The sequence below is a fragment of the Streptomyces sp. NPDC088745 genome, assembly GCF_044751045.1.
In the GTDB taxonomy this organism is placed as follows: domain Bacteria; phylum Actinomycetota; class Actinomycetes; order Streptomycetales; family Streptomycetaceae; genus Streptomyces; species Streptomyces cremeus.
On record NZ_JBIVLB010000016.1, the window covers coordinates 108,077 to 149,359 of the forward strand.

50 protein-coding genes and 1 tRNA gene (1 of these 51 running past the window's edge) are annotated in these 41,283 nt (G+C 69.4%); 14 read left to right on the plus strand and 37 right to left on the minus strand.

What is annotated here, in order from left to right; translation table 11 throughout:
* The 5 genes from ACIP93_RS31510 to ACIP93_RS31530 all read right to left on the minus strand — a co-directional run.
* Positions 1-226: the beginning of a TerD family protein gene (locus tag ACIP93_RS31510; RefSeq protein WP_401764358.1), read on the minus strand. 386 nt of this gene lie to the left of the window's left edge; only the first 226 of its 612 coding nucleotides appear in the window; the start codon lies at positions 224-226; its stop codon lies beyond the left edge, outside the window.
* A 284-nt stretch (positions 227-510) separates the two neighbouring features.
* Complete coding sequence (locus ACIP93_RS31515; RefSeq protein WP_401764361.1) at positions 511-1,059, minus strand: hypothetical protein; 549 nt, start codon at positions 1,057-1,059, stop codon at positions 511-513.
* Positions 1,060-1,279: 220 nt separating this feature from the next.
* Entirely contained in the window at positions 1,280-1,942 is a 663-nt protein-coding gene (locus ACIP93_RS31520; protein WP_401764363.1) for a hypothetical protein, read from the minus strand.
* A 317-nt stretch (positions 1,943-2,259) separates the two neighbouring features.
* Complete coding sequence (locus tag ACIP93_RS31525; protein WP_401764365.1) at positions 2,260-2,493, minus strand: hypothetical protein; 234 nt, start codon at positions 2,491-2,493, stop codon at positions 2,260-2,262.
* A gap of 393 nt (positions 2,494-2,886) precedes the next feature.
* Positions 2,887-3,834, minus strand: a complete 948-nt coding sequence (locus ACIP93_RS31530; RefSeq protein WP_401764368.1) for a hypothetical protein — start codon at positions 3,832-3,834, stop codon at positions 2,887-2,889.
* Positions 3,835-4,154: 320 nt separating this feature from the next.
* On the opposite strand from ACIP93_RS31530, the gene ACIP93_RS31535 reads away from it, so the two are divergent.
* The gene (locus tag ACIP93_RS31535; RefSeq protein WP_401764511.1) at positions 4,155-4,418 is read left to right on the plus strand and encodes a helix-turn-helix domain-containing protein; all 264 of its coding nucleotides are present in this window, start codon (positions 4,155-4,157) and stop codon (positions 4,416-4,418) included.
* Between the two features lie 48 nt (positions 4,419-4,466).
* Here the strand turns inward: ACIP93_RS31535 and ACIP93_RS31540 are convergent, their stop codons facing one another.
* The 6 genes from ACIP93_RS31540 to ACIP93_RS31565 form a co-directional block, all read right to left on the minus strand.
* A complete protein-coding gene (locus ACIP93_RS31540) occupies positions 4,467-4,937 on the minus strand; it encodes a hypothetical protein (RefSeq protein WP_401764371.1) in 471 nt (156 codons plus the stop codon).
* A 64-nt stretch (positions 4,938-5,001) separates the two neighbouring features.
* Positions 5,002-5,598: a DUF262 domain-containing protein gene (locus ACIP93_RS31545; RefSeq protein ID WP_401764374.1), complete on the minus strand. Its 597-nt coding sequence runs from the start codon at positions 5,596-5,598 to the stop codon at positions 5,002-5,004.
* Between the two features lie 94 nt (positions 5,599-5,692).
* Entirely contained in the window at positions 5,693-5,959 is a 267-nt protein-coding gene (locus ACIP93_RS31550; protein WP_401764377.1) for a hypothetical protein, read from the minus strand.
* Positions 5,960-6,144: 185 nt separating this feature from the next.
* Positions 6,145-6,675, minus strand: a complete 531-nt coding sequence (locus ACIP93_RS31555; RefSeq protein WP_401764379.1) for a hypothetical protein — start codon at positions 6,673-6,675, stop codon at positions 6,145-6,147.
* Positions 6,672-7,418 (minus strand): DUF6283 family protein, encoded by a 747-nt coding sequence (locus ACIP93_RS31560; protein ID WP_401764382.1) that lies wholly within the window; start codon positions 7,416-7,418, stop codon positions 6,672-6,674. Before ACIP93_RS31560 ends, ACIP93_RS31555 begins: the two co-directional genes overlap by 4 nt.
* A gap of 193 nt (positions 7,419-7,611) precedes the next feature.
* The gene (locus tag ACIP93_RS31565; RefSeq protein WP_401764385.1) at positions 7,612-8,532 is read right to left on the minus strand and encodes a hypothetical protein; all 921 of its coding nucleotides are present in this window, start codon (positions 8,530-8,532) and stop codon (positions 7,612-7,614) included.
* Between the two features lie 393 nt (positions 8,533-8,925).
* On the opposite strand from ACIP93_RS31565, the gene ACIP93_RS31570 reads away from it, so the two are divergent.
* Positions 8,926-10,089, plus strand: coding sequence for an MFS transporter (locus tag ACIP93_RS31570; protein WP_401764387.1), 1,164 nt, complete (start codon positions 8,926-8,928; stop codon positions 10,087-10,089).
* Positions 10,090-10,270: 181 nt separating this feature from the next.
* On the opposite strand, the gene ACIP93_RS31575 is transcribed toward ACIP93_RS31570, so the two are convergent.
* The 3 genes from ACIP93_RS31575 to ACIP93_RS31585 all read right to left on the minus strand — a co-directional run bounded on the left by ACIP93_RS31575 (position 10,271) and on the right by ACIP93_RS31585 (position 12,927).
* Entirely contained in the window at positions 10,271-10,924 is a 654-nt protein-coding gene (locus ACIP93_RS31575) for a hypothetical protein (RefSeq protein WP_401764390.1), read from the minus strand.
* Between the two features lie 216 nt (positions 10,925-11,140).
* Complete coding sequence (locus ACIP93_RS31580; RefSeq protein ID WP_401764393.1) at positions 11,141-11,806, minus strand: YdcF family protein; 666 nt, start codon at positions 11,804-11,806, stop codon at positions 11,141-11,143.
* A gap of 17 nt (positions 11,807-11,823) precedes the next feature.
* On the minus strand, positions 11,824-12,927 hold the full coding sequence (locus tag ACIP93_RS31585) for a helix-turn-helix domain-containing protein (protein WP_401764396.1): 1,104 nt from the start codon (positions 12,925-12,927) through the stop codon (positions 11,824-11,826).
* A gap of 159 nt (positions 12,928-13,086) precedes the next feature.
* Between ACIP93_RS31585 and ACIP93_RS31590 the strand changes: the two genes are divergently transcribed.
* The 3 genes from ACIP93_RS31590 to ACIP93_RS31600 are packed head-to-tail and all read left to right on the plus strand — an operon-like array spanning position 13,087 to position 14,392.
* Entirely contained in the window at positions 13,087-13,533 is a 447-nt protein-coding gene (locus ACIP93_RS31590; protein ID WP_401764399.1) for a hypothetical protein, read from the plus strand.
* Complete coding sequence (locus ACIP93_RS31595; RefSeq protein ID WP_401764402.1) at positions 13,524-13,925, plus strand: ATP-binding protein; 402 nt, start codon at positions 13,524-13,526, stop codon at positions 13,923-13,925. The genes ACIP93_RS31590 and ACIP93_RS31595 overlap by 10 nt, the downstream gene beginning before the upstream one ends.
* Positions 13,922-14,392: a hypothetical protein gene (locus tag ACIP93_RS31600; RefSeq protein WP_401764405.1), complete on the plus strand. Its 471-nt coding sequence runs from the start codon at positions 13,922-13,924 to the stop codon at positions 14,390-14,392. Before ACIP93_RS31595 ends, ACIP93_RS31600 begins: the two co-directional genes overlap by 4 nt.
* Before the next feature lie 296 nt (positions 14,393-14,688).
* Here the strand turns inward: ACIP93_RS31600 and ACIP93_RS31605 are convergent, their stop codons facing one another.
* The gene (locus ACIP93_RS31605) at positions 14,689-15,360 is read right to left on the minus strand and encodes a hypothetical protein (protein ID WP_401764407.1); all 672 of its coding nucleotides are present in this window, start codon (positions 15,358-15,360) and stop codon (positions 14,689-14,691) included.
* 369 nt (positions 15,361-15,729) lie between these two features.
* Between ACIP93_RS31605 and ACIP93_RS31610 the strand changes: the two genes are divergently transcribed.
* Positions 15,730-16,296: an RDD family protein gene (locus tag ACIP93_RS31610; RefSeq protein ID WP_401764410.1), complete on the plus strand. Its 567-nt coding sequence runs from the start codon at positions 15,730-15,732 to the stop codon at positions 16,294-16,296.
* Between the two features lie 139 nt (positions 16,297-16,435).
* Here the strand turns inward: ACIP93_RS31610 and ACIP93_RS31615 are convergent, their stop codons facing one another.
* From ACIP93_RS31615 to ACIP93_RS31645, 7 genes are all read right to left on the minus strand, one after another.
* Positions 16,436-16,975: a hypothetical protein gene (locus ACIP93_RS31615; RefSeq protein WP_401764412.1), complete on the minus strand. Its 540-nt coding sequence runs from the start codon at positions 16,973-16,975 to the stop codon at positions 16,436-16,438.
* Positions 16,976-17,348: 373 nt separating this feature from the next.
* Entirely contained in the window at positions 17,349-18,173 is an 825-nt protein-coding gene (locus ACIP93_RS31620; RefSeq protein ID WP_401764415.1) for a hypothetical protein, read from the minus strand.
* On the minus strand, positions 18,170-18,595 hold the full coding sequence (locus tag ACIP93_RS31625) for a hypothetical protein (RefSeq protein WP_401764418.1): 426 nt from the start codon (positions 18,593-18,595) through the stop codon (positions 18,170-18,172). The genes ACIP93_RS31620 and ACIP93_RS31625 overlap by 4 nt, the downstream gene beginning before the upstream one ends.
* Before the next feature lie 622 nt (positions 18,596-19,217).
* Complete coding sequence (locus ACIP93_RS31630) at positions 19,218-21,524, minus strand: hypothetical protein (protein WP_401764421.1); 2,307 nt, start codon at positions 21,522-21,524, stop codon at positions 19,218-19,220.
* Positions 21,525-21,548: 24 nt separating this feature from the next.
* Positions 21,549-21,845, minus strand: coding sequence for a ribonuclease E inhibitor RraB (locus ACIP93_RS31635; RefSeq protein ID WP_401764423.1), 297 nt, complete (start codon positions 21,843-21,845; stop codon positions 21,549-21,551).
* Entirely contained in the window at positions 21,842-22,240 is a 399-nt protein-coding gene (locus ACIP93_RS31640) for a hypothetical protein (protein ID WP_325746284.1), read from the minus strand. Before ACIP93_RS31640 ends, ACIP93_RS31635 begins: the two co-directional genes overlap by 4 nt.
* Positions 22,241-22,292: 52 nt before the next feature.
* Complete coding sequence (locus ACIP93_RS31645; protein WP_401764426.1) at positions 22,293-22,493, minus strand: hypothetical protein; 201 nt, start codon at positions 22,491-22,493, stop codon at positions 22,293-22,295.
* 379 nt (positions 22,494-22,872) lie between these two features.
* On the opposite strand from ACIP93_RS31645, the gene ACIP93_RS31650 reads away from it, so the two are divergent.
* Together ACIP93_RS31650 and ACIP93_RS31655 are read left to right on the plus strand one after the other, a co-directional pair.
* The gene (locus ACIP93_RS31650) at positions 22,873-23,304 is read left to right on the plus strand and encodes a hypothetical protein (RefSeq protein WP_401764428.1); all 432 of its coding nucleotides are present in this window, start codon (positions 22,873-22,875) and stop codon (positions 23,302-23,304) included.
* Positions 23,301-24,575 (plus strand): integrase, encoded by a 1,275-nt coding sequence (locus tag ACIP93_RS31655; protein WP_401764430.1) that lies wholly within the window; start codon positions 23,301-23,303, stop codon positions 24,573-24,575. The genes ACIP93_RS31650 and ACIP93_RS31655 overlap by 4 nt, the downstream gene beginning before the upstream one ends.
* Positions 24,576-24,639: 64 nt before the next feature.
* Here ACIP93_RS31655 and ACIP93_RS31660 read toward each other — a convergent pair whose 3' ends face one another.
* Positions 24,640-25,329, minus strand: coding sequence for a hypothetical protein (locus tag ACIP93_RS31660; RefSeq protein ID WP_401764433.1), 690 nt, complete (start codon positions 25,327-25,329; stop codon positions 24,640-24,642).
* A 465-nt stretch (positions 25,330-25,794) separates the two neighbouring features.
* Positions 25,795-26,508, minus strand: a complete 714-nt coding sequence (locus ACIP93_RS31665) for a SpoIIE family protein phosphatase (RefSeq protein ID WP_401764435.1) — start codon at positions 26,506-26,508, stop codon at positions 25,795-25,797.
* Between the two features lie 167 nt (positions 26,509-26,675).
* Between ACIP93_RS31665 and ACIP93_RS31670 the strand changes: the two genes are divergently transcribed.
* Positions 26,676-26,752, plus strand: a tRNA-Met gene (locus tag ACIP93_RS31670).
* Between the two features lie 76 nt (positions 26,753-26,828).
* On the opposite strand, the gene ACIP93_RS31675 is transcribed toward ACIP93_RS31670, so the two are convergent.
* From ACIP93_RS31675 to ACIP93_RS31690, 4 genes are all read right to left on the minus strand, one after another.
* Complete coding sequence (locus ACIP93_RS31675; protein WP_401764437.1) at positions 26,829-27,359, minus strand: hypothetical protein; 531 nt, start codon at positions 27,357-27,359, stop codon at positions 26,829-26,831.
* Positions 27,360-27,396: 37 nt separating this feature from the next.
* Positions 27,397-27,675, minus strand: a complete 279-nt coding sequence (locus ACIP93_RS31680) for a hypothetical protein (protein ID WP_398689126.1) — start codon at positions 27,673-27,675, stop codon at positions 27,397-27,399.
* 210 nt (positions 27,676-27,885) lie between these two features.
* Positions 27,886-28,470 (minus strand): DUF6245 family protein, encoded by a 585-nt coding sequence (locus ACIP93_RS31685; protein WP_401764439.1) that lies wholly within the window; start codon positions 28,468-28,470, stop codon positions 27,886-27,888.
* Positions 28,471-28,615: 145 nt separating this feature from the next.
* Positions 28,616-29,440: a hypothetical protein gene (locus ACIP93_RS31690; RefSeq protein WP_401764442.1), complete on the minus strand. Its 825-nt coding sequence runs from the start codon at positions 29,438-29,440 to the stop codon at positions 28,616-28,618.
* Positions 29,441-29,901: 461 nt separating this feature from the next.
* Between ACIP93_RS31690 and ACIP93_RS31695 the strand changes: the two genes are divergently transcribed.
* Positions 29,902-31,110, plus strand: coding sequence for a hypothetical protein (locus tag ACIP93_RS31695; protein ID WP_401764445.1), 1,209 nt, complete (start codon positions 29,902-29,904; stop codon positions 31,108-31,110).
* A 209-nt stretch (positions 31,111-31,319) separates the two neighbouring features.
* On the opposite strand, the gene ACIP93_RS31700 is transcribed toward ACIP93_RS31695, so the two are convergent.
* The 8 genes from ACIP93_RS31700 to ACIP93_RS31735 all read right to left on the minus strand — a co-directional run bounded on the left by ACIP93_RS31700 (position 31,320) and on the right by ACIP93_RS31735 (position 36,789).
* A complete protein-coding gene (locus ACIP93_RS31700) occupies positions 31,320-31,892 on the minus strand; it encodes a hypothetical protein (RefSeq protein ID WP_401764448.1) in 573 nt (190 codons plus the stop codon).
* A 305-nt stretch (positions 31,893-32,197) separates the two neighbouring features.
* Positions 32,198-32,593 carry a hypothetical protein gene (locus ACIP93_RS31705; RefSeq protein ID WP_401764451.1) on the minus strand — a complete coding sequence of 132 codons (396 nt, stop codon included), beginning with the start codon at positions 32,591-32,593 and terminating at the stop codon, positions 32,198-32,200.
* Positions 32,594-32,699: 106 nt separating this feature from the next.
* Positions 32,700-33,206 carry a DUF6624 domain-containing protein gene (locus ACIP93_RS31710; RefSeq protein WP_401764453.1) on the minus strand — a complete coding sequence of 169 codons (507 nt, stop codon included), beginning with the start codon at positions 33,204-33,206 and terminating at the stop codon, positions 32,700-32,702.
* 83 nt (positions 33,207-33,289) lie between these two features.
* Positions 33,290-33,730 carry a DUF6420 family protein gene (locus ACIP93_RS31715; RefSeq protein WP_401764456.1) on the minus strand — a complete coding sequence of 147 codons (441 nt, stop codon included), beginning with the start codon at positions 33,728-33,730 and terminating at the stop codon, positions 33,290-33,292.
* Between the two features lie 57 nt (positions 33,731-33,787).
* Positions 33,788-33,964, minus strand: a complete 177-nt coding sequence (locus ACIP93_RS31720) for a hypothetical protein (protein WP_401764459.1) — start codon at positions 33,962-33,964, stop codon at positions 33,788-33,790.
* 157 nt (positions 33,965-34,121) lie between these two features.
* Positions 34,122-35,366 carry a PH domain-containing protein gene (locus tag ACIP93_RS31725; protein WP_401764462.1) on the minus strand — a complete coding sequence of 415 codons (1,245 nt, stop codon included), beginning with the start codon at positions 35,364-35,366 and terminating at the stop codon, positions 34,122-34,124.
* On the minus strand, positions 35,363-35,920 hold the full coding sequence (locus ACIP93_RS31730) for a PH domain-containing protein (protein WP_401764465.1): 558 nt from the start codon (positions 35,918-35,920) through the stop codon (positions 35,363-35,365). The genes ACIP93_RS31725 and ACIP93_RS31730 overlap by 4 nt, the downstream gene beginning before the upstream one ends.
* Before the next feature lie 308 nt (positions 35,921-36,228).
* Complete coding sequence (locus ACIP93_RS31735) at positions 36,229-36,789, minus strand: hypothetical protein (protein WP_401764468.1); 561 nt, start codon at positions 36,787-36,789, stop codon at positions 36,229-36,231.
* A gap of 237 nt (positions 36,790-37,026) precedes the next feature.
* On the opposite strand from ACIP93_RS31735, the gene ACIP93_RS31740 reads away from it, so the two are divergent.
* On the plus strand, positions 37,027-37,383 hold the full coding sequence (locus ACIP93_RS31740; RefSeq protein WP_401764471.1) for a WhiB family transcriptional regulator: 357 nt from the start codon (positions 37,027-37,029) through the stop codon (positions 37,381-37,383).
* Positions 37,384-38,192: 809 nt separating this feature from the next.
* Here the strand turns inward: ACIP93_RS31740 and lexA are convergent.
* Positions 38,193-38,924 (minus strand): transcriptional repressor LexA, encoded by a 732-nt coding sequence (gene lexA, locus ACIP93_RS31745; RefSeq protein WP_401764473.1) that lies wholly within the window; start codon positions 38,922-38,924, stop codon positions 38,193-38,195.
* A gap of 285 nt (positions 38,925-39,209) precedes the next feature.
* On the opposite strand from lexA, the gene ACIP93_RS31750 reads away from it, so the two are divergent.
* The 3 genes from ACIP93_RS31750 (at position 39,210) to ACIP93_RS31760 (ending at position 41,203) form a co-directional block, all read left to right on the plus strand.
* Positions 39,210-40,040, plus strand: a complete 831-nt coding sequence (locus ACIP93_RS31750) for an SDR family oxidoreductase (RefSeq protein WP_401764476.1) — start codon at positions 39,210-39,212, stop codon at positions 40,038-40,040.
* 138 nt (positions 40,041-40,178) lie between these two features.
* Positions 40,179-40,670 (plus strand): hypothetical protein, encoded by a 492-nt coding sequence (locus ACIP93_RS31755; RefSeq protein ID WP_401764479.1) that lies wholly within the window; start codon positions 40,179-40,181, stop codon positions 40,668-40,670.
* Positions 40,671-40,921: 251 nt separating this feature from the next.
* The gene (locus ACIP93_RS31760; RefSeq protein WP_398689139.1) at positions 40,922-41,203 is read left to right on the plus strand and encodes an HU family DNA-binding protein; all 282 of its coding nucleotides are present in this window, start codon (positions 40,922-40,924) and stop codon (positions 41,201-41,203) included.
* The last annotated feature ends 80 nt before the right edge of the window (positions 41,204-41,283 follow it).

Sequence of the window (41,283 nt, forward strand, 5' to 3'; positions counted from 1 at the left end):
GGCCGACGTCGCCGAGATGCTTCACCGCCCCGTCGGCTGTGGTGAGCTGGGCGGGCACTCCCTCCGCGGGGAAGGTAGCGACCGTCTCGACTCGGCCGTCGGCGTAGACGACGAGGGCGTACAGGTCGTAGTCGGTTCGGCTGTCCCACCAGCACCGCACCCGGATGCTGGAGGACTTGGTCATGCGGGCGGGCGCAGAGCCCTTGGTCATGTTGATGGTGCTCACTGCTGGTGGCGCTCCTTATCGCGTCGTCTTTGGACGTCGCCAAGGTGAGGCCGCTGATCGCCAAAGCACTTCTCCACGCGAATTCGCGTTGGCGCGGTCCACCGCTGGTAGGGGGCGCACGTGGTGCTGCGGACCCTGCCAGCGGACAGGCGGTCAGCGGTGGAGGCGGTCGAAGGCCCTCGGCGCCGACAGGGGCAGGTGGCCTGGACGTGCCACCGATTGGCGGCTGGTCTGTGCGGCGTCAGGTCGGCCGACACCCGCGGAGCCGTAGGACCGTTGGCTGGTCAGACCATCGGCGAGGCGCTGTAGTCATAGTTCAGGTAGCCCTTGCCGTCGTTGCGCCATTCGAGCTTCAGCTGTCCGTCGACGTACGCCTTCGCGCTCCCGACCGGGTAGCTGATCGTCGGCGTGGTGTAGCTGTTGTTGTAGTTGCCCCAGTAGTCGGAGTTCTCCAGCCTGGCTTCGATCCCGTAGTAGTTGCCGCTGCGGACAACCGGATCGGTGCCGGCCACGGACTTGGCTATCCAGATCCGCAGGTATGCGCCGTTGAAGATCGACGTGTCGTCGACCTCCCCGACGGGGCCGTCCCAGGAGGCCTTCGCGTAGCTGTAAACCGTCGAGCCGGAGCGGGCGGAGCAGAGACTGATCTTGATGTCCCAGTTGTCCGCCCACGGGCCGGAGTAGGCCGGGTTGTCGATGGACTTCGTGCTGGTGGTGCACTTGTAGGAGAGCGCCGACGCCGGCGAAGCGGCGAGAAGCGAGGTGCCAGCGAGTGCGGCGAACGTGAGCGCGGCGGCGGTCCCACGGCGGGCGTTCGAGGACAGGTTACGCAACTGAAATCAGCTCCAAGGTGATGTAAGCCGCATAGCGGGCGGCGGGTGGGCGTGGTGAGTCATGCCGACCTGCACACGGGCGGTCAGCGGGGTGGGGGAGAAGGGGGTGTCTGGCCCACTGGTCGGGGTCCCGGCATCGGCAGTCACGCCGGGCCGGCGACGGATGGGCGCCGCCGCTACAGCGCTGTGGCTGACGTGTCAGCCGTTTTGGACAGAGCTGTCAGACGGCACTGGTGGGCTGGGGCCACCGGTACAGGTGCATGAGCTGCTCCAGGACCGGGGAAGAACCGATCCCCAGAAGGACGCAGGCTTCCAGCCCATCCGTGAAGGACGCTCCCGGATGGTTCGTTGCCTTTTCCAGGCGCTGCTGCGTGGTAACTCCGATCAGGCCGCCGCCGACGATGTACTGCCAGAGCTCGGCGTACTGGTCCGCGAGCAGCACCAGGTCCGCCGATCCCCTTGCGGGGTGGGGCCCGGGGAACCCGAGCTTCAGCTTGACCAGCGGGCTGCTGCCGCTCATCCCCGACCATGAGGTGGCCACCGGCATACGCTCGTGCAGAGCGACCGACCCCATCTCGTCCAGCAGATCGAAAGCGGTCCGAAGCTGCGGTGCCGGCCCGAACGTGCGTTCGTCGTCATGGACGTAGACAACGAACACCGGGCTCAGCCCGGGCCCGTCGCCCTCGGGGAACATCACCCCGGCGCCGTCCGCGAACACGCCGCCGGCCAGGAAATCCTGGCGCTGCCGCTCCTCGTCGGCGGGCGAGAACACGGCCGCCCGGGCGATCCGGCCCGCCGGAGCCTGAAAGGACGGCCCCGGTTCCTGACCCCTGCGGTTCCTGCGCGCCGCACGCTCGGCACGGCGTCGTTCCTCACGGTTCACTGACTTCTCCGTTCGTCGTCTGTCAGCACGCAAGGTGTCAGCAGATGCGGACACAGCATCAGAACCCGTCCACGCAGCGGTCAGGACAGCTCCCTCGCGGACGCACCACGTCTGATGGCGGGCGGCCGGTCCCCGGAGGCACCGATGGCGGCCGGCAGGCAGCCGCTCCGCCTGCTCAGGAGGGAACCGGCACGAGCCCATCGCGTTGGCCCCTGCGGCGAGGAGTCCGCGGCGAGCCGAATCGACAGCGGCTGCTGTCGCGCTTTCGTCATGAGACGGCAAGAGTCGGCGTGCCACGGACTCGTGGCGCTTAGGGGTCAGCAGAAGACGGCTGGGACGTCCTCCTCGGCGCAGAGCGTGAGGAGGTCGACGAACTCCCGCCCAGCGCGCCCGTTGTAGCCATCCGGCCCCCACAGGAGGCCATCGGGGTCACTGCGGCCGAGTTCGGCGAGAGCTCCGCTCAGAGCCGGGGCAAGCACGCGCGCCTGCTCAGGCGTCAGCTCGCCCCGGTCGTCGTCGTGGTCCAGGAGGTGACGCAGAGGACTGGTCACGCTGCTCCATCGACGGTCGCCGCCGTAGCCGTGCATCTGAGAGAGGTTTATGCCGATGTGGCTGGCGATCCCGCGGCGGAAGAGACTGAAGCCCGCGTACGACCACTGCGGCAAAGGATCACTGGGCAGCGGGCCGTTCGGTCGACCTGCTCGGATAGAAAGCCCCACGACGTTCTCCTAGTTGCCCGGTGCGAGAGGAAGCAGGGGCGATGGTGCGGGCCGTGAGGGACGGCACCGCAGCGGCGGCGAATCTGAAGGCGTGGCCCTGTCGTGGCCTGTGTCGTCGACCATGACGCGCAGGACAGCCGCCCGCAGATCAGACACGGGACGCTGCGTGCGGTGATGCCTGCACCCCTCGGTGCCCGACGTCGGGCACCGAGGGGTAACACCGGGTCAGGGAAGGCACAGCCCCGTGTGGTCGACAGGCTGCGCGCACCCGTCCGCGCACTGGTGCCCAGCGGCTGCCTGAGCGGTTCTCATCGCCTCGTGACAGTCGGGGCACAGGGCCGGGGCCCCGGGCCAGTCGGTGGCCCGGGCGAGGAACGCCACCGTGCCGCAGCGCTGGCAGACGTCGCCGCTGGTGCGCAGCCACGAGGTGTGCAGATACGTGTAGACGGTGTCCGGCGGCGGAGTGCCGAGGGTACGAATGTGTGCGCTCTGGCTGAGGACGCTCAGTTTGTCGGCGGGGACGATGGCGTGGCGCAGGCGGCGCTCACCGAGGACGCCCACCCAGGTCAGTGCAGAGGCGCCGAGCGCGGCGAGCGCGTCCTCGGTGCCCTGCATGCTGCCGGGGTAGATGACGGCGGCCTCGGTCAGCCGGGGCACGTACAGCGCCCCGTTGGCGGTCCGCCAGATCCCGCGCTCGTCACGCCAGAAGGTCGGCTCCTGTCCGCTGGTCAGACAGTCGTCCACCCAGCCGGCCACAATGAACTGCATAACGCTGGCTGGTAGCCCACGGCTGCCGCTGCGCCTGGTGCCGTCAGTGATCAGGTCGTGGGTGACTCCCCACACGCGGCGGCGTGCTTGATGCTCGGCTGTGACGCTGAAGCCACCGTCCTCGAGGCCGTAGGCGGCGGCATACGCCGCTTCCCAGTTGATCGTCGCAGCACCGTCGGAGAGCTGATCGAGTGCCGCCAGCAACTGCTCCGGTAGGAGACCTGCATCGAGTAGGGCGGCCGCGTCCTCTTCGCTGATGCCCAGGGCGTCGCGGGCGGCATCGATGGGTCGGCCCGCGTGGCCGATGTCGGGCAGGTGAGCAGTGATCCAGGCGTGAGGATCTTGCGGGACGGGGTGGGCGGTGAGCTGGTCGCGGAGGCGACGAGCGAGGTCGTTGTCTGGCATGACCGCAAGAAACCGCGCTCCACGGCAGTGCGTCGCGCCGTCGCGAATCCTGGAACGGGTAGGTGACCGGATCCGGCGGGCTGGCCACCGGGCCGGTCGCGGGTAGCCGCGCACCGAGGCCGAACAGGAGCGTGGCAGCAACCCATGTGCCCGTGTCCTGACGTACTTCCAGCACGGGTCCCGGCCCGCACCGTCCTGAGTGCGGCGTATGAGGGTGTCGCTGCAGTCCGTCTGCCACTGCCCCACAAGCCACACCGCCCCGGCGAAGCTGGCGCTGGTGTCCGGGGACCGGAATGGTGCTGCTCACCGGGAGAGTGAGCATGCTCCTGGGCGCAGCTGGCGCCGGGAGGTTGTTCGCGCAGAGAGAGGAAGACGACGTGTTGGGCAGCCGTGCGTGGATTACTGGACTGGCGCGGAAGAAGCTGGGTGCCGACTTGAGGCGGGCGTACGACAAGGGAGCTTCGATCCGGACCCTGGCCGAGGGCTGCGGACGCTCCTACGGCTTCGTTCACCTCCTGCTTACCGAGGCCGGGACGACCCTGCGCTCACGGGGCGGAGACACCCGAGGCCGACCCGTCGCCTGATGGGGAGGCCGGTGCGGTGGAGTGCGCAGGTGGAGCAGCCCGTCCGTGTTACGCGCCGTTCTCGGGAATCAAGCCTGGAGGAGCGCCGGCGGTCCTGGCGAGCGAGGTGCAACCCGATGCGCCTCGGAGCCACGCGTCCGCGTCAGGCGCAGGCAAGCACACCACGTCGGTAAGGCCGGACAGTTCGACGTCGCGAAGATGGGTTTCCCACACCTGACGGCATGCGATGGCGACTGCGACAGCGTCGGCCGGCAGGTCTGGGCTGGGGCGGAACCACAGGCGCGCGAAGTACATCACCAGGTCGGCGGCCGCACCGGCCATGCCCTGACGCTCTCCCAACTCGGCGGCCCATGACGCGATGTCCTTCGGAACGGTGCTCCTCCCGACGACGGCGGCCGCGGGGCCGGGCAGGTGGACCACGGTGTCGGCGAGACGCTGGCCGAGATTGCCCACGTCGGTCCCCGGCACCGTGCTGGCGGTGACGAGCAGCAGGGCCTCGGCCGGGGCGGTCGCTTCCATGGCCGCAACCCTAGGGCCCTGCTGCGGGCCGCATGGCCTCAATGCGCAGTTCGGGCCGGAGGACCTACGGCTTCTTCTCGGCGATTTCCCGGGCGTGCTGCATCTCCTGGCCGGTGTGGGGCGTGCCGCCGCCGTTGACGAGCAGGTACATGGCGGCCTCATCATGGATCGTTCCGGCCGTCCGGAACTCGGCGACCTGGAACTGAGCGCGGCGGTCGAACTTGAGCCGTCCGGGCTGGCTCAGCCCGCCATAGCGGACGTAGGGGCCATCCTCAGTGAGCTCGGTCTGCTCCACAACGGCCGGGTCGAACCAGGAGGCGGGAACAGCGAACTGATCGGTGAACCACAGCTTCGCTGTCAGGATCCGCTGCTTCCCGTCGACGGCCGCCCATATCGCCGCCTTGGCCTTGTACACGTCTTCCGTGGCTGCGGCCCAGTTCGGATTGTCGCGATCGCTGATGATGATCACGCCAGCGGGCAGGCCGATCATCCAGGAACGGACGAGTGCCACTCGCTGGTCCTCCGTCCAGACACTGCCCCGCTGGTAGGGAGGATCCACGTCGAGCTGCCCTTCCTTGACCTGGCGAACGAGGTCGTGAGCCCCGCGGGCCCTCGGGTTCAGGGTGGTGTGCTCGATGTGGGTGGGCGTCTGCCGAGTCATGGGAATGAGGTTCCTTCGCTGCGAGGGACGGTGCTCAGAAGAGTGAAGCCGTCCTTACCGGCCGCGCAGGAACAGCGGCGAATTCTGCCTCCCGCTATCCCTTGATCCGGTAGTCACCGTCCTCGATCAGGCCCTCGTGGGCGAGTCCGTTCAGCAGCACCTGCGGCTGGGGAGCAGGCCCCCCTCGGGCCATCCACTGGCGGGTGGTCTTGGCGTCGTGCAGGTTGCCGTGGACCTGGAACTCGCTGCCGGCGGCCGTGCGGGCGTCGTAAGCGCGGCCGGAGAGTGACGCTACAGTCCGGTTCAGATCGTGGGGGAGAAGGACCCGCAGGGTGATCGTCTCGTAGGGAAGCTGGGGCATGGCCGCTCTCCGATCGGTCCGCTCGGGACAGAAGGGTGCAGGCTCGGGGGAGCCGGGCACGTACGAAGCGCTGCCGCGGCTGGTCCGCGGCGGACGCTGTCCTGGTGGTCAAGACGAGCGCAGCCTGCCCCGTGAAGCGGACAGCCGCCGGAAGCGCGCGAGCCGCATCGTTGGAACGACGACGGTCAGGTGGTGCGCTCGGTGAGGCTTACGGCATACGAGGGCAGTCCCTGGCGCAGGATGGTCGTGTTCGCCCCTTCCCAGAACTTGACCGGATCGAAGGTCAGAACCGCATCCGTCCCGCGCAGCGCCCGCTGCTCCCGGCAGAAGCGGTCAGAGAGCGGAACCCCGAAGTAGGCCGTGGCCCACCCGTCTGGCAGCGCCGGATCGGCCACCTTGCCTTCGGCCGTCAGGCACCAGGCATGCTCGAAGCCGCTGAACGGGATCTCCGACGGAACGAGCACGAAGCCTTCCACGTACGTCCACCTGGTCTCCTCGGCCCACCGACGGGCGACGTGAAAGCAGCGCCCCGGCTGCTGGGCGTCGGGCATGGGCCAGGCAGCCGGCTCGTACGCCTGCCCGTGGCGGGCGACGAGCTCCGCGAAGCTGGCGTAGACCCACGAGTCGTCCCCGAGCGGCAGCTGCCGGTAGCGGGCGATCCACTCCTGGAGCATCTCAGACGCCGTGGCGCCCGACTGGTCGGCGTCGACGGTCACCCGGCACCGCCCGAACGCCGGTCCTGCTTGTCCTCAGCCACGTCCCCCACTGGCGGCGTCTCGTTGTACGCGCACATCTCTTGCGACCGTCGCCGAAGAATCGGGGCGAGCGTCGGGTCGTCCTCCGCGACACCGTTGGCCACGGCCATCTCCGCGTAGTCGTCGTACAACTCCACCTCAGCGGGCAGCATCGGCACCTGAATGAGCCCGGCCTCCAGCAGTTTCATCACCTGCTGGTTTCCCGAGGCGCCGCGCAGCAGCCACCCAGCACAAACCCGCGGCGCTTCAGCAGACGAGGAGTGGCAGCCGAATCGGCGGCCACTGTCCGAGTAGGACGTCGGAGCGGAGAGACGGAATGCCTCCGCAGGAAAAGCGCCCGGAACCGCGTCCCGCCGCCAGGGACACCGCTCCGTACCCGCGCAGGGGCTGCGCTGAGCGACCGGCGGCCCTTGGTAGTCCACTGACGTCACGCCCCAGACCGAGTCCGCCGGCCGCTGCTGGGTGACCGTGCCCCCCTTTCGGCTGCTTGGAAGCCCGGGGGAAGCCTCGCCGTCGTGCTCAGGATCTGTGATCAGCGGTTGCCCGGACGCCAGGGTCGCATTCAACGCCTCCACGACCTTGTCGACCGACAGGCCGCGAGCATTGGCCAGCTTGGCCAGGTGCGCGCGAACTCGTTGATCGTGCTCGGCCTCGTCGAGTGGCTGCTCGGGACCGAGGAGGGTGCGGTCTGCCTCAAGGGCCATGGCTAACGACTCCTGGAGTGGTCGGAGAGGTGAGGATCGCACAGGGGCGTGGATCGTGGGGCCCAGTCTGATCTCGAGCGCTCTCGATGCCGAGGCCCGGCGAAATCCTCTCGGCCGTCGGGTCGATGGGGTTGTCGGTGCAGTTGCAGATCGGTGCGCGGGACGGGCCGTTCACCACTGCCGAAGCGCCTGGTCATCCGTCGTAGGTGAGATGGAACCGCCAGGTCAGTCCTGAGCCCTCCGAGCCGGGCGATGGCGCGAGCACAGGCTGGCCGCGCACGAGTAGATGCCGGGCGACCACACTGAGTTCGGAGGACACGATGCTCTGATGCACGGCGTGCAGGGTTCTCGACCGGTCATCCTCGGCTCCGGGGGAGAAGGCTCCGGTCGCATCGGCCCAGGAGAACCAGGTAGCTGGGGCGTCACCTGGGCCTTCCACCGTGATGCCGGAATCGCCGGCGTCCAGCCTCTGACCGGGCAGGGTCCCGATGTCGGTCAGGTACGGCTTCCAGCCGCCGGCCGACGCTGCCGCAACGGCTCCTGACGCACGAGCCGGGTTGTTCTGGCGGTCGTACGCGAGCCACAGCACCACTGCTCCGTTGCCGTCCGGGCCGTTCTCTTCGTCAGCGGGAAAGCCAGGATCGGAACGGTGCGGCGGAAAGACCTGCTTCCCGCGGTAGGTGAACCATTCGCCCACCTCGTGGACGGCGAGCGTGGCGATGGCGTAGTGAGCCTGAGCGACCGCGAGCGCCAGGACCTCGTCGTCGCTGGCCCCGGCGGCGCAGGCGGCCACCAGCATGTCGTCCGCCCAGTAGTGGAACCAGCGCAACTGGATCTTGCCCCGGTCAGGGTCTGTGACGTCGGGAGCCATGAACAGAACCCGCGGGTTGAACGATTCCGGGCTCTCCCCGGCAGCCGACCACGTCAGGTGAATGTCGCGGTAGTCGTACGAGATGTCAGCCAGCAGCCGGGTGAGGCGCTCGCCATGCTCCTCCACTGCTGTGCTCCGGCAGGACTGACATAGGACCTCTTCGAAGACCCAGCGCGACACACCGCACACACAACTCGCCGCGTCACGAGCGATCGGCGGCACGTACGGCACCAGCGACAGCATGAAGAATCTCCCGAACAAGTCTCGGCCCACGCCGCATCCGATGGCCGGAGCAGCGCAGCCAGTCTGAACGGTTCTCCCGCTGGTGTCCCAACCACCGCGAGACCGGCCAACACCCACGGGTGGAGGCCCGGCGGTGAGGACTGCGTGGCCGGCGAAGGAAGTGCTCGACGAGGGTGTCCGGTTCACGGCCCACCATCCCGTCATGCGACAGCCAATCCACCCCGCACCAAGCTCTCCAGCCCCCGATCCCCGTGCCAGCGGTCCCGCTCGCGGACACTGCCGGCATGCCCAGCCGTCAGCACCAGCTCGAGCGGCCGTACTCGCACCAGACCCGGACCCGCCGCGCGCCGCTGACGGAGCGCGGCCGCACGGCCGAGAGCATGGAGGCCGCAGGTGACGACCGCCGCGACCTCCACGGCCCGCGTGGCCCCTTCGATGAAGCGTTCTCGGCTGCTCCTAATCGGATACTTCGCCACTCTGGGCGTGGTCATGGCCGTATGGGGCGCCCGAATGCCTGCCGTTCGCGCCGCTGCTGATCTCCAGTCCGGCGGCCTAGCCGTGGTTCTTCTCTCGGCCGCTGCCGGGATGGTGGGAGGCCTCCTGATCGGCGGCCGCATCGCCCACCGGTTCGGATCATCCCGCCTGCTGGTCCTTCCCGCCGTTGGCTTCGGCTTCTCCCTGGTCCTCTTGGGACAGGGGCGCTCGCTCCTCACGCTGTCGCTCGCCGCCGCGGTGTTCGGGGCCTTCCACGGACTGCTCGATGTCGGAGCCAACACCTCTGCAGTCACGTGCGAACGGGCTTACGAGCGTCCGATCATGTCCGGGTTTCACTGTGCCTACAGCGCCGGTGCGCTCCTCGGAGCCGCGTTGACAGCGGTGACCGCATGGCTGCCGCACGACCTGTTGTTCGCTGCTGTTGGCGTCCTGGTATCCCTGGCGGCCGCCACCTCCGGCCACACGGTCCGGACTGCGGGTCACCTTGACGCCCCCGCCGGCGCGTCACCCGGCGATGAGGACGAAGCTGCGCTTCCCCGGCGCAGCCTGTGGCTTCTGGGTGCCCTCGCGGCGGCCTGCTTGCTCTGTGAAGGCGCCGCCGTCGACTGGTCCGCCGTACACATCAAGGACCTGGGCGGATCGGAAACCCTCGCGGCCGCCGCATTCGCGGTCTACAGCGCCGCGATGGCGGTTGGGCGGCTGTGCGGGGACAGGATGCTGGCCCGTTACGGGCACGTCACCGTGGTCAGAACCGGTGCCGGGCTTGGAGCCGTAGGCCTGGCCATCGGGGTGGCCTCCAACTCGATTCCGATCGCCATGGCGGGATGGGCCGCAGTGGGACTGGGGCTGGCCACCGCTGTCCCCTCCTTGATTTCCGCCGCCGGCCGCGGAGGGCCTCGCGCCGTCGGCACGGTCGCGGCCACCGGGTATCTCGGGCTCCTCGCGGGGCCGGCCTTGATCGGCGCGCTCGCCTCCTGGACCTCCCTGCCGACTGCCCTCTACCTCCCCGTGCTCATGGCCGTCGTGATGGCGGCCACCACCCGCCGAGCACTGAGACCTTGAAGGGGGCCACCGTTCCCTTCATGTCGGACAGGTCCGAGTCGGCGCCCATGACGCGTCCCACGACGAAGCGGCCGCCCCTGTATCAGGGCGGCCGCTTCTCGCGGGGTGATCGGCCTAACCGTTGCAGCGGTGCCAGCCGAGCTCTGTTCTGTCGCGCTCGGCGTGCGACGCCGGATGGGTGTTACTGGGAAACCTCGTAGGTGTAGGTCGTACCGCCTTCGGTACGAAGAGGTTTGCCCTCCGGTCCTTTCGTCACCTCTGGGAACAGGTCCTCTCGGTGTTCGTGGTGCTTGAGCTCGGTGTCCTGCATGTCATGGTGCAGACGCGGATTCATGCACGTCATGCGCCGGTGCGGCGGCACCTTCCAGCGGTACTTCCACTCCACCTTCCGTCGACCGTCGGAGGCCGCCGCGTCCCGGTCAGCTTCGGCCTTCGCCGGTCGATGGGCGCGGGTGAGGTCGACGACGTGCACGACGCCGTCACCGACGGCCGGTCCCAGGCCTGACTGCCGCGCCTTCGCCTTCGCCTTCTTCCGCGCCGAGGGCGGCAGCACGTTGTGACGCTTGATGTCGACGAGTTGGGTCACCCCTGTGCGCTGCTGCATCATCTGCCATGCGGTGTAGAGCACGCTGGCCCAGTCGTGAGCGCCTGGCTGGGGCTGCTTCTCGAAGCGCTCCCCGATCGGCAGCAGCGCCTCGTCATGCCATCGCAGAGGCCCCCACAGGTCGGTGTACTGGCGGGAGAACACTGCGTCGCGGGCGCGGGCCATCGCGGCCGTCACCGGCACCCCGTTCATCTGTACGCGCAGCTGCCCCAGGACCAAGCTGATCGGCATGCCTCTTCCCAACGTCCCGTACATCAACGTCCGGGGCGGTTAACGCGGACGGGACGTCCTCAGGCACGGCCTCGTCAACATCACACACACGGAATCGGCAGGTCGGTTAAATCCAGGACGATCCAGGTATCCGCCGCGAATAGCTTGGCCAGCGTGCTCAGCCGGGGAAAGAGGTTCGGCTGATGGATCGCGCACACCCCGCCCAGCGCGGGCAGCTCACGAGATGAGGCGGCTGGTGAAACCGTCGCGGATGAGGGACTCGTACGCGGCATGCACGTCCTCCGGGACCTCCTGGGCGATGGCGAAACCGAGCTTCGGATACTCGACGACCCGCTGGAGGTCGCCGACGAGCATGTCCAGCACGAGCTTCTCGTCGCCGATGGACTTCAGGTAGTCGTCGAACTCCAGCGGCTCCGACGCGCACCGGATGTCGACGTCGGGCCACAGCTTGCGGGCGGTCGCGAACGACCGCCGTTCCATGTAGGGCTTGGAGACCAGCAGCACCGTCGCGGGGTGGATGCCGGCGGCGGCGAGGACCTCGCGGGAGAGGGTGATGTTCTGCCCGGTGTTCGCCGCGTTCGGCTCGAGCAGGATCGCCTCGGCGGGGACGCCGAGCTCGATGGCGTGCTCGCGGAAGTGGACAGCCTCACCCCGGGGGAAGACCTTGGCGGTGGTGGGGCTGTTGCCACCGGTGAACACCAGGGTGGGGAAGAGACCGGCGCGGTACAGCTCGGCGGAGTGCGTGGCGACGCCGAGGTCGTGGCTGCCCAGTCCGATCGCCGCGTCGGCGGGCCGCAGCTCGTGGTGCATCTGGTGGTAGTCCCAGATCAGCTTGGCCCGGCGCCACTGGTTCTCAGTGATGGCCTGCTGGTCGTTGCTCACGCGTGTGTTCTCCCTGGTCACCGTTGCCGGGGGCCGGTCGGCCCCTCGCTCATGGCCCTGATGCCCTCGATGCTGCGCAGCTGGTGCACGAGTCCGTACTGCGCGGCCTGCCTGGCTGCCTGGTCGAGGACGAGGTGTCCATCATCCCGGGTCGCCGGATCGGAGAGCAGGATGTGGCCCTGGGCGGTGTCCAGTCGCACGCGTTGCATCGGTGACTCGGTGGTGCCGCTGCTGCGGGCGATGTCGATGAAGTGCAGGGCCTGGGTGAGGTCGCCGGCGCCGCGGCGGGCCAGGGCGAGTTTCTGGTGGGCGACCGACCAGTCGTCGGGTTCGGTGAGGTCTTCGAAGTCGCGGGTGGCGGCCTGCATGACGCGGGTCGCGTAGTCGTGCTGGCCGTCCTTGCTCAGTGAGGTGCCCACCCACAGCCTCGCGCGGGCGCGGTCGCGGCGGGAGAGCCGGTCGTCGACGGCGAGGGTTTCGTAGTGGCGGGCGGCGAGCTCCAGCTTGCCGGACATCTCGGTGACGACCGCGAGGGAGAGGTCGAGCTGGGCGACGCGGCGGGGGATGTCGAGCTGGGTGAAGATGGCGCGGGCGTCGGCGTAGGAGCGGCGGGCGGAGAGCGGGCCGAGGACGGCGCCCTGGTCGCGTTTGAGGTCGCCGAGCAGAGCGGTGGACCGGGCGAAGAGGTACAGGCCCTTCTCGTCCAGCTCGGACGCCTGGAACCGGGTGAGCCACCGGTTCAGGAGGCTGTCGGCGAAGGTGAAGTTCTGCCGGGACAGGGCGACCACGACGCGGTCGAGGTCGTCGGCCCAGCTCTCGTACTCCCAGGCTCTGGGACCGCAGGCGGTGACGCGAGGCCGGCCAGCGCTCGCCCCGGCGCTGGTCATCTCGGACAGCATCGTCTCGAAGCGCAGGTGGACGGCGGCGTCCGCGCGGCTGAGGGCGGTGTCCAAGATGGCCTGGGTGTCGGGACGGGGCGCGGTGTCGGCGAGCTTGCTCTCCCACTTGGACACGGTCGCAACGGCCAGGCCCAGCTGCTGGGCGAAGGCCCGCACGCTCAGGCGCAGAGCGCCCCGCAGGGCCTTGGCCTCCAGGCCGGTCCAGTGGTGCACCGTCGCCACGCGTCGTCACTCCCTTCCACCCGTCATCGAAGCACGGTCCGTGCAGCCGGCGGGACGGAAGTGGAACGGAAGTAGAACGCTGGGTGGTTGGCGACGCGTTGGGCAGCGGCCACGCTCGGAGCGTCACTTCTCTGTCGAGCCTTCTGGATGGTCCCCAGCATGGAACCCCTCACCGAGCAGCGCCAGGTCAACGGCCCGGTCGTGTACGGCCTTCTGCGGCTGGTGCGGGTCTCCCCGGCGAGGCAGGAGGCGCTGGTCGGCTCGCTCGCCGAGTACTGCCGCAGCCACGAACTGCAGCTGTCGGGCGTCTTCACCGACCGGGACACGGCGGCGGGCGCCGCGTCGGCGGCGTTCACCGGGCTGCTGGACGTCCTCGCGCTGCCGGACGTCTACGGCGTGATCGCCCCGGCCATGTCGCACCTGGGACCGAAGGCCATAGCCGCCGAACGCAGGCGGCGGATCGAGGCGGCCGGCTCACGGCTGCTGCTGGTCCGAAAGCCCCGGACCATGCACCACGCCGCCGACCGCACCGGCCCCGTCCGCCACCGCCACCCCGGCACCACCCGCGTCCTGGACGCCGAGTCACGAGGACCACGATGGCCCTGACGACCCAACAGTTCTTCGAGGCCTGCCCCGAGTCGATCAGCCAGGCAAGATCCTTCACCTCCCAGGCCCTGGCCGACTGGGGCCTGCCGGACCGTGTCGAAGACATCCGGCTCTGCGTCTCCGAACTCGCCACCAACGCCGTGGTCCACGGCACCGTTCCCGGACACGGCTTCCTGGTCAAGCTCGACGCCCAGGAGGAAACCGTGCGCATGGAAGTGCACGACAGCCGCCGTCGGCACCCCAAGGCCCGGCAGGCCGCCGACACCGACACCTCCGGACGCGGCCTGATCCTCGTGGCCGCGCTCGCCGACGGCTGGGGAGTTCAGGACCGCACCCCGTCCGGAAAGATCGTCTGGTGCTGCTTCAAGGCCGCAGGAGGCACGACAGCATGACAGTCCTGCTTACGCCGCCCACCCCTGATCTGCGGCTGCTGGTGTCCCTTGCCGCCTGGACCTGGGCCGACACCCGCCCGGACGGGCATGAGGCCGCGCACATCCTGATCACCTGCGCTCCCGCCCTGACCAGCTCGGGCACCGCCGAGACGGCCGAGGCCGGGATGCGGCGGCTGTCCGCCAGCCTGGGAGGCATGGCCGGTGCCCGGGAAGTCGTTCCGGAGCTGGAGCGCTGTTTGCAGATCGTCGGCGACCAGGTGCTGCTGCACGTGCCCGGGGTCTCCCGCCGACTCAGGCTGCCCACCCGCCGACCCTGGACCGAACTGGTCGCACGCAACGCAGAGGCGGTCCTGCTTCTGGGACTGGATCCGCTGCCGCAGACCGTCGACGCCGCGCGGATCGACCCCTGCCTGGATGCCACGCTAGCCACCGACCGGCTGCTCTTCGGCCGAGCCCGAACTCGCTGAACCCGTCAGCTCGACCGCCCGGACGCAAGCACCCCCGGCCGGGGCGACGCAGCGGGCGAATGCTCCAGGCCAGACCTCTTACGCGGAGCCCGCCGGCCACCTTCCGACCGCTCGACAACCCGCGGCCCAGACCTGGCAGTCCCCGTCGCCTCACGACCGGAACCCGTCCAGCGGGCTCACCCGCTAACGGGCCAGTCGGCGCACCTGCGCACGAGCGCCCGCCGAACGAGTGCGGCCCTCCCCGTGCAGATGCGCGTTCACGCGCGGACAGCGTGACCAGTCGGCGCCGCAGCGCGTCATGCCTTCTGGCGCAAGGAATGGGCAGTGATGACACCGAGGATCGCCTTCACCGACGGGGTGTCGTAGAGACCCCTGCGATCCGGCGACCGGCTCAGCCCGAACCGAGTCCGCCGCGCGACTCCAGGTGCGCAGAACCACGACAGGTCGAACTGCCACCCCAGCCCGTCGTCCACCGCACGGCTCACGCGGACGTTCAGGGTGAACCCGTCCTCGTACGGGGTCCAGGCCTGTGCGGCAGCCCAGCCGTGGTCCTCGGCATGGGAGAGCAGGTTGGCCGCTGCCTTCGGCAGGGCGTATCCGCGGGGCGGGGCGAACGCGACCCCGGCTTCGAGGAGCCGCTGCGTCCTGTCACGGACCTCGCGCTCGGCCGGGGTCAGCACGTTGTCACGTGCCAGGGCGGCGGCCAGGGTGACGGCCCGCCCGCTGTACCGGCAGGTGAAGCCGGTGCCGTACGCATCCCGGATGACAGCACGACGCTTACCGTCCAAGGTCCACTCGGCCTTCGGCTCGTGAGCGCCCAGGATGCCATCGCGGCCGTCCACTCTGGCTGCGCTGCCGCACGGGCACAGTGCAAGGACGCAACGCTGGAGATCGGACCACACGTTGGGCAGGAGGATGACTGTCTCGTGCTTCGGCTCAGTGGCCAGGCGCTCCAGTGTGGTCGTCATGCTGCTCTCCTAGAACTTCGGATTCCGGCTAGGAGGCAGACTGAACGGGATCCGGGGGCCAGAGTCTCGTACGGGCGAGAACCGGCGGCCGTGATGCCCGAGACCGGCGGGTGCCCAGTCGGACAGCAGTAGAGGGCATACGCCGAGCGTCATGCCCGAGCGGATCAAACTCGGCGGCGCGCCACCGGTGAGGTATCCGCCGACAGAACACACAGCCCCTCGAGGGCGTACGACTCAGGCCCATCCCCCGAGCCGTACGCGCGACGACGCCGGCCACTGTGCGCCGGGGTAGAGGGCGGGCCAAGGGAGATGTCCGGATCGGGGCCTAGCTTTCCAGCGTCCCAACCACCGACGGTCCAGGAAACCTTCATGACGACACAGCCCTACGGCCCTTCCGGCCCCACCCCCGCCGCTGGCAGCGAGTACGGCTCACCCAGCCACGCCCCGGCCGCGTACGCGTCCTACGCCCCGGGCCACCCACATGTCGGGCCGGTGCATGGCGGGCTGCCAGCAGGCCCGCTGCTCGCCAACATCGGAGCCCGGCTCGGCGCCCGGCTTCTGGACCTCGTGATCTGGTACGTCGCCTACTTCGTGACGGCGATCCCGCTGATGATCTGGATCGATTCCGGCGCCGGCGCCGCCGGACAGACAGTGCTGGTGGCCTGGCTGCTCACCACCTACGTCCTGTACTTCCCCTTCAGCGTCTGCCGGTTCGGTTCCACCATCGGGAAGAGGATCTGCAAGATCCGCATCGTGCGGAGCCAGTCAGCCCTGCCGCTCGGCTTCTGGCGGGCGATGGGACGGGAGACCTTCTTCTTCGTCGCCGCGGTGATTCCGGTCCTCGGCCTTCTCAACCCGCTCTGGTGCTGCTGGGACAAGCCGTACCAGCAGTGCCTGCACGACAAGGTCGCCGACACGATGGTGATCACCCGGTAGGGCACGCCCCCAGGCGTAGGCGCTGACCTGCCGCCGCAAGGCGGTGCCTCACCAACTCGACACGGACGCCCCCACCGTGGATCTCCACGGTGGGGGCGTCGCTGCTATCGATGGGCTTCCAGGTCTTCGCCGGCCGCCGCTACTCCGCGCTCGCGGGATCGACGGCGGCTTCCGGAGGAAGGTGCGCCCACCAGATCTTGGCCGAGAGCCTGATGGTCGCATGCGTCGTATCGGAGGCCGGGTCCCACAGAGCGTAGATGCCGTCATCGGTGTACGTGACGGTGACCGGCGTGGCCTGGGTCGGTCCGGTCGAGCGGGCGCCGCCCTTGCCACCGAACAAGATGCGGGTCGTGTGGCTGCTGGCCTTCACGCCCGGAACGAAGCGGAGCTCGGTCATGGACCACTTGCCGGCCTCCGGCTCCGGGGTCTGCGCGATCACGCCTGCGTCGGAGAAAAGCGTGGTCCAGGTGGTGCGCTCGCTCGCGTCGGTGCCCTTCGCGCCGATGAACAGGCGAAGACCCTTGGCCGGGAAGCCGTTGCGCCGGGCGTCAACGAGCTGCGGTTCGGCGAGGAGGTAGCCCGTGCGAGTGACCTGATGACCGCGAGTGTCAGCACCCGTGGCCGTCACGTGGTCGCCGACCGAGAAACCGTCGAGCATCCTTTCGAGTTCTTCCGTCATACGCGCGCTCCTTCGTCTGGGAGTCGAGGTGAGTTCCGACGGGGCGAGGCCGCCGATTGGCGGCCGCCGACGTCGCGCCGCTCAGTGCTAGGGCGGCGAAGTGGAGCCGATGCTTGTCGAGTCCGCGCCCGGCTCGCAGTCGTGGCGAATCTCCCTTCGCTGCGCCCGGGGGCAGACCGCGGCCGGCCCGAGGTGTTTCGCAGGGAGTCGGCCATTTCTGTACGCCAATGACCACGGAGAACCGCGAGGCGGTGCTGGCGGACAGCACGGGAGCGGACCGACCGGTGCGCTCGCAGAGGGTGCGAGCCGCCTCCCCGGCCGGGTGGGCGCGGTTGGAGGCGTGGGCGGCCCGTGACTCGCCCCGCCTTTGGGTTCAGACGTGGATGACCGTGGGCGCGGCGGGCAGCTCGGGGCGCTGGGGAGAGATCATTCGGGGCATCACGCGGCCTTCGAGGACCGGTTGCGCGTTGACCAGGGTGAGGATCTCCAGGAGCAGGTCTGCTGGCACGTTCGTCAGCTTCAGGACCTCTGCCGACGATGCGTCATCAGCCAGCCGTACGGAGCCGGAGCAGTGGGCTCGGGGCGCCGAGGTTCCATCTGGTCGATGCTGAGCCGCTGACCAATGCGACTGCTTGCGGGCGTCGACAGCATGCGGCTGCTCGTACGGGGCGGCACGCAGCGCTGGCAGTACGTCCTGCATGCGTCGGTTGAGCCTCTGCCGGCTCCGTGTTTCCTCCTGGACCCTTCGCTGCATCGCACGGGCAGCCCCGAAGGTGCTCAGGTAGCCGGGCAGCAGACGCCTGATGATCTGACAGGCCTTGCTTTCGGTCGAGGTGTCGATCCCCACGGTCACGGGCTCGGCTCTCCATCCGCAGTACTCGGATGGGTAGCCGCCGCGCACCGTGAGCCGTCTACCCGCCGCGCCCTTGCGGTAACTGCTCTCATGCGTGAGCGACAAGCTCATCCCGCTGGGGTGCATCAGGAGGACGCTCACGAAGTTCACGGGAGCGACCTGGTGACGCCAGCCTCCGCCCTCGACCTGTCGGTCGTTGAACTCGGCAGCGAGCGTCCGGCCGATCCGATGGGCCAACTCCTGCCGTTCCCGGCGTTCGGCATCGAGCCGTTCGGAGCGAGCCTGCGGCGTCCAGGAACGGGCCATCTCCGGGGGCGTCCCCTGCTGTTCACCCACAGCGGTCACAGGGAGCCTCCCTCCACGTCGACAAGGTCTCGAGTGGCTGATTCGTAGATCGCCCCGTGGAACGGCTTCTGCGCGACGCGGTCAAATCGGGCCGGGTCGAACGAGGCGAACTGAAGATCCACCCCGTGGGACGTCAGAAGCCGGGCGAACTCCAGGTCGGTGCTCTCCGGGTAGACCCGCTTGTCGGGCACCAGGTCTGCCGCCTGCCAGTGGAAGTGCCGCTCATAGCGCACCACGACGCGGGTGACGTGGTCGTACACCAGGACGTGCAGGTAGGCGCCACGCACGTACACATGCCAAGTGTCCCTGTCGCAGGTGTAGCCAAGCAGGAGCGTGCGCTCCGGGCCGGGGATGTCCTGAGTGTCCACCGCGCGCAGTTGCTCGACTTCTCCACGCAGACGGTTGAGATCGGCAAGGTTCATGACAGCTCCAATGGCGTTGAGGGAGGCGCCACTGAACCGTGCGAGGCCCGTTACTGTCCTTCATCGGCGAATTCACCGCCGCCCAAGCGGCCGGGAAGGCGCCCAGACCGGGGGCCATCCGGGCAGCCGTCACCCACCGACGGGCCGGACAGCAAGGACAGCCGGAGGCCCGATCTGAGCGTCGGCCGGCCTTCTTCGTTGGAGCAGGAGATCACCCTGCTTACGACCTCGAGTGAGGTGCGAACTGGTTGGACGTAGGTGGTGGAGACTTGACGAGGGTGAGCCCCCGAAGCCCTATATGAACCCCGTTTGCCGCTTACGGCCACATCAGCGTACTTCCGCCCGAGACGAGTACGCACAGGATGCCGAGTCCCGCCAACAGAGCGATCTCGCCAGAGGCGCCGTCAGAACCCACTCGACGGGCGAACAACCACGCGACCACAGCGAGTACGAGCAGAGCGACGCCGAGAGTCGCCAGTCCAGTGTTCACAGGACGTCCCGCAGGTCAGCAGGAGTATTCATTGGTCATTAGCCTTTCTCCGCTACTGCCGTGGGCAGTGGTCTCTGTTCGGTTCACGATCCTTGCCTGCCGCGGCACGGTCTTCCGGGCGCGAGCTTTCCATCATGAGCTTGAGGACGCCCGCATCACGAAAGCGCTGCGGATGCCCTGAATCGCTTCGTACAGCCGGTCTGCGGCTGCACTGCCGGGAGCGCCGAGGTCTTCGCGGGCGGCGTCGAGCAGGACAGCCAGATGCTGGCCGCGGATCCGGCCGCTGGCACTGCGCCTGGCCTGGCTCAGCGCGGCGTGGAGCTGCTGGCGGTAGATGCCCGGCTGGACCTGGGCGAGTCGACCGCGCCGCACGTCGACCTGTCCGGCCGCGCCGTACAGGTTGGAGCGCAGTCCGGCCGGGATGCGCAGGTAGGCCTCGTCGTCCAGCTCGGGCAGCGGCACCCAGGCGTCCTCCGCCGCGATCACGGCCCGGGCGGCGGAGTCCCGGCCGGCATGGGCCGGGCCGCGCCCGAGAGTGCGCCGCCGGTGTTCGGCCGTCCACCGGACGGTGTCGGTCTTGCGGCGCCGAACGGGGGCGATGGCGCCGACCTCGACGCCATCCGCGAGCACGCGGTAACCGCCCAGGTAGTTGGGGTCGGGCTCTAGCCGCCACGCGCGACCGCCGATCGTGCCCAGGTCCACCGGGCCGGTCTCCTCCTGCTGCGCATTGGCCGGGCCGAGGTCCTGAAGCGCGCGGAGCATCTGCCGGGCTTCCTTGCTGCGGCCGAGTTCCGCGGCGTCGAGGGCAGTGAGCTGGTCAAGGTCGTCATCGCCGGGCACCCGTAGCGCGGTGCGCAGGGCGGCTTCCCGGACAGCCTGCGGGAGCCGGGCCAGCTTGCCGGCGCGCTCCGATGCGATGGCCAATGGGATCACGGCGGCGACCAGAGCGTTCTGGTCCGGCTCGGTCAGTGCGGCGAAGGCGGCAGCCACTGCGGCCGCCGAGCCGGAGGCTGGGGCGCGGCGCAGCCCGTCTCGGACGACCGCGCCCGCGGCCTGCTCGCGGTTGGCGAAGTGCTTCTGGCCGTGGGGCGGCCGCAGCGGCATGGCGTGGCTCGTCCGGGCAGACCAGCCCAGGAGCGAGGTGCCGTGCAGGGAGTGTTCGGGCTGGATGCTGCCCGCGATCTCACCGTCGCGCAGCACCCGCCAGCGACTGTGATCGTCTTCGTAGCGCACCAGCGTCCACCCGGCCCCGCCGTGCACGCCCAGGTCCTCGATGGCGACAGGAGCCCTGGGTTCGTCCTGTGCGGCGTCGGCGTCCCCGTCGCTGTCGGCCGGGTCCGGACCGGGTGTGTGGTTGTCGTCGTGTCCGGCGGTCGTGTCCGGGGCGGGGGCCTTCCGGGCGGTGTTGAGCTCCGCTTGCAGGGCGGCCAGCTCCCGGCGGTGCCGCTCGCGTTCCTCCTCCAGCAGGCTGTTCAGTCGACCGTTCTCGGTCTTGAGTTCTTCGCGGTGGGTCTGGAGCTCGTCAAGACGGGCGGCCAGGCCGGTCTTCTCGCTTTGGGCGGCGGCGAGGTCGGCGGCCGCACGCCGATGCGTCTCCTCAAGACGGGTGTGCTGGCCGGACAACTCCTCCAGGCGACGGTGCTGCGTCTCGGCTTCGCCCTGGAGCCGGCCATGGGCGGCGAGGAGCTGGCGATGCTCGCCGGTAAGGGCGGTGTGGACCTGCTCCAGTTCCTCGTGCTGCGTCTTCAGCAGGTTGTGCGCGCCGCTGAGCTGCTGGTGGGTGTCGCGCAGCTCGCGATGCGCCTCGGAGAGCTTGTCGAGCGCGGCGCGGTCCGCGGTGGCGCGTCTGTCGGCGTCGGCAGCTTCGCCCAGCGCGCAGGCCGCCTCCAGCAGGGCTGCCTGCCGCTCGGTGCGGGCGTGCTCGGCGGCCTGCTCGCTGCGGGAGGCCTCCGCGCGGGCCGCTTCGGCATCGCCCACGGCCTCCTCGCGCCGCTGTTCGGCCTGGCGGACCTTCTCGGTGGCGTCGCTGGTGACCTGTTCGATGTGAGCGGCGACCGCCGCGGTGTCGGCGCCGGCCTCCTGCCCCTGGTGCACGGCCTCCAGCGCAGTCAGTACCCGGGGCAGCAGGGAGGCGAGGACCTGCTCCTCGCGGGCGCCCCGGGCTACGGCCTGCTGGACCGGTACGGGTTCCGGTGCGGCGGCGCGCTCCTTCTCCAGGTCCTTGCGTGCCCGGTAGGCCTTCTGACGGTCGCGCCGGTTGTTGTGCTGCACGCAGAACTTGGTTGGCGAGCCGGACTTGCCCGGCGGGCGCGGTGCGCGGGCGTTCGTGCAGTCGGGGAAGTCGCAGTCGGCGCCGCCGAACCCGGCCTCGATGAGCTTCCTGGCCAGCCACTCGTCCGTGGCGGCCGCCTTGCCGCGCCGGATGGTCTTCGTGGTCATCGCTGCTCTCGTCTCCCGGCCGTGTCAGTTCTCGTCGCGGTCGACGATCATCGGGTCCGTCACGGGGCGCCCGGACTCGTACGTCGCCTCTCCGCCGTCGTACTCGCCTCCGTGCCGGGTGACGATCGCCTCCACCTCGCGGTGTCGCTCGTCGAGGCCACCTACCTCGACATCACGCGCGGCCAAGAGCCGCCACTTCGGCGTGACTGCGGGGTCCGGCTCGTCGAGACGGGTGACGTAGTCCGCCAGGTCCTTCGCGCATCCCTCGGCGCTGGCCCGGTCAGGGAAGTACGCCCAGTGCGTGTAGGAGATCGTGCTCAACGTTCCTCGCCAGCATGCTGGTTCAGCAGGGTGTCCAGGGCCTGGGCCGCTGAGCGGGAGAGCTGCGGGCGGTACAGCGCGAACCATGCCCGGACGCCGTCGAGCGTCTGTGTGGCGTCGTCCTGCCACGCCGCGACGACCTCCCGGGCCCGCGTGCTCGCCAGATCGGCGTAGGCGGCGGGAACCTCGTTGGCGATGACGTCGCTGATGCGCTCGGCGAGGGTCCCGGTGGTGCCGGGGACTTCCTCGGCCTCCAGGCGGTCGGCCTCGGCGCGCAGCGCGGTGGCCTTCTCCGCGAACATCCGCTCGTTGTCCGTGCGGGGACCGGCGTCGGCCGGAGGGATGCGGTCCTCCAACTCGGCTGCTCTCTGGCGCAGTTCAGCAGGACTCGGCATGGCTTTCCCCGTTCGGGTTGAAGGTGGAGGGCGGCTGACGCGTGAGCGGGGGTCAGCCGAGGTGCCGGCCAAGGATGACCGCGGCGAGGAGCACGGGCGCGAAAATGCCGGCCAGGTTGATCAGGTTCATGAGCGGACCGTCACCGCCGCCGCGCCGTCGCCGTCGTCTCAATGGGTTCTCCTCGCTTCCGGCGTCCGGGGTCCGCGTTTTCGTGCCCGGCTGGTCACCGGGTCGTTCCGCACCGTAGAGCATGGATCTTGAACTTACAACTCAACTCACACACGATGACTGTTGAGTCGTAAATGGATGATGCGTAACTGCCTTTGACCTGCGGTGAAGCTCTGTGCGCCATTCTCAGGCGTGATGTGTATTCCCGGCCCGGTCATACCGCCAGCATCATCGTGCGTTCAGATCGCCTCCTGCGCCTTCGGTGCTGATCGGACGGGTTCCCGGCGCCGCATTTAGTTGAATCCCGTACGGGCGGGTGTCGGCCCTGCGCGCGGGTCCTGATTCCGGATACTCTCTGCTTAGCCGGAATCAGAAACCGACCAGGACACGACAAGCGGCGTCCGCAGGTATCCGGCTCACACAACGACTTCTGTGAGAAGGCCGGAGAGGAGCGGGGGAGCAGATGACGGTGGACATGTGGCACCCCCTGCCGGTGCCCACGACCGCGCCGTCCCGGGCACCGCGCATCATCCGCGACGAGATGACCGAGGTGCTGGCCAGGGTGGAGACGCAGACCAGGCTCGTCCGTGTCCACGGCGGGCGCCTCGATCACACCGCCCGCCAGGAGCGCCCCGGCCGGTGGCGCATGGCCTGCGGCACCCTGCCGGTGAACCCGCGCGACTTCGAACGCTCCCTGTGCGGTACCCCCTGCCTGGCCTGCGACCGCGCGCTGCGCCTTGCCGCCGACCCGGCCGCCGCCGCCGTGCGGGCCCACATCGCGACCGTTCAGCGCCGCCAGGCCGCCGGCCAGCCGCCGCTGCCCGGCAGCGAACCCCGCCCGAACCCCGCCGCCGAAGCCACCGCCCGCGCGCACGAGGAGCAGCCCGCGTCATGACGTCGACCGAACTCGTCACCAGCGCGGGAGCCGCTCCGGCCGTCCGGCGCCGGCGCCGCGCCGAGCCGGACATCGTCACCGCCGCCGGCGAGCGCCTCTCGGCCTCGGCCGCCCGCAAGCTCACCAACGCCGTCCCCCGCAACTCCCGCAACGCCCGGGCCAGCCGCTGGCACTCGTACGCCCTGTGGTGCGCCACGTACGACTGGGCCGAGGACGAGCCCAACGCGGTGCTGTCCTACCTCTCCGACCTCGGTGACCGCGGCCACCCGGCGACCTCCATCGAGGCCCACTTCAGCACCCTGCGCGCGATGCGTGCCATCCAGGGCGTTCCGCTGTCGGAACCGGAGATCAAGGCCTGCCGACTCGTCATCCGCCACCGCGCCGGCGAGGAGGCCGACGACCCCCTGGTGGAGCCCGGCCCGCTCCAGGCCGACCCCGTCGACCTGGACGAACTGCGGCTCATGGTGCGCACCCTCGACCGCACCACGGTGCGCGGGAAGCGGGACGCCGCCGTCCTGCTCATCGCCTGGTGGATGGCCGCCCGCGCCTCCGAGCCCGCCCGACTCAACCTTCACGACGTCAAGATCACCACCGTGAAGATCGAGGACGAGGACGGCCGCAAGAAGACCTGCCAGGCCCTGATCATCAAGATCCGCCGGTCCAAGGCCGACCAGGCCGCCCGCGGACAGGAAGTACGCATCCTCGCCCCTGCCGACCAGGAACTGTGCCCCATCCACGCGCTGCGGGAATGGCTCGACGTCCTCGCCGACGACGGCCAGCTCACCCCCGGTCCGCTGCTGCGCCGCATCGACCGGCACGGCAACATCGGCGCCAAGGCCGCCGGACGACGTCCCAAGGACGACCGCCGCCGCGGCGGCATCACCGCCGACACGGTCAACGACATCGTCAAGGCCGCCGCCCGTGCCACCGAGCTCACGCCGACGCCCACACCTCACGAGCTCGCGGCCGCGGCCCAGGCCAAGGAGGAGGCGCACGCCGCCGTCGAGGCGGCGCCCACCGCCGAGGAGGCCGACGCCGTCCTCAAGGCCTGGCGCACCGCCCGGCGCGCGGCCCGCGCCGCCGTCCGGCGCATCACCGCCCACAGCTTCCGGCGCGGCTGGATCCAGCAGGCCCTGGCCGCCGGTAACCCGCCCGAGACGGTCGCCCTGCACTCGCGGCACTCGCTGCGCAGCAGCGCCTTCGACGCCTACCGCCGCAAGAAGGTCCCCTGGAGGGAGAACCCGACCCGCTTCCTTGGCCTGGCCGCCTGATCAGCCCAACGAGGCCCGCGCCACCTCCAGTCCGCACGGCCCGCTGAGCCGCAGAACGGCGGGGCTACGCCGGGCCGGTCAACCACGGCGGCAGGAATCCCGACCCCGGGGAGACCAGGGCGACACCGTCGGGCAGCCGGCCGTTGACGTGCTCCACAAACGCGCCCGGCAGACAGGGCGACTCCTGGATCTGGAACAGGGCCTTCACCGCCAGCCGGGGCGTGGACAGCAGCCTCAGGACCCACGCCTGGGTGGTGCTGCGGTCGGCGGGCTGTGCCGTCTTGGTGACCACGACGCGGACCAGACCGTCCTGGGCACAGGCCAGCGCGGCGTGGTTGGTCGGCGTGAGCTGCACGGCCTCGGCGTACAGAAGACAGTCGTCCCACGCGATGTGGCTCAGGACGCCGCCCGGGGTGGCGAACACGACGCCCCACTGGGCCACGCCGATGGAGGGATCCGCACCGTCGGACCAGCCGTGCTCGATCATGTGCCGGTACGGATCGACACGCGGCTTGCCGGGCTCGGCGGAGCTCGGCCACTGGTGCACCACTCCCGGCGCGATGCCAGCCAAGGACCGGTTCCCCGGAGCCGTCCAGTTCGCGACGACCAGGGTGAGGCAGCCGGGGCCGCCGTTCCCGTACTGCCGCAGCACGACGAGCTCGGACTCGCGCCGTAGGCCGGCGGACGTGTAGGGCTGACCGGTCATGGCGGAACGGGTGCGGGCCGCGGACTTGCGAGCGTGATTCTTCGTCATCGGTACGTCCTTCACAGCCTGCGGCCCATGACCCGCCGGCCGGACAGCACGGACAGGACGAAACACGTGCTGATGCGGAGCACCTGCGGCCTGATGTTCGTCGCGGTCATGGGACGGGACGGGAGCCTTCGGCCGCACGGGGCCGCGGCCGACCATAGCCCCGAGCCCTTCACGTGGCCAAGTACGTGCCACCCGTCCGGGTGAACGCCCAGCGAGATGAGCCTCCGGTGCAGACTGCCCTCGATCGAGGGAGATGAGAACGCCCCTCGACGTCGTCGAGTTCGCCATCGCGCGCCGGGCGGAGAGACGCCGCCGCCATCGGACGCGCTGCCCTGTGGCTGTCTCGCGTACGGGGTGGCCCGGGCCGTGACCGACAGCGGGCACCCGGACTTCAACGAGGCCTGGCGGCCCTCCGCCGACGCCCCGAGAGTACGGGGCGCTGGCGGATGGCCTGCGAAACGCCCCTCAACGCAGCCGCAGTACCACCACGGTGGCGTCGTCCCGGTACCCACTCTCCTCGGCCTCGGCCGCCGCCACCAGGGCGTCGGCGAGGGCCTGCGGCCCGTCCGAGTGCTCGCTGCACAGCCAGGTGATCGTCTCCGTACCGACCTGGTCGGATACCCCGTCGGACATCACCAGCACGAGGCGGGCCTCCTCCTCGGGGATCTGCACCTGCCGGCACGTCGCCGCGCTGGACTGCGCGAGCCCCAGGCGTGCCCAGTTGTCGTGCTTCGCGGCCTCCAGCTGTACGGCCGCACCACCGTTCCACCGCAACCAGTTCCCCATGGTCTGGTCGTCGGACCAGAGGGTGAGCCCGGTGTCCTCCCGCCAGCCGTACGCACGACAGTCCCCGATCCAATGGACGGACGTCGGCTGCCCCGGCTGCGCGCAGGCGAACACTGCGGACGCGTGCGGCGGCCGGTTGTAGGCCGCGGCCATCTGCCCGGCCGTCATCAGTCCCGGCAGCCCGCCCAGCTCCATCCCGATGTGCGTGATCACCGGCGGGGTGAGCGCGGCGTACCGCACGGTGTCCGGGTGATGCCCGGCCCCGTCCACCACGGCCGCGCACACCATCTCTCCGCGCTGCTGCACGTCGACCCCGTCTGCGCACGGGAGCTCTGTGCCCGGCCGCTGCGCCCGGCCCACCGCGATCACTGTGCCCTTGGTTGCTTCCTTCACCGCGTCCTCCTTCGTCCCCGGGGCCGGCGTGGCCCTCCCCGCAACGGCCCGCGGTGACAGAAGAGTGCGCTAGGTACCGAAATTGAGGCTGATGGGGCAGTAGTGGCACCGCCAGGCGGAAATCCGGTCCGGGGCCGACGGCCAGTGGCGTAGGGTGGTCCTACCGACGCGGGGTGGAGCAGCTCGGTAGCTCGCTGGGCTCATAACCCAGAGGTCGCAGGTTCAAATCCTGTCCCCGCTACCAACGCACCGGCCCCCCTTCGACTTCATGTCGAAGGGGGGCCGGAAGCATGTAGGGGCGCCGCAGCCGTGCGATGCCTCTATTCCGCGCCGCGCTGCGCCTCGAAGGCCGACATCATCACCTCGTACGTCTGCTGCTTGCGGGCCGCGTGCTCAGGACTTGCCAGGTAGCGCAGGTGCTCCTCGTGGTCCCGCACCCTCTCCTCGTGTCGGCGGCGCCGCTGCTCGGCGACCCGCGGTGACGCGGCGGTGCGTATCGCTTCCGCGGCCACCTCCGGGTCCGGGGCGTCCACGGACATCTGGACTCGGGCGAGGACGTCTTGGCCAGCGGCGCTGGACTCCAGCCACAGCAGCATCCCGGGGTCCTCGTCGAACGCGAGGCGCAGCCGCTCCCGGCCCGGTGCCGTTTCCGTCAATGGGAGCAGTGCGGCCGGATCGTTGCCGGCGTGCACCAGGGCCGAGGCTTCCGGGTCCTCCTTGATCAACTCGGCGATCCGCTCCAGGAAAGCGGCCGTGCGCACCAGCCCGGCGGAGTTCGGGTCGTACGGGCGCGGCCCCGGGTCACCGTGCTCCCACGTCCGCGAAGCCTCGATCTGCTCGTTGATGTCCACCCGAACCCCCTACCCCTCGTGATCTCCGACCCTGACCCTACGAGGTTGCACAGCGGGCCGGTACAGCGGCCGGGGGCGCGATCTGCATCCGGGTGCCGTCCCAGAGCACCGTCTCTGCGGGCAGGATGAGCAGTCCAGCCTCCCCGTCCTGCCAGGCCGCACCAGTACGTCGCACCTGGACGGCCGCGCCGCCCGCACCGGCCATGTAGACCGTGGGGTCGACTTCCCATCCGTGCTGGGCGAGCCACGCCTCCAGCTGGATCATGTCCGACGGTGTCGCCCCACGCGGCCACTCGTACGTGCTCTCGCTGCTCATGTCCGTCCCCCGGGTACGGGCCGGACGCCCGGCCACTTGCGATCCTCCCATCCGGCACTGACAGACGGCTGTGCAATATCCGCGGGTGCTCGACCGGTGCCCTGTCAATGGACTGGGTAGCAGTCTGGGATTCGGAGACGTGACCCCGCCGCAGTCCCTTCGAATCCTTGGACACCGCCATGTCAGGGCGACCAATCGATGCCCGCTGCGTCAGTCGGTGACGGGCCCGATGAACATCTCGGCGACAGCGCCGGGCAGCGCATCGATCGCCGAGATGCCGGCCTCGAGTGCCCGGCGGGCACGGAGGAGCTGCTCGGGGATCTCGGTGGCACGCAGGTCGTCGACGGAGGTCACGGTCGTGCATGCCAGGAGGTCCAGCAGCGCGTTGGATGCGTGCGCGGCGGCCTCCACGATGGGTCCGGCGCCGCCTTCATTCATCCTCTTCAGCGGCTGACGTACCTGGCCCGCCTGCCAGTGCAGGACGCCCATGACGCCCACGTCGTCCGCGCCGGACGCCTTGAGGACCTGCTCGCGGGCCAGGCCGAGCTCACGGCCGCCGGCACCACTTTCGAGCATCCGACCCTCGGTGACCATCCCGGTGCCGATCGACGCCCCGTACAGGGCGTTCGCGAGGATGGCGGCCAGGACCTGCTCACCGCCGACCGCGGCGGCCTGCTGCGCGAGCTCGGCCTCTGAGGGGACGCTGGCGTACACACCGAGCGCCGACAGCGCGGCGGAGATCTCCGAAGCAGTGGGGGCGGGGCCGGCGGAGGATGCCTGGGGCGGAATCGTCATGGGTTTGAAGGTAGTAGATGCGGGATCGTACGGAACCCCTCCGCCTGAAGACGCCCACCGTCACCAGGCCCGTGGTAGGCCGTTCCTGTCGGTGCTGCACGGCCTTCTGGCCATCACGGATGGCCCGCGGCCCCGGGGCAGGCTGTCAGGTCCACCCTGCTGCGCGCATCATGTTGAACGACGCTCGCTCAGCCGCCTCCTCTTCATCCTGGTTCACCTTGACGCTCTCCCAGCCCAGGCTCTCGGCGTACCGCAGCACACCGGACAGCGTCTCGTAGTCGTCGGGGCCATGAGGGCCGTCAAAAGGCGAGACCAGGACCGGTGACAGGGCTTGCCGTACCCAGTCGGAGACGACGGCCTCGTCTCCCTTGGGCATCCACGAGTAGTAGGGCATTCGTCCAAGCTCACCCAGCGCCTCTCTCAGGGCCTGGAACTCCGAGCCGGGACGCGGACGGGCCGCGCGGTCGAGGGCGTCGGCGAACGTCGCGAGCAGGGCGAGATCCGCCTCGGCTACCTCAATCGACGCCAGGTGCGTCACGTTCCCGCCGTCGGGCCCCACCAGCAGCAGCACGTTGGGCGGGTACTCCTCCGTCCCGTCCACCAGCTCCTCCGTCCCCTCGGGTAGTGCATTGCGCACCTGCCAGTACGCCTCGGTGACGTCCTCAATCGGCGCCTCGGGGATCGGCACTCCTCCGTTGTCCCGGTAGCCCACAAGCTCCCCCTCATGGTTCAGGACCATGTCCATGCGGAGCCTCAGGAGCAGTCCATCCAGTTCGTACATTCCGCGCAGGGCGTCCGGCACGAGCGGCAACAGCATGGTGCGGGTGGGGGAGGGGCGCAGTGGCCGGGCGTCGGCTCGGGTGCGATCGTTCGCCCGCATCGCCTCGGTGAACCGCAGGCCGGCGGCTCGGCTCAGCTCTCGCAGTTCCCGGGTACGCTTCCGCGACTTCCGGGGCGGATTGGTAGGCATGTCTGACTCCATGCAGCAGCGCGCCCCACGCACACGCCGCTCTGAAGGCAGGCATGGTCAGGTGCACGATGCGTCGAAGGACGGCTTGGCCTACCAACGAGGTCTCCAGCGTGGGCGGAGGGCCCCTTCAGCGGTCGGCGGTCGTGGCCGCCTGCCGGGCAGCATACCGGCTCGGCAGCGGCAGGATGAACGCGCAGACACCTCTACATACGCCGCCGCGCGCCGTCCGTCACGGCCTCATCGGCTTCTCTGCCCACGAGCGCGCGATCCTGGTCCCCGTCGGGCCGATTGCCCGCGTACGGGCCGCCGCGCTACCGTCAACGCGGCGTTAGTGACCGCCCGACTCCGATGCTGTGCGTCCCCACGTGACCAGCAGCTCCGGCGGACAAGGTTCTGTCGAATCTCACTCATCGATCACCTGTGCTTGAGATGCCGAAGTACGGGACGTGGGACCGCACGGGATGACGAGCACGATGACGCGCAACCGCAAGAAGAAGTTGGCGATCCGAGCCGAGGCCGATGGTGGCAGCCACGCCCGCGCCGCCCGACTTCACACCCCCGCCCCCAAGGAGATCCTGACGGCGGAAGTCCAGGACCGCCTGATCAACGCGTTCCAAGTCGAGGGCTGGCCTGTGGAGACCGACGGGTTCCCCGAAGGCGGCATCTGGACCGGCTGGCTTGGGCCGGTCTGGTCCATGCTCTCCCGCCCGGGTGGAACGGACACCGAGGCAGATCCCGACGACCCGGATCATTACGACCTCACCACCGTCCCCGAGCTGACCCTCATCACACCCAAGATCCCCATCAACTCCGGGGAAGCGATGGTGCTCACCTTGCCCGGCACTACACCACTCACAGACATCGTGCACACGGTATGGGAGGAACTCGGCCGCGCCCGCGCAGCTAAGGTCGACGCACTGGTCAACGACGCGCAATGCTCCCTGTGCGGCGACAGGTACCCGGCCGCGCACCTGCTGCCGGCCACCGAGCACGACCGGCTCGTCCTCTGCCCCTTCTGCGTATTCGATGGCGACATCCTCGGTGGCCACCCGCTGCGCCTGGCCTACCTCATCGACGCGCTGACCGACGAGGATGTCTCCGCGCCGGCGGGCTGGTCAGCCGTGACGGCGCTCTTGGCCTGCGCCGCAGGCCCGGACTTCCGCGAACGACTCGAAGGCGACGACGGCACTCTGCGGCTACCACTGCCGCACTGGTTCGACCCTGGCCAGGTATGGGTGTGGCTTCCTCCTGGCGACTTGCCGCCCGCCCTGCAGGCCCTGGGGCCAGGCACCAGCCTGAGTACCCTCGTCAGCGCGGTTGAGGCCGCCCACCCCAACCTGCGTGACCGCTTCCGTGCCGAGGTGGTCGACATCCTGGAAGAGGACGAGGAGGACAGTCCTCCCGCAGCGCGGGACTACCTGGTCGAGCAGCTGTGGCCGGCGTCCATCTGCTACGCCGTCACCACGGCTACCCAGTTCCGGGAGCGCCCCCACGGCCGCTCGCCGTGGGATCTCCTCAGCGGCGGCTTTGAAGAGGGCACTCTGGCCGACTACTTCGACGAGATCGGCAGCACCCTGAACCCCCATTCTCTCGGGCCGGTGTTCACCCTGTCGATCGGTGTGCCGCTCATCTCCAACGTGCTCGGCTTGAAGCCGGACCACGAGAACTGAGGTCCCCGCGCTCACCGACATTGGTAGGGCTCTGGCCCTCTACCCGGCGAGTAGAGGGCCAGAGATCGGCTTGCAACCGCACGGCAGCGTGACCGGAGCAGCTCACGACCTCCCGCAGAAGGGTCTCGCAGCGGGCATCGGTGTCGACAACACAATGGGCCGGAAGAGTGCCCCACGACCGGCAGATCCGGCGCCTACTGCCGGGCCCCTTACGGAAGACGGAAGTTCTGCTGTACCGCCTGGTCCACGATGTCCCGCATGATCGACCTGTCGTTGGCCAGGTCGCCGACATCGACCACGGCGAGCAGCGCGCACGTCAGGACGGCCGTGTGATTCGGGCCGGGCTGGTCGCCACGGTTCGCCCTCTCCGCCCGCCAGCCGTAGTACCAGGCCAGGACATCCAACTCCGAGTCCGCAGGGAGCTGCCCGATGAGCTCAGTAATGAAGGCGACCGCCTCCGCCTGGTCCTGCGCGGGCAGGTCCTCGACTGCGCTGCTGCCGACGATCCGCCCGACGAGCACCTGCCGCAGCTCGGCGATGCCGTCCGGGTCTTCGGCGGCCGTCTGCCGGTTCCCCAGGTACAGCCCGGCGACCGACCCGATGAGGAAGACCGTCGCGCGGTGGGTGTCTTCCATGGCCGGGACAGGGCGATAGTTCTTGATGAACCGGACGGCCTTCTTGCGGCGAGCCGATGGCTCGCTCGCCGCCAGCACCAGCGACCAGGCCACGTGCACGGCATTGGCCGGCGGCAAGGCATCGGTGTGTTCGTCGGTAACGGGCATGGCGGTTCCTCCCCAGACGTGCGGATCGCGCTCACGGTTGACGGCGCGCAGGAAGAGCCCGTGCCGGGGCGGGCTGCATCCCCGCTATCGCGGGAGCGACTGGGAGGCCGACTGTTCTCCGGGACCGAGTCTGCCGTCCAATGGACGGCACCTCAAGCCCGGCTTCGGTCGCGCCTCGACCAGTCGCACGGTGGCTGCTGGCATCGTTAACAGAGGAGCCCGCCCGGAGGCCCTTCGCACGTCGTCCCGGGCGGGCCACCGACGGCCATCCGCGGGTCAGGATGTGCAGCTCACCGCCCCACGGGTCACGCCGGGGGCGTCTCCGCGACCGGCGTTAGGTCCGATATCCGGCGCCCCAGGAGTCCGACCGCACACGGGCCGCACATGTCGCCGGCTCCTGTGACGTACAGCTGGGCGTCGGCTGCGTAGCACTTCGGGCAGTACGGACGTCCGGTGGCTTGGGCGCGCTCCTCTGCTGGGCACAGCCTCGGACCTCCGATCAGACCGGTGATGATGACACGGCCGCAGTGCGCGCACTCCAGGCCGTACAGCGCGTCGCGGTCACAGCGGGGGCACCGGGCGGCGGCCGGAGCTGCCGCCACCGGGGTCGGTGAGGACGCCGAGACCGGTGCTATCAGGCCGGAGGCCTCGGAGCATCCCGGGCTGGGCACGGCGAGCGCGGCGGTGTGAGAGGCGGTCATAGTCGAGAGGCTCCTTCGGAGAGGCCGAGGCGTCGGCCTCATTGAGCCCTAACCGTTCGGGGCCGGCACAGCGCTGGCGAATCCCCCGCGTCCATGAGCGCCAGCATCAGACGGCCTCAGGATCGCGGCCGCGCATACGCCTGTCGTACTCCGCAGCGGATTCCAAGCCCATGGCGGCACGTCGAGCATCGAGCAGTTCCGGTTCGGCCACGGTGTACGGCTGCAGCTTCCCGTCCGGGGCTTTGATGTACTGAGTCCCGTATACCTGCGGTTCGTCGGCTGCGACCCGAACCCGGTCGGTGAGGTAGGCAAGATGGCGAGGCAGGGCCTCACCATCCGCAACAGCGTCCTGAAGGAGACCGAGCACCTGACGTTGAAGATCGAGATCGCGGTCGGCGTGCTGGACCAGGAGCCACGCTTCGTCGGCTCCCTGCTCGCCGACCAGGCTGATTCCTAACCAGCCATGTGCCGCGATGGCCTGTTTGAGCCAAGCGGTGTTGTCGGCGTCGACCCGGACAAGGTCGCGGCCGTCGCCGGTCTCGAGCATCCGCTGGCGGGCCGCCTGGTCCTGTGCAGCACGGCGGTGAAGGTCGGCAGCAAGATCGTGGTTCATCAGTTCCTCCGCGTGAGGTCTGCCGAGTCCCTGGCGCCCCTGAGCGCTTCCTGGACCCGCTGGTCGGATGGGGCTGGCGAACCTCAATCGGCGGGGCTCCCGTGTTCCTCCGGGGCCGTTCGACGGACGGGGCCAGCCAGCGCCTCGGTGTCCTTCAAGAGCCGGTCGACGGGGCGCTCGTCGCCGAGTTCGATGGCGAGCGCGGCCCGAACGAAGGTGGTGAGCTCGATGCTGCCGGTCCGTAGTGCGAAGGAGCGCAGGACCGCCCCCGCGGCAGCGACGTGGTGACGGCACCCGGCGTGCAGGCAGTGGCCCTCAGCAGCGAGACCGAGCCGCTCGAAGAGGGCGGTCTTCTCTGCGGTGAGCTGGGCCGGGCAACCAAGGTGGTCCAGTGTGATCTGGAGGTGCTTGCCATCCTTCCTGACGGTCAGCCGCCCGCCGCCTGGTGTGACGTAACGGCCGCCGACCTCCACGGTGCCGTACGGGTGCAGCAGCGGCAGGTCCTTCTCCCGGGCGTGCAGCACCGTGGAGGTTGTCGTACTCGGTGTACGGGCCGGCGGCGCCGCGGTCTTCGCTGGTCATCAGGTGCTTGTCTCCTGCGTGCGGTCGATGAGCTTGCGCTCCTGGTCCTCGTCGTCCTGGTCCTCGTCGTCCTGGTGGTCGTCGGCGGGCCAGATGCCGAATGGGCCGGACAGGCCCGGGCCAGCAGCGCCGAGCTGGGCGGCCCCACCCTTGAGTCGATGGTGAGCACGGATCACGGGCGCGGTCTCCTGAGGCAGACGAGCGGTACATCCCTATGGTGGCCTCTGCCGGAAGGCGCGTACGCGCCTTCCGGCCTTCCTCACGACAGTCATCTACAGGCTCGAAAACGGGCTGCCCCGGGGTACGGAACCACGCGATCGGCGTGGACCGAGGTCAATGAAGCATGGACGCCTGGTGCAGGCGGTGCGCAAGATCGGTTGACTCGGCAGATGTGCGGTGGACTGCTGACACGCGGTTCCCTCCTGCCATGTGCGCGTGCACGTTGGCGAGGCCGAGTCTGCGCTGCCATGGCCCCTGTCGAACGCTGACCGTCTGAATTCGGGCAGCGGGGCAGATCGTGATGCTGTTGCGGAAGAAGTAGCCGCGCCAGGTGGCGAAGTACCCATTGCCGAGGCGGTAGCCGAGCGCCCTGTGGAAGGGCGTCGCCCTGCGGGCTTTCCCAGGCGCCGGAATGGGAGCGTGGAGATGGGCCACGGCGTCCGCTCCAAGGAGGTGAAGCACCAACTTCTCGGCGACGGTGCGCGGGCACACAGGCAGCAGCACGCCAGGTCTTCCCGCTCCGGCCACGGCCACCCGCACCTCGACCCAGTTGAACCGTCGCCACAGAACGGGCTGATGGAGTTCGACGGATGCGACGCGGGAGGCCCGGTAGGTGTACTGCTGGGTGTCGAACAGGCCATGGTCGGTGCGATAGCTGCCCTCGGCGATACGGGTGACCGACCACCGGCTGTAGGTGAAGAGCCGCCGCCCCGTCAGCTTCCACACCTTGGGCACACAGGCGACCAGCGTCGAAAGGGTGAACAGCTCGCCGGAGAGAACGTACGGGCCTACGCCGATTCCGACGAGGAGGAGCGACTTGAGGTTCGTTCCGAGATCAAGGAGGAGAGCCACGACCAGGTCCGCAGTCCTGACCTGGTGCAGCCGCTCATCGGCGGTGTCTTCGGCGAGGATACGGGCCTTGAGCGCTCTCGCCTGATTGAGGGTGAGGTAGGAGAGGGTCATCGTCGTGCCCGACATCACGACTCGGAGGGTGCAGACCCCAAGAAACCTGCCGAAGAAGGGCTGGCCGATGTCGACGCTCTGGACGTGGTGAAGCTCGCAGTGCCGCCGGACCTTGAAGAGCAGGCCACTGCGGTACTCGAGTTCGTCACCATCCAGGCTGTAGTGGCTCAGTCTCCACGACGCAATGAACAGGCTCAGGACGACCGCGACAACCACCGTTACGGCTGTACAGGCGACCCAAAGGGGCACGTCGATCTTGTTCCTCGCGTCTGCAGTCCCCACGCTGAAGAGGTTGTGCTGCTGGTACGCCAGACCTGCAAGCGCGGCGAGCACGGCCCAACTGCGCCGCAGCGGGGTGGCCGGATGCAGGCGGCCCTGCAGGGGAGACAGCGTCATACCGGCAGCCTCCGCTTCCGGGCGAGGTCGGTCAGCCGGTCGCGCAGCTCGTACGCCGTCTGCGGGTCGACGTCGGCGATGGCGTTACGCCCGGCCGCGCTGCTGATGGTGACGGTGGCCAGGTGGTAGCGGCGTTGGATGGGACCGGAGACGACGTTGACCTCCTGTATCCGGGCGTAGGCCAGGACCGTGAACCGCCGGTAGAGAAGACCGGCGCGTATGTACAGCTCCTCATCGCCCAGGTGGTAGCCGCGAAAGCGCCAACCGGCCCTGATGCGATCCCAGCGCCAGGCGTACAGAACGACGGGGACCAGGACGAGGGAGAGCAGCGCCGGATGCCACCAGCTGACCATCTCGTGCCAGGTCCGTGCCTTGCTCATGAGCGTGTGGATGAGGGTGGTGCCGGTCGCGGCCGTCGCCCCGATCAGGGCGCTCATGCCCAGGATGTGCAACGCGGCCGCAATCCGGTGGACGCGGACGGTGCGCGCGGGGTGCTGGGTCATCTCCACGCGGTCGAGCGTGAAAGGTGGTTCGGGTCTGATGTAGCGGGCCATGCCGGAGGTCCTGCTTCCCTGGAGCGAGATGGTGTGCACAGCGGAGCGTCGTCGTGCACGGCTCGCTCAGCGAGGCGCCGCGAATCTTGATGAAGGGTGACGTCCCCCGCTACCTGCGGCCGCAGGCGCCGCCGGCGCCGTGGGCGCCGTGGTGAGAGGCCGTAACGAACCAGTCGTACAGCCGTGCGGCGTCGCTCGTTCAGGACAGGTCAGGGAAGGGCCGGACCGCAGCCTGGGGCGCGCTCGTCACCCGGGTTACAAACGGCGGTCTGAACCCCACCAGGGTGCCCGCGCGTCCCAAGCTCCTCTCAACCGATGGGTCGTGTCCAGCCGTGCTCGGGTGACCGCAGACCTGTGATCCCTGGCCGATCGCGGTACGGGTAGAGAGGAGTGGCGGCTGCCGCCTCGGGGAACGACCCGGCAGGGCTGATCGCACAGGGCGGGCCGGGCCACTCGGTCTGCGCCCAGTGGATCGCCGCACGGCGGCTCCACTCGCGGCGCAGGGTCACGCCAGTCTCGGGCAGCCAGACGATCCAGTCGCCGCGGCCGTGCCGACGGTGGCTCCACAGAGCGAGGAGAACGAGGCCGATGATGGCCTCGGCAGCGGCCAGAGGCAGGAGCAGAAGGCGGGCCGCCTCGTCGGCGGCTGTGGCGAGGAGAGCAGCCACGGTCGCGCCGGTCAGCCACGCAGGCCAGTACCAGTACGGGCGAAGCTCAAGCGTCCGGCGATGCGCCATAAGCGCTGCGACCAGCAGACCACTGGCTGTGACAGCCAGGAAGAGTGTGCCGGTGACGAGCGTCAGGAAGGCACACACCGCCGCCCCACAAGCAAGACTGCCGGCGGTCCTGCGATCTTGTGCCTGCGGCATCGTGCTCTTCCCTTCGGTCCTTCGAAAGATCTCTACGTCAGTTGGCGCGGCCCGTGCCCAGGGACTCCTGGGCTGCGGAGTTCCAGCCGTAGACGGTAGGTATCTGGCCAGCTGTTCACTCGATCGGGTCACTGTACGCGGCCGCTATTTCGTCGCAGAAACGGTTGGCGTAGCGTCGCGGCACTTGCCTGCTGAGTTTGGCGGGGGAGGGGATGACGAGGTGAGAGGGCGGGGTCGGTGAACAAGGGGGGCCAGGAAACCTGGCGTGCACGAGGATCATGTCGGACAGGAGACCCGGAAGAGCTTTTCGTTCAAGGCTCGGCTCAGAGCAGAGCAAAAGCTATTTGCACGGGCTGCCCGGTGCGGACCGAATGCCTCGCATACGCCCTCGATCACAGGGAAGAGCATGGCGTTTGGGGTGGAATGACCGAGCGTGAACGCCGCGCTCTCTTGCGCAGGCGCCCGACCGTCACGTCGTGGCAGGGCCTGCTCACCGCAGCCCGGACGGAGCACGACCGACGCTCCGTCGCCGAGAGCGCTTGGAGCGTTCGGCAGGAGTCCTCGACGAAGAGCGCCAGCACCTCCGTTGCTTGATCAACGGAGGAGGTCCGCTGGCGATGCTTTCTACTCCGGCCGGCGGCCGCAGTTCGGACACGGGAATTCAAGCCCGGGGCTGTAGACGGCGTCGCAGTCCCGGCAAACCGCCAGATGGACGTAGTTGCAGCTGCAGCCGGCGTCGGTGCATGAGTCAGCGCCAGGGCACACGTACGGGTCCCCCACGGGCGCCGGGCGCGGCAGACGCTCCCTCGGGGGGAGGGTCTCCAGGTAGGCGCGGTAATCCGAGTTCTCCCGCGTCGGGCAGCCCTCCGGGCATGGACCGGACAGCCACGGGTCATGCCCTGCGATCGGGTCAGTTACTTCGCAGCGGGGAGCGATCCACGGATCCCAAGACGGCTGGTTGTACGCACTGCGCTCGCGTCGTACGGCCTTGGCCGCTTCGGTGTACGACTCGCCGGTGTCCTCTCCGCGGCGGCGTACACGGCTTTTACGGGCGTGATCAGCAGGCATGGCAGCTCCGTGGGCATTCAGAAGGTCTGAATGCGCTGGTGCAGAGCACCTTTCCGTAGCGCGTCAGCCGGGCCGACAACGCGGGCCTGCGCACGGCCCGCCCCACGAGAATCTGGGGCGCGCCGAGCGTAACAGCCCCTGGGAGCCGGATCAGGCGGTGCCACCCGCACGGGGGCAACGCAAGGCCCGGGGCCCCTGGCGCCTCTGCAGGATGGCGAACTGCCGGAGGGGTGTTGCGCCCCCGTCTGATCACCTTGGACGACAGGGTGCGCGCCAGGTCGCGCGGGGAGGAGCGGTAGCTCCGGCAGCTCGTGCCGCCGTCGGACAGGAAAGGGTCACACGGATCGCATGACGGCAACGACCTTGCCCAGGATCGCCCCGTCATCTCCCAGCCTGATCGGTCTGTAGGCCAGGTTGCAGGGCATCAGCCATGCTCCGTCGTCCGCGATACGGAGCTTCTTCACGGTCGCCTCACCGTCGCTCAGGAGAGCGGCCACGATATCGCCGGGCTCGGCACTGCTCTGACGGCGCACGGTCACCACATCGCCATCACGGATGCCGGCATCGATCATGCTCTGGCCGGCGACCAGGAGTGCGAACAGGTCGCCGTGGCCAACTACCGCACGAGGCATTGGAAGCACGTCTTGGACATCCTGTTCGGCCAGGATTGGCGGTCCGGCGGCGATGCGTCCTACGAGCGGGACATGCGCCACGGCGGCCGCTCGCGCCGCTTGGGCGGCCCGCTCGGCCACGTCCTCGTCAGAGGGCGTAGGCAGCCGGTGGGCGTCGACCAGCGCCTGGGCGCGGGGAGCGAGGGCATACGCCCGCGGGCGCTGAGGGTCACGGCGCAGAAAGCTCTTGCGCTCGAGTGCCTGGAGCTGGTGAGCGACCGAGCTGGTGCTGGAGAGCTTCACCGCTTGCCCGATCTCACGCATCGAGGGCGGGTAGCCGCGCTCTCGGACGGAGCTCAGGATGCAGGTCAGGACGGCGCGCTGGCGCGACGTCAGGCCGTCAGCGTCCTCTCGGATACCCGGCGGCCGGCCAGGAAGAGCAGTATCGGCGTGCATGGAACCCCCCTTGCGATCTTGCGTGGAACCGAACGTAACCGCATGTATTCAGAAAGGGAACATTATTTCGATGCGAGCTCTGGCTGTCGCCCCTCCCCGAACCGCATGGCGCCCCTTGGCGAGCACCCTTCCGAGAGGTGTCACGGTTGAGGCAGTCCGGCAACGAGCTGCAGCGGGCTCCTCACCCCGGCCGAAAGCCTGCACCCTCCGGGAGTAGAGGCGGACCCTTATGGCTCCAGGCGAGATTCCGGGTCGGGACGGCGATGGATCCTCTACGGTCGCGCCATGACTGTTTTGATCGTCGGCGGCAGTGGACTCCTCGGGGCTGAGCTGGTCCGCCAATCGACAGCAGCGGGGCACACGACTGCCGCGACCTTCGCGTCCAGGCCCGGCAGCGTCCCGGCCGCAGCGTGGTACGAGCTGGACCTTCGGAACCCTGACCGCCTCGAAGCCGTGATGACGGAGGTGAGGCCCAGCGTCGTGATCAACGCCACCAGCAGTGACGCTGACTGGACAGTCACAGCTGAGGGCCCTATCCGCTTGGCCATGGCTGCGGCCCAGCACGACAGCCGCCTCGTCCACGTTTCCAGCGACGCGGTGTTCTCCGGCCTGGGCCGCGTTCACTACAACGAAGCCTGTGATCCTGACCCGCTGACCCCGTACGGCGCCGCAAAGGCCGCGGCGGAGACAGGCGTACGCCTCCTGTACCCGGCTTCCGTCATCGCCCGCACCTCCCTCATCATCGGCGGCACCGGATCCGCACATGTGCGCATCGTCCACGACCTCGCAGCCGGCCGCCGCGACGGAGCGCTGTTCACCGACGACATCCGCTGCCCCGTGCACGTCACCGACCTCGCCGCCGGCCTGCTGGAACTCGCCGCCACCGACGCGCGCGGCGTACATCACCTTGCGGGCGCCCACGCCGTTACCCGATACGAGCTCGGCGTCCTCATCGCCCGCCGCGACCGACTCGACCCCTCCCGGCTGCCCCAGGGTCTGCGGGCGGACACGACGCTTCCCGGGGCGCTCGATGTCCGCCTCGACAGCCGCCGTACCCAACGAAAGCTCCGCACCACCCTCCGCGGCGCCCGCGACTTCCTTGCCCCCAGCGTCTGAACGTCGACTGTGCGTCTCCGTGGCGTGAAACAGCGCTCGGCGGCCGATGCGACTCCACCCCCAGAACCACCAGCCGCTCGACCTGCATAGGGTGCTCCCTACTTCCCCGAAACGCCGACCCGACCTGACGGAGCCCGTGTGTCTTCCCCTCCCGAGCACGAGAGGGCAGAGATCCTGCTGCCAGCCATGGCCCGCGCTCTGGGCCGCATCCGGTACCTCGCCAAAGACCTCGCGGACATCGCCGACGTATTCGACGACATGGACCAGGCCATCGCCGACGGCATCTCCATACCCGTCGAGGAGGTGCCGGAGATGACCGGCACAGCCGAGTCCCTCAGTGAGAGCGAGCGCGCCCTGGACGCGCTCCTGTCCCGAGCGCTGCTGAAACTGCCGGATGACCTGACAGCAGGGCTACCCGAGGACGACTTCGACGCAGCAATGGAGCAGCAGTTTCAGACCTCTTGGCAGAAGGCTGCCGAGGCCATCGCCGCCGGTGAGCTGAACTACGCCACTCAGGTACTCCAGCACACCCCTTACTCGGCGCTCGCCCGTATCGAGAAGGGGCTCGCGCACTGGGCACACTGCCTGGAGGCGGCGCAGTTCCGACGGAATCCGCCTGAGCGCACCTGATGTCCTCGTCGACGGACAGCTATCGACTAGCCGTGACGTGAGGGCAGATCTCCCCTACCGACGGCACCGTTGTGGCGACCGCGGTCATCTGCCGTCGGCGTCCCCGCCATCGTCTGGGGGTGCTCGGCCGGGCGGCCAGCCCCGTTCGGCACGTCGACTACGTTCCGTTGTCAGTGCCGGATGCGAGGATGGCGACACCCCGGCCGAAGCACCTGCCGACTGGGGACGCTCAGAGACTTTGGAGTAACCGCATGAACCGCAGTGAGCTGGTGGCAGCGCTCGCAGACCGGGCCGAGGTGACCCGTAAGGACGCTGACGCTGTTCTGGCAGCCTTCGCCGATGTCGTCGGCGACATCGTCTCCAAGGGCGACGAGAAGGTCACCATCCCCGGGTTCCTCGCCTTCGAGCGCACCCACCGTGCCGCTCGCACTGCCCGTAACCCGCAGACCGGCGACCCGATCGACATCCCGGCCGGCTACAGCGTGAAGGTCTCGGCCGGTTCCAAGCTGAAGGAAGCCGCCAAGGGCAAGTAGCGGCATCCGCAGCGGGGCCCCCCCCCCCCGGGGGGGGGCCCCCCGCCCGCCGCCAGGGTTCAGTCGGCAGGCATGGCCCC

Bases quoted from the DNA above. Each gene is read 5' to 3' on its own strand.
- ACIP93_RS31655 (WP_401764430.1), top strand. From the start codon at position 23,301: ATGACGTCGACCGAACTCGTCACCAGCGCGGGAGCCGCTCCGGCCGTC.
- ACIP93_RS31575 (WP_401764390.1), bottom strand. From the start codon at position 10,924: ATGCCGATCAGCTTGGTCCTGGGGCAGCTGCGCGTACAGATGAACGGG.
- ACIP93_RS31640 (WP_325746284.1), bottom strand. From the start codon at position 22,240: ATGCCGAGTCCTGCTGAACTGCGCCAGAGAGCAGCCGAGTTGGAGGAC.
- ACIP93_RS31590 (WP_401764399.1), top strand. From the start codon at position 13,087: ATGGAACCCCTCACCGAGCAGCGCCAGGTCAACGGCCCGGTCGTGTAC.
- ACIP93_RS31605 (WP_401764407.1), bottom strand. From the start codon at position 15,360: ATGACGACCACACTGGAGCGCCTGGCCACTGAGCCGAAGCACGAGACA.
- ACIP93_RS31600 (WP_401764405.1), top strand. From the start codon at position 13,922: ATGACAGTCCTGCTTACGCCGCCCACCCCTGATCTGCGGCTGCTGGTG.
- ACIP93_RS31540 (WP_401764371.1), bottom strand. From the start codon at position 4,937: ATGGAAGCGACCGCCCCGGCCGAGGCCCTGCTGCTCGTCACCGCCAGC.
- ACIP93_RS31750 (WP_401764476.1), top strand. From the start codon at position 39,210: ATGACTGTTTTGATCGTCGGCGGCAGTGGACTCCTCGGGGCTGAGCTG.
- ACIP93_RS31760 (WP_398689139.1), top strand. From the start codon at position 40,922: ATGAACCGCAGTGAGCTGGTGGCAGCGCTCGCAGACCGGGCCGAGGTG.
- ACIP93_RS31565 (WP_401764385.1), bottom strand. From the start codon at position 8,532: ATGCTGTCGCTGGTGCCGTACGTGCCGCCGATCGCTCGTGACGCGGCG.
- ACIP93_RS31710 (WP_401764453.1), bottom strand. From the start codon at position 33,206: ATGAACCACGATCTTGCTGCCGACCTTCACCGCCGTGCTGCACAGGAC.
- ACIP93_RS31685 (WP_401764439.1), bottom strand. From the start codon at position 28,470: ATGACGATTCCGCCCCAGGCATCCTCCGCCGGCCCCGCCCCCACTGCT.
- ACIP93_RS31660 (WP_401764433.1), bottom strand. From the start codon at position 25,329: ATGACGAAGAATCACGCTCGCAAGTCCGCGGCCCGCACCCGTTCCGCC.
- ACIP93_RS31680 (WP_398689126.1), bottom strand. From the start codon at position 27,675: ATGAGCAGCGAGAGCACGTACGAGTGGCCGCGTGGGGCGACACCGTCG.
- ACIP93_RS31650 (WP_401764428.1), top strand. From the start codon at position 22,873: ATGACGGTGGACATGTGGCACCCCCTGCCGGTGCCCACGACCGCGCCG.
- ACIP93_RS31595 (WP_401764402.1), top strand. From the start codon at position 13,524: ATGGCCCTGACGACCCAACAGTTCTTCGAGGCCTGCCCCGAGTCGATC.
- ACIP93_RS31730 (WP_401764465.1), bottom strand. From the start codon at position 35,920: ATGGCCCGCTACATCAGACCCGAACCACCTTTCACGCTCGACCGCGTG.
- ACIP93_RS31610 (WP_401764410.1), top strand. From the start codon at position 15,730: ATGACGACACAGCCCTACGGCCCTTCCGGCCCCACCCCCGCCGCTGGC.
- ACIP93_RS31705 (WP_401764451.1), bottom strand. From the start codon at position 32,593: ATGACCGCCTCTCACACCGCCGCGCTCGCCGTGCCCAGCCCGGGATGC.
- ACIP93_RS31535 (WP_401764511.1), top strand. From the start codon at position 4,155: ATGCTCCTGGGCGCAGCTGGCGCCGGGAGGTTGTTCGCGCAGAGAGAG.
- ACIP93_RS31530 (WP_401764368.1), bottom strand. From the start codon at position 3,834: ATGCCAGACAACGACCTCGCTCGTCGCCTCCGCGACCAGCTCACCGCC.
- ACIP93_RS31690 (WP_401764442.1), bottom strand. From the start codon at position 29,440: ATGCCTACCAATCCGCCCCGGAAGTCGCGGAAGCGTACCCGGGAACTG.
- ACIP93_RS31615 (WP_401764412.1), bottom strand. From the start codon at position 16,975: ATGACGGAAGAACTCGAAAGGATGCTCGACGGTTTCTCGGTCGGCGAC.
- ACIP93_RS31700 (WP_401764448.1), bottom strand. From the start codon at position 31,892: ATGCCCGTTACCGACGAACACACCGATGCCTTGCCGCCGGCCAATGCC.
- ACIP93_RS31630 (WP_401764421.1), bottom strand. From the start codon at position 21,524: ATGACCACGAAGACCATCCGGCGCGGCAAGGCGGCCGCCACGGACGAG.
- ACIP93_RS31550 (WP_401764377.1), bottom strand. From the start codon at position 5,959: ATGCCCCAGCTTCCCTACGAGACGATCACCCTGCGGGTCCTTCTCCCC.
- ACIP93_RS31695 (WP_401764445.1), top strand. From the start codon at position 29,902: ATGACGAGCACGATGACGCGCAACCGCAAGAAGAAGTTGGCGATCCGA.
- ACIP93_RS31645 (WP_401764426.1), bottom strand. From the start codon at position 22,493: ATGCTCTACGGTGCGGAACGACCCGGTGACCAGCCGGGCACGAAAACG.
- ACIP93_RS31560 (WP_401764382.1), bottom strand. From the start codon at position 7,418: ATGGCCCTTGAGGCAGACCGCACCCTCCTCGGTCCCGAGCAGCCACTC.
- ACIP93_RS31625 (WP_401764418.1), bottom strand. From the start codon at position 18,595: ATGAACCTTGCCGATCTCAACCGTCTGCGTGGAGAAGTCGAGCAACTG.
- lexA (WP_401764473.1), bottom strand. From the start codon at position 38,924: ATGCACGCCGATACTGCTCTTCCTGGCCGGCCGCCGGGTATCCGAGAG.
- ACIP93_RS31545 (WP_401764374.1), bottom strand. From the start codon at position 5,598: ATGACTCGGCAGACGCCCACCCACATCGAGCACACCACCCTGAACCCG.
- ACIP93_RS31725 (WP_401764462.1), bottom strand. From the start codon at position 35,366: ATGACGCTGTCTCCCCTGCAGGGCCGCCTGCATCCGGCCACCCCGCTG.
- ACIP93_RS31735 (WP_401764468.1), bottom strand. From the start codon at position 36,789: ATGCCGCAGGCACAAGATCGCAGGACCGCCGGCAGTCTTGCTTGTGGG.